The organism is Micromonospora palythoicola (assembly GCF_036689795.1).
Lineage (GTDB): Bacteria > Actinomycetota > Actinomycetes > Mycobacteriales > Micromonosporaceae > Micromonospora > Micromonospora palythoicola.
In genome coordinates, this window is record NZ_JBAGKI010000031.1 from 1 (window position 1) to 56,081 (window position 56,081).

Annotated in this window: 57 protein-coding genes, 1 pseudogene and 1 riboswitch (1 of these 59 running past the window's edge); of the genes and pseudogenes, 9 read left to right on the forward strand and 49 right to left on the reverse strand. The window is 72.1% G+C overall.

The genetic code is table 11. The annotated features are described in order from the left end of the window. Nucleotides 1–122: 122 nt before the first annotated feature. The 19 genes from argH to V5O40_RS15865 form a co-directional block, all read right to left on the reverse strand. Complete coding sequence (argH, locus tag V5O40_RS15775; protein WP_332906187.1) at nt 123–1,586, reverse strand: argininosuccinate lyase; 1,464 nt, start codon at nt 1,584–1,586, stop codon at nt 123–125. A 58-nt stretch (nt 1,587–1,644) separates the two neighbouring features. Next, nucleotides 1,645–2,157: an arginine repressor gene (locus V5O40_RS15780; protein ID WP_164445134.1), complete on the reverse strand. Its 513-nt coding sequence runs from the start codon at nt 2,155–2,157 to the stop codon at nt 1,645–1,647. 55 nt (nt 2,158–2,212) lie between these two features. Further along, entirely contained in the window at nt 2,213–3,139 is a 927-nt protein-coding gene (gene argF, locus V5O40_RS15785; protein ID WP_332906142.1) for an ornithine carbamoyltransferase, read from the reverse strand. Beyond that, a complete protein-coding gene (locus V5O40_RS15790; RefSeq protein WP_408631888.1) occupies nt 3,136–4,425 on the reverse strand; it encodes an acetylornithine transaminase in 1,290 nt (429 codons plus the stop codon). The genes argF and V5O40_RS15790 overlap by 4 nt, the downstream gene beginning before the upstream one ends. Then, nucleotides 4,422–5,309, reverse strand: coding sequence for an acetylglutamate kinase (argB, locus tag V5O40_RS15795; protein WP_332906143.1), 888 nt, complete (start codon nt 5,307–5,309; stop codon nt 4,422–4,424). The genes V5O40_RS15790 and argB overlap by 4 nt, the downstream gene beginning before the upstream one ends. 114 nt (nt 5,310–5,423) lie before the next feature. Further along, nucleotides 5,424–6,590 (reverse strand): bifunctional glutamate N-acetyltransferase/amino-acid acetyltransferase ArgJ, encoded by a 1,167-nt coding sequence (argJ, locus tag V5O40_RS15800; RefSeq protein WP_332906144.1) that lies wholly within the window; start codon nt 6,588–6,590, stop codon nt 5,424–5,426. Next, nucleotides 6,587–7,588, reverse strand: a complete 1,002-nt coding sequence (gene argC, locus V5O40_RS15805; RefSeq protein WP_332906145.1) for an N-acetyl-gamma-glutamyl-phosphate reductase — start codon at nt 7,586–7,588, stop codon at nt 6,587–6,589. The genes argJ and argC overlap by 4 nt, the downstream gene beginning before the upstream one ends. 106 nt (nt 7,589–7,694) lie before the next feature. After that, complete coding sequence (locus V5O40_RS15810; RefSeq protein WP_332906146.1) at nt 7,695–8,720, reverse strand: NAD-dependent epimerase/dehydratase family protein; 1,026 nt, start codon at nt 8,718–8,720, stop codon at nt 7,695–7,697. A gap of 8 nt (nt 8,721–8,728) precedes the next feature. Next, nucleotides 8,729–9,508: a glycosyltransferase family 2 protein gene (locus tag V5O40_RS15815; protein ID WP_332906147.1), complete on the reverse strand. Its 780-nt coding sequence runs from the start codon at nt 9,506–9,508 to the stop codon at nt 8,729–8,731. Next, on the reverse strand, nt 9,508–10,710 hold the full coding sequence (locus tag V5O40_RS15820; RefSeq protein ID WP_332906148.1) for a nucleotide sugar dehydrogenase: 1,203 nt from the start codon (nt 10,708–10,710) through the stop codon (nt 9,508–9,510). Before V5O40_RS15820 ends, V5O40_RS15815 begins: the two co-directional genes overlap by 1 nt. Before the next feature lie 231 nt (nt 10,711–10,941). Next, complete coding sequence (gene pheT, locus V5O40_RS15825; protein ID WP_332906149.1) at nt 10,942–13,518, reverse strand: phenylalanine--tRNA ligase subunit beta; 2,577 nt, start codon at nt 13,516–13,518, stop codon at nt 10,942–10,944. 36 nt (nt 13,519–13,554) lie between these two features. Then, complete coding sequence (pheS, locus tag V5O40_RS15830; RefSeq protein WP_332906150.1) at nt 13,555–14,622, reverse strand: phenylalanine--tRNA ligase subunit alpha; 1,068 nt, start codon at nt 14,620–14,622, stop codon at nt 13,555–13,557. 213 nt (nt 14,623–14,835) lie between these two features. Beyond that, complete coding sequence (locus tag V5O40_RS15835; RefSeq protein WP_332906151.1) at nt 14,836–15,633, reverse strand: TrmH family RNA methyltransferase; 798 nt, start codon at nt 15,631–15,633, stop codon at nt 14,836–14,838. Between the two features lie 65 nt (nt 15,634–15,698). Beyond that, nucleotides 15,699–16,091: a 50S ribosomal protein L20 gene (gene rplT, locus V5O40_RS15840; RefSeq protein WP_093404272.1), complete on the reverse strand. Its 393-nt coding sequence runs from the start codon at nt 16,089–16,091 to the stop codon at nt 15,699–15,701. A gap of 32 nt (nt 16,092–16,123) precedes the next feature. Then, on the reverse strand, nt 16,124–16,318 hold the full coding sequence (gene rpmI, locus V5O40_RS15845) for a 50S ribosomal protein L35 (protein WP_210829900.1): 195 nt from the start codon (nt 16,316–16,318) through the stop codon (nt 16,124–16,126). A 20-nt stretch (nt 16,319–16,338) separates the two neighbouring features. Continuing rightward, nucleotides 16,339–16,989, reverse strand: a complete 651-nt coding sequence (gene infC, locus V5O40_RS15850; protein WP_332906152.1) for a translation initiation factor IF-3 — start codon at nt 16,987–16,989, stop codon at nt 16,339–16,341. A 301-nt stretch (nt 16,990–17,290) separates the two neighbouring features. After that, nucleotides 17,291–17,773: a PH domain-containing protein gene (locus V5O40_RS15855; RefSeq protein WP_332906153.1), complete on the reverse strand. Its 483-nt coding sequence runs from the start codon at nt 17,771–17,773 to the stop codon at nt 17,291–17,293. A 71-nt stretch (nt 17,774–17,844) separates the two neighbouring features. Beyond that, nucleotides 17,845–18,690: an ATP phosphoribosyltransferase gene (hisG, locus tag V5O40_RS15860; RefSeq protein WP_332906154.1), complete on the reverse strand. Its 846-nt coding sequence runs from the start codon at nt 18,688–18,690 to the stop codon at nt 17,845–17,847. Nucleotides 18,691–18,737: 47 nt separating this feature from the next. Beyond that, nucleotides 18,738–19,001 (reverse strand): phosphoribosyl-ATP diphosphatase, encoded by a 264-nt coding sequence (locus V5O40_RS15865; RefSeq protein WP_088947482.1) that lies wholly within the window; start codon nt 18,999–19,001, stop codon nt 18,738–18,740. A 137-nt stretch (nt 19,002–19,138) separates the two neighbouring features. Between V5O40_RS15865 and V5O40_RS15870 the strand changes: the two genes are divergently transcribed. Continuing rightward, complete coding sequence (locus V5O40_RS15870) at nt 19,139–19,999, forward strand: ABC transporter substrate-binding protein (protein WP_332906155.1); 861 nt, start codon at nt 19,139–19,141, stop codon at nt 19,997–19,999. Nucleotides 20,000–20,102: 103 nt separating this feature from the next. On the opposite strand, the gene ribH is transcribed toward V5O40_RS15870, so the two are convergent. The 6 genes from ribH to rpe all read right to left on the reverse strand — a co-directional run bounded on the left by ribH (nt 20,103) and on the right by rpe (nt 25,592). Continuing rightward, the gene (ribH, locus tag V5O40_RS15875; protein WP_332906156.1) at nt 20,103–20,603 is read right to left on the reverse strand and encodes a 6,7-dimethyl-8-ribityllumazine synthase; all 501 of its coding nucleotides are present in this window, start codon (nt 20,601–20,603) and stop codon (nt 20,103–20,105) included. Nucleotides 20,604–20,608: 5 nt separating this feature from the next. Next, nucleotides 20,609–21,871, reverse strand: coding sequence for a bifunctional 3,4-dihydroxy-2-butanone-4-phosphate synthase/GTP cyclohydrolase II (locus tag V5O40_RS15880; RefSeq protein ID WP_332906157.1), 1,263 nt, complete (start codon nt 21,869–21,871; stop codon nt 20,609–20,611). Then, nucleotides 21,868–22,488, reverse strand: coding sequence for a riboflavin synthase (locus V5O40_RS15885; RefSeq protein WP_332906158.1), 621 nt, complete (start codon nt 22,486–22,488; stop codon nt 21,868–21,870). The genes V5O40_RS15880 and V5O40_RS15885 overlap by 4 nt, the downstream gene beginning before the upstream one ends. A gap of 2 nt (nt 22,489–22,490) precedes the next feature. Then, on the reverse strand, nt 22,491–23,552 hold the full coding sequence (gene ribD, locus V5O40_RS15890) for a bifunctional diaminohydroxyphosphoribosylaminopyrimidine deaminase/5-amino-6-(5-phosphoribosylamino)uracil reductase RibD (protein WP_332906159.1): 1,062 nt from the start codon (nt 23,550–23,552) through the stop codon (nt 22,491–22,493). A gap of 147 nt (nt 23,553–23,699) precedes the next feature. Next, a riboswitch (FMN riboswitch) is annotated at nt 23,700–23,872 on the reverse strand. Between the two features lie 57 nt (nt 23,873–23,929). Beyond that, nucleotides 23,930–24,910: a response regulator gene (locus tag V5O40_RS15895; RefSeq protein ID WP_269737331.1), complete on the reverse strand. Its 981-nt coding sequence runs from the start codon at nt 24,908–24,910 to the stop codon at nt 23,930–23,932. Between the two features lies 1 nt (nt 24,911). Further along, entirely contained in the window at nt 24,912–25,592 is a 681-nt protein-coding gene (gene rpe / locus V5O40_RS15900) for a ribulose-phosphate 3-epimerase (protein WP_269737330.1), read from the reverse strand. A 246-nt stretch (nt 25,593–25,838) separates the two neighbouring features. Between rpe and V5O40_RS15905 the strand changes: the two genes are divergently transcribed. Next, on the forward strand, nt 25,839–26,726 hold the full coding sequence (locus V5O40_RS15905; RefSeq protein WP_332906160.1) for a septum formation family protein: 888 nt from the start codon (nt 25,839–25,841) through the stop codon (nt 26,724–26,726). An 86-nt stretch (nt 26,727–26,812) separates the two neighbouring features. Beyond that, nucleotides 26,813–27,697, forward strand: coding sequence for a septum formation family protein (locus V5O40_RS15910; RefSeq protein WP_332906161.1), 885 nt, complete (start codon nt 26,813–26,815; stop codon nt 27,695–27,697). Nucleotides 27,698–27,999: 302 nt separating this feature from the next. Here V5O40_RS15910 and V5O40_RS15915 read toward each other — a convergent pair whose 3' ends face one another. Continuing rightward, nucleotides 28,000–28,194: a DUF397 domain-containing protein gene (locus V5O40_RS15915; RefSeq protein WP_332906162.1), complete on the reverse strand. Its 195-nt coding sequence runs from the start codon at nt 28,192–28,194 to the stop codon at nt 28,000–28,002. Beyond that, nucleotides 28,182–28,928 carry a DUF5753 domain-containing protein gene (locus V5O40_RS15920; protein ID WP_332906163.1) on the reverse strand — a complete coding sequence of 249 codons (747 nt, stop codon included), beginning with the start codon at nt 28,926–28,928 and terminating at the stop codon, nt 28,182–28,184. Before V5O40_RS15920 ends, V5O40_RS15915 begins: the two co-directional genes overlap by 13 nt. 328 nt (nt 28,929–29,256) lie before the next feature. On the opposite strand from V5O40_RS15920, the gene V5O40_RS15925 reads away from it, so the two are divergent. Next, nucleotides 29,257–29,457 (forward strand): hypothetical protein, encoded by a 201-nt coding sequence (locus V5O40_RS15925; protein WP_332906164.1) that lies wholly within the window; start codon nt 29,257–29,259, stop codon nt 29,455–29,457. Beyond that, on the forward strand, nt 29,454–29,711 hold the full coding sequence (locus tag V5O40_RS15930; protein ID WP_332906165.1) for a flavin reductase: 258 nt from the start codon (nt 29,454–29,456) through the stop codon (nt 29,709–29,711). The genes V5O40_RS15925 and V5O40_RS15930 overlap by 4 nt, the downstream gene beginning before the upstream one ends. 116 nt (nt 29,712–29,827) lie before the next feature. Here V5O40_RS15930 and V5O40_RS15935 read toward each other — a convergent pair whose 3' ends face one another. From V5O40_RS15935 to pyrR, 18 genes are all read right to left on the reverse strand, one after another. After that, the gene (locus V5O40_RS15935) at nt 29,828–31,273 is read right to left on the reverse strand and encodes an RsmB/NOP family class I SAM-dependent RNA methyltransferase (RefSeq protein ID WP_408631889.1); all 1,446 of its coding nucleotides are present in this window, start codon (nt 31,271–31,273) and stop codon (nt 29,828–29,830) included. Next, on the reverse strand, nt 31,228–32,154 hold the full coding sequence (gene fmt / locus V5O40_RS15940) for a methionyl-tRNA formyltransferase (RefSeq protein ID WP_332906167.1): 927 nt from the start codon (nt 32,152–32,154) through the stop codon (nt 31,228–31,230). The genes V5O40_RS15935 and fmt overlap by 46 nt, the downstream gene beginning before the upstream one ends. A gap of 4 nt (nt 32,155–32,158) precedes the next feature. Then, nucleotides 32,159–32,719 (reverse strand): peptide deformylase, encoded by a 561-nt coding sequence (def, locus tag V5O40_RS15945; protein ID WP_164445161.1) that lies wholly within the window; start codon nt 32,717–32,719, stop codon nt 32,159–32,161. A gap of 81 nt (nt 32,720–32,800) precedes the next feature. Then, nucleotides 32,801–33,781, reverse strand: coding sequence for an AAA family ATPase (locus V5O40_RS15950; protein WP_332906168.1), 981 nt, complete (start codon nt 33,779–33,781; stop codon nt 32,801–32,803). 269 nt (nt 33,782–34,050) lie between these two features. Then, the gene (locus V5O40_RS15955) at nt 34,051–36,036 is read right to left on the reverse strand and encodes a primosomal protein N' (RefSeq protein WP_332906188.1); all 1,986 of its coding nucleotides are present in this window, start codon (nt 36,034–36,036) and stop codon (nt 34,051–34,053) included. Next, entirely contained in the window at nt 36,033–37,226 is a 1,194-nt protein-coding gene (metK, locus tag V5O40_RS15960) for a methionine adenosyltransferase (RefSeq protein ID WP_332906169.1), read from the reverse strand. The genes V5O40_RS15955 and metK overlap by 4 nt, the downstream gene beginning before the upstream one ends. A gap of 87 nt (nt 37,227–37,313) precedes the next feature. Then, nucleotides 37,314–38,525 (reverse strand): bifunctional phosphopantothenoylcysteine decarboxylase/phosphopantothenate--cysteine ligase CoaBC, encoded by a 1,212-nt coding sequence (coaBC, locus tag V5O40_RS15965; RefSeq protein WP_332906170.1) that lies wholly within the window; start codon nt 38,523–38,525, stop codon nt 37,314–37,316. A gap of 14 nt (nt 38,526–38,539) precedes the next feature. Next, complete coding sequence (rpoZ, locus tag V5O40_RS15970) at nt 38,540–38,803, reverse strand: DNA-directed RNA polymerase subunit omega (RefSeq protein WP_030335666.1); 264 nt, start codon at nt 38,801–38,803, stop codon at nt 38,540–38,542. Nucleotides 38,804–38,856: 53 nt separating this feature from the next. After that, a complete protein-coding gene (locus V5O40_RS15975) occupies nt 38,857–39,390 on the reverse strand; it encodes a nucleoside/nucleotide kinase family protein (RefSeq protein WP_332906171.1) in 534 nt (177 codons plus the stop codon). 25 nt (nt 39,391–39,415) lie between these two features. Further along, nucleotides 39,416–39,733 (reverse strand): integration host factor, actinobacterial type, encoded by a 318-nt coding sequence (mihF, locus tag V5O40_RS15980; protein ID WP_007458370.1) that lies wholly within the window; start codon nt 39,731–39,733, stop codon nt 39,416–39,418. Between the two features lie 171 nt (nt 39,734–39,904). Then, nucleotides 39,905–40,741, reverse strand: coding sequence for an orotidine-5'-phosphate decarboxylase (pyrF, locus tag V5O40_RS15985; protein ID WP_332906172.1), 837 nt, complete (start codon nt 40,739–40,741; stop codon nt 39,905–39,907). Between the two features lie 149 nt (nt 40,742–40,890). Further along, complete coding sequence (locus V5O40_RS15990; protein WP_332906173.1) at nt 40,891–42,165, reverse strand: adenosylmethionine--8-amino-7-oxononanoate transaminase; 1,275 nt, start codon at nt 42,163–42,165, stop codon at nt 40,891–40,893. 121 nt (nt 42,166–42,286) lie between these two features. Further along, entirely contained in the window at nt 42,287–43,303 is a 1,017-nt protein-coding gene (locus V5O40_RS15995; protein ID WP_332906174.1) for a quinone-dependent dihydroorotate dehydrogenase, read from the reverse strand. Nucleotides 43,304–43,400: 97 nt separating this feature from the next. After that, nucleotides 43,401–46,793: a carbamoyl-phosphate synthase large subunit gene (carB, locus tag V5O40_RS16000; protein WP_332906175.1), complete on the reverse strand. Its 3,393-nt coding sequence runs from the start codon at nt 46,791–46,793 to the stop codon at nt 43,401–43,403. Further along, complete coding sequence (carA, locus tag V5O40_RS16005; RefSeq protein ID WP_332906176.1) at nt 46,786–47,946, reverse strand: glutamine-hydrolyzing carbamoyl-phosphate synthase small subunit; 1,161 nt, start codon at nt 47,944–47,946, stop codon at nt 46,786–46,788. Before carA ends, carB begins: the two co-directional genes overlap by 8 nt. A gap of 55 nt (nt 47,947–48,001) precedes the next feature. Then, nucleotides 48,002–49,279, reverse strand: coding sequence for a dihydroorotase (locus V5O40_RS16010; RefSeq protein WP_332906177.1), 1,278 nt, complete (start codon nt 49,277–49,279; stop codon nt 48,002–48,004). After that, nucleotides 49,276–50,202: an aspartate carbamoyltransferase catalytic subunit gene (locus V5O40_RS16015; protein ID WP_164445170.1), complete on the reverse strand. Its 927-nt coding sequence runs from the start codon at nt 50,200–50,202 to the stop codon at nt 49,276–49,278. Before V5O40_RS16015 ends, V5O40_RS16010 begins: the two co-directional genes overlap by 4 nt. After that, a complete protein-coding gene (pyrR, locus tag V5O40_RS16020; RefSeq protein ID WP_269738782.1) occupies nt 50,199–50,786 on the reverse strand; it encodes a bifunctional pyr operon transcriptional regulator/uracil phosphoribosyltransferase PyrR in 588 nt (195 codons plus the stop codon). Before pyrR ends, V5O40_RS16015 begins: the two co-directional genes overlap by 4 nt. Before the next feature lie 317 nt (nt 50,787–51,103). Here pyrR and bldD point away from each other — a divergent pair, with 317 nt between their 5' ends. Beyond that, nucleotides 51,104–51,592, forward strand: a complete 489-nt coding sequence (gene bldD, locus V5O40_RS16025; protein ID WP_007458348.1) for a transcriptional regulator BldD — start codon at nt 51,104–51,106, stop codon at nt 51,590–51,592. Between the two features lie 100 nt (nt 51,593–51,692). Here the strand turns inward: bldD and nusB are convergent, their stop codons facing one another. The 4 genes from nusB to aroB all read right to left on the reverse strand — a co-directional run bounded on the left by nusB (nt 51,693) and on the right by aroB (nt 54,747). Beyond that, on the reverse strand, nt 51,693–52,103 hold the full coding sequence (gene nusB / locus V5O40_RS16030; RefSeq protein WP_170863437.1) for a transcription antitermination factor NusB: 411 nt from the start codon (nt 52,101–52,103) through the stop codon (nt 51,693–51,695). Nucleotides 52,104–52,126: 23 nt separating this feature from the next. Continuing rightward, nucleotides 52,127–52,684, reverse strand: a complete 558-nt coding sequence (efp, locus tag V5O40_RS16035; RefSeq protein WP_169599241.1) for an elongation factor P — start codon at nt 52,682–52,684, stop codon at nt 52,127–52,129. Nucleotides 52,685–53,203: 519 nt separating this feature from the next. Then, the gene (aroQ, locus tag V5O40_RS16040) at nt 53,204–53,650 is read right to left on the reverse strand and encodes a type II 3-dehydroquinate dehydratase (protein WP_332906178.1); all 447 of its coding nucleotides are present in this window, start codon (nt 53,648–53,650) and stop codon (nt 53,204–53,206) included. 20 nt (nt 53,651–53,670) lie between these two features. After that, the gene (gene aroB / locus V5O40_RS16045; protein WP_332906179.1) at nt 53,671–54,747 is read right to left on the reverse strand and encodes a 3-dehydroquinate synthase; all 1,077 of its coding nucleotides are present in this window, start codon (nt 54,745–54,747) and stop codon (nt 53,671–53,673) included. 134 nt (nt 54,748–54,881) lie between these two features. Here aroB and V5O40_RS16050 point away from each other — a divergent pair. The 3 genes and pseudogenes from V5O40_RS16050 to V5O40_RS16060 form a co-directional block, all read left to right on the forward strand. Beyond that, nucleotides 54,882–54,962: pseudogene (locus tag V5O40_RS16050) on the forward strand (DUF2243 domain-containing protein); the annotation flags it as partial. A gap of 37 nt (nt 54,963–54,999) precedes the next feature. Beyond that, a complete protein-coding gene (locus V5O40_RS16055) occupies nt 55,000–55,431 on the forward strand; it encodes a DUF2243 domain-containing protein (protein WP_332906180.1) in 432 nt (143 codons plus the stop codon). Continuing rightward, on the forward strand, nt 55,428–56,081 hold the 5' portion of the coding sequence (locus V5O40_RS16060; protein WP_332906181.1) for a cytochrome c oxidase assembly protein. Its footprint extends 162 nt past the window's final position; only the first 654 of its 816 coding nucleotides appear in the window; it begins with the start codon at nt 55,428–55,430; the stop codon falls past the right edge of the window. The genes V5O40_RS16055 and V5O40_RS16060 overlap by 4 nt, the downstream gene beginning before the upstream one ends.

Genomic DNA, 56,081 nt, shown 5'->3' on the forward strand with positions numbered 1-56,081 from the left:
CCGCCGCCGCGACGCCTGAGTCCGGGCGCGTCGAGGCGGCAGTTTCGGGGAAACTGCCGCCTCGGCGTGCCTGGAGGCGACAGTTTCCCCGAAACTGCACGAGAGGTCGCGAAGGGGGGCGGTCAGCGGGGGACGACCTGCTCGGCGGTCCAGTCGCGCCAAGTGGTGAGTTGGTCGGCGGCGGTGGCTAGTTGGTCGGCTACCGGGCCGGGGCCGGTGGAGCCGGGGGTGATCCGGGCCGCGAGGGCCGAACGGACCGACAGCACGTCGCGTACGGCCGGGTCGAGGTGTTCGCTGACGGTGGCCAGGTCGGCGTCGGAGACCTCGTCGAGGGCGCAGTCCCGGGCCGCGCAGAGCGCCACCAGCTTGCCGGTGATCTCGTGCGCGTCGCGGAACGGCACACCCTTGCGCACCAGCCAGTCGGCCACCTCGGTGGCCAGGGAGAAGCCCACCGGCGCGGCGGCGACCAGGCGGTCGACGCGTACCGTCATCGTGGAGATCATCCCGGCGAGCGCCGGCAGCAGCAGTTCCAGGGTGTCGACCGCGTCGAAGGCCGGCTCCTTGTCCTCCTGCATGTCCCGGTCGTACGTCATCGGCAGGCCCTTGAGCATGGTCAGCACCGCGACCAGCCCGCCGACCAGCCGACCCGACTTGCCCCGGGCCAGCTCGGCGATGTCCGCGTTCTTCTTCTGCGGCATGATCGACGAGCCGGTGGCGAAGGCGTCGTCCAGCTCCACCCAGCCGAACTCCTGCGACGTCCAGAGCACCACCTCCTCACCGAGGCGGGACAGGTGCACCCCGATCATCGCGGTGACGAAGAGGAACTCGGCGACGAAATCCCGATCGGCGACCGCGTCCATCGAGTTGGCGAACGACGTCCGGAACCCCAGCTCCTTCGAGACCGCCCCCGGGTCCAGCGGCAGCCCCGAACCGGCGAGCGCCCCCGCGCCGAGCGGACTGACCGCCGCCCGGTGGTCCCAGTCACGGAGCCGCTCCAGGTCCCGCAGCAACGGCTGCACGTGAGCGAGCAGCCAATGGCCGAAGGTGACCGGCTGGGCGTGCTGCAGGTGCGTCATACCGGGCGCGGCGGTGTCCACGTGCCGCCCCGCCTGCTCTACCAGCGCCTCGGCCAGCTCCACCAGCCGCGCGGCCACGCCCCGGGCGTGATCGCGCAGATAGAGCCGCAGGTCGGTGGCGACCTGGTCGTTGCGGGACCGGCCGGCGCGCAGCTTGCCGCCGAGACTGCCGAGCCGTTCCAGCAGGCCCCGCTCCAGAGCGGTGTGCACGTCCTCGTCGTCGACGGTGGGACGGAACGCGCCCGAGGCGCAGGCGGCCTCCAGGTCGTCGAGGGCGGCGAGGATGCGGCCCAGCTCCTCCGGGTCGAGCAGGCCGGCACCGGCCAGCACCCGGGCGTGCGCCCGGGAACCAGCGATGTCGTACGGGGCCAGCCGCCAGTCGAACTGCACGCTCACCGACAGGCGGGCCAGTGCCTCCGACGGGCCACCGGCGAACCGGCCTCCCCACAGGCTCGTCCGGTTGGCCGCTGCGCTGTTCTCGGTCAGGCTCTTGTCGTCCACCCGGTCAATTGTGGTCCCCACGATCAGCCGTCCCCCAACCGGGCACCCGCGTCCGGCACAACCTCGGTCATGGCGTACTCCCTTCGGCACTGTCGTCCCGGCGGGCCCAGCTGGCGAGCCGTTCACCGAGCGCGGCGCCACCGTCGGCGGCACGTGCCACGACGAAAATGGTGTCGTCGCCGGCGATGGTGCCGACGACCTCCGACAGGCCCGCCCGATCCAACGCGCTGGCCAGGTAGTGGGCGGCCCCCGGCGGAGTACGCAGGACCGCGATGTTGCCGCTGGAATCGACCTCGTTGAGCAGCTCACGCAGCAGCCGCACCAGACGGGCCGGCGCCGCCTCGGCGTCGCGCAGCGGCCGGTGACCATCCTCGGGAATCACGTACACGGCACGGCCGTCACCGCCCCGCGCGGTGACCGCGCCGAGTTCCTTCAGGTCCCGCGAGAGGGTGGCCTGGGTGACCTGGACGCCCTCCGCGCCGAGCAACTCGGCCAGCTCGGTCTGCGAACGGACCGCCCGGTCGCGGATCAGCTCGACGATGCGGGCATGGCGGGCGCCCCGGGTCAGCGGTGCGGTCACTGGATCAACCTTCCGTTCGCGACTGCGGGACTCCGCTGCGCTGCGTTCCTCGCGCTCACCGGGACTCCTGCAGCAGGAAGGTCAGCAGCGCCTTCTGGGCGTGCAGCCGGTTCTCCGCCTGGTCGAAGACGGCACTGCGCGGGCCGTCGAGCACCTCGTCGGTGATCTCCTCGCCGCGGTGCGCCGGCAGGCAGTGCAGCACGATGGCCTCCGGCGCGGCGTGCCCGAGCAGCGCCTTGTTGACCTGGTACGCCAGGAACGGGGTGCTGCGGTCCATGCCGTCGGCCTCCTGTCCCATCGAGGTCCAGGTGTCGGTGGCCACCACGTCGGCGTCGCGGACGGCGGCGACCGGGTCGGTGAGCACCCGGATCGAGCCGCCGGTGCCGGCGGCGATCGCCTCGGCACGGGCCACCACGTCCGCGTGCGGGTGGAAACCGGCCGGACCGGCGACCCGCACGTGCATGCCGGCGGTCGCGCCGGCCAGCAGGTACGAGTGGGACATGTTGTTCGCCGCGTCCCCCACGTAGGCGAGCGTGCGCCCCACCGTGCCGCCGCACCATTCGCGGATGGTGAGCAGGTCGGCGAGCAGCTGGCACGGGTGGAACCCGTCGGTGAGCGCGTTGACCACCGGCACGGTGGCTCCGGCGGCGACCTCCGCGATCCGGTCGTCGCCATGGGTACGCAGCACGATCGCGGCCACGTAGCGGGACAGCACCCGGCCGGCGTCGCCGAGCGACTCACCCCGGCCGAAGTGGGTGACCTGGGTGTCCACCACCAGCGGGTGACCACCCAGTTCGGCGATGCCGGCGTCGAAGGAGATCCGGGTGCGCAGGCTCTGCTTGTCGAACAGCACCGCCACCGAGCGCGGCCCGGCCAACGACGCGAACGCGAACCGGTCGGCCTTCATCCGGCCGGCCAGGTCGAGCACCGCGGACTGCTCGGCCGGCGACAGGTCGTCGTCACGCAGGAAATGCCGGATCACGCGGAAGCCTCCCTCGGCGCCACCGGGTTGGTCGAGAAACCGGTCGGCGCATCCCTCTCGACGGGTACGACCGGGATCGCGCCGCCGGACGGCGCGACCGGGGCGACCCGATCCGGGGCACCCGTGGACGCCGCCAGGGCGGCCGGCAGCGCCGCCAGGAAGGCGTCGACCTGAGCGGTGGTGAGGATCAACGGCGGGGCCAGCCGGATCACGTCGGGCTGGATCGGATTGACCAGGAAGCCGGCCTCGCGCAGCGCCCCGGCGAGCGCGGCGGACACCGGTGCGGTCAGCGTGACACCGAGCAGCAGCCCCGCACCGCGTACGCCGGCCACCAACGGATGACCGAGCGCCTCGATCCCCCGACGCAGCCGCTCACCGAGCCGCTTGACGTGGTCGAGCAACCCCTCACTGGCGATCGTGGAGATGACGGCCAGCGCGGCGGCGCAACTGACCGGATTGCCGCCGAAGGTGCTGCCGTGCGAACCGGGGCCGAGCAGGTCGGCGGCCGGGCCGAAGGCGAGCGTCGCGCCGATGGGCAACCCGCCACCGAGCCCCTTGGCCAGAGTCACCACATCCGGTTCGACGCCGTCGGCCTGGTGGGCGAACCAGTGCCCGGTCCGGCCGACGCCGGTCTGCACCTCGTCCAGCACCAGGAGGGCACCGTGGCGGGCGGTGATCCGGCGGGCCGCGGCGAGGTAGCCGGCGGGCGGGACGACCACACCGTTCTCGCCCTGGATCGGCTCCAGGATCACCATGGCCGTGGCGTCGGTCACCGCCGCGGCCAGGGCGGCCACGTCACCGTACGGGACATGGGTCACCTCGCCCGGCAGCGGCCGGAACGGGTCGGCCTTCGCCGGCTGACCGGTCAGAGCGAGGGCGCCCATGGTCCGGCCGTGGAAGCCGCCGACGGTGGCCACCACCTGAGTGCGGCCGGTGCACCGGGAGAGCTTGAACGCCGCCTCGTTGGCCTCGGCTCCGGAATTGGCGAAGAACACCCGGCCCGGCCGGCCGGCGAGGGCCAGCAGCAGTTCGGCAAGCGCCACCGGCGGTTCGCAGACATACAGGTTGGAGACGTGGCCGAGCGTGGCGACCTGCTTCGACACGGCCGCCACCACCGCCGGGTGCGCGTGCCCGAGGGAGTTGACGGCGATGCCGCCGAGCAGGTCGACGTACTCCCGGCCGGCCTCGTCGACCACGACGGCGCCGGAACCCGACACCAGCGCCAGCGGCGGCGTGCCGTAGTTGTCCATCATCGCCTGCCGCCACCGGCTGACCAGGGCACTCATGAGGGAATCACCATCGTTCCGAAGCCTTCCGGGGTGAACACTTCCAGCAGGGTGGAATGGGCGACCCGACCGTCCACGACGTGTGCGGCCGGCACTCCTGCGTTGACGGCCCGCAGGCACGCCTCCATCTTCGGCACCATGCCCGACTCCAGCGACGGCAGCAGCTTCGCCAACTCGTCCGTGTTGATCTCGCTGAGCAGGCTGGACCTGTCCGGCCAGTCGGCGTACAGGCCGGGCACGTCGGTGAGCACGACCAGCTTGCGCGCCCGCAGGGCGACCGCGAGCGCGGCGGCGGCGGTGTCGGCGTTCAGATTGTGCAACACACCGTCCGCGTCCGGCGCCACCGTGGAGATCACCGGAATCCGGCCGGCCGCGATCAGGTCGTCCACCGCCGAGATGTCCACCGACTCGACGTCGCCGACCTGACCCACGTCGACCGGCTGCCCGTCGACGTACGCGGACCGTCGCACCGCCCTGAACAGCCCGGCATCCTCACCGGAGAGACCGACCGCGAACGGACCGTGCGCGTTGATCAACCCGACCAGTTCGCGGCCCACCTGCCCGAACAGCACCATCCGGACCACGTCCATCGCCTCCGGGGTGGTCACCCGCAGGCCACCCCGGAACTCGCTGGCGATGCCCAACCGGCCGAGCATGGCCGAGATCTGCGGTCCGCCGCCGTGCACCACCACCGGCTTGAGGCCGACATAGCGCAGGAAGACCATGTCGGCGGCGAAGGCCCGCCGCAACTCCGGGTCGACCATCGCGCTGCCGCCGTACTTGATCACGACGGTGGCGCCGGACAGACGGGCCAGCCAGGGCAGCGCCTCGATCAGCGTGGCCGCCTTGGCCTGGGCAAGGGCCAGATCGGAGTTCAGATTCACCAGGCCAGCCTTCCGTTCGCGACTGCGGGACTCCGCTGCGCTACATTCCTCGCGCTCACCAGGCCAGCCTTCCGTTCGCGACTGCGGGACTCCGCTGCGCTACATTCCTCGCGCTCATGTTGAGTAGGCCGAGTTCTCGTGCACGTAGGCGTGCGACAGGTCGTTCGTCCACACCGTCGCCTCGGCGGCACCGGCGTGCAGGTCGATCCGGATGGTGACGTCCCGGCCGGAGAGATCGACCTTCGAGCGGTCCTCGGCGGCGGCGCCGGACCGACAGACCCAGATGCCTTTGACCGCCACGTCGACGGCGTCCGGCTCGAAGGCGGCGGCGGTCGTGCCGACAGCGGCGAGGATCCGGCCCCAGTTCGGGTCGTTGCCGAACAGCGCGGTCTTGACCAGGTTGTTGCGGGCCACCGACCGGCCCACCTCGACCGCGTCGTCCTCGTCGGCGGCGCCGACCACCTCGATGGCGATCTCCTTGGTGGCGCCCTCGGCGTCGGCGAGCAGCTGCCGGGCCAGGTCGTGGCAGGCGGCGGTGACCGCCGAGGCCAGTTCCGCCTCGCTCGGCGTGACACCCGAGGCACCGCTGGCCAGCAGCAGCACCGTGTCGTTGGTCGACATGCAGCCGTCGGAGTCCACCCGGTCGAAGGTGACCCGGGTGGCCGCCCGCAGCACCGCGTCGAGCGTCGCCGGCCCGGCCACCGCGTCGGTGGTGAGGACACAGAGCATCGTGGCCATCGCCGGGGCGAGCATGCCCGCGCCCTTGGCCATGCCGCCGACGGTCCAGCCGGCACCGGAGACAACGGTGGTCTTCGGCCGGGTGTCCGTCGTCATGATCGCCTCGGCGGCGACGCCGCCGTGATCACCCAGACTCTCGACAGCAGCGGTGACCCCGGGCAGGAGCCGGTCCATGGGTAGCCGCTCGCCGATCAGGCCGGTGGAGCAGACGGCCACCTCACCGGCACCGACCTGGTACGCGTTGGCTGAGGTCAACGCGGCGGCGGTGTGCTCGGCGGTGGCGTGGGTGTCCTGGAAGCCGGCCGGACCGGTGCAGGCGTTCGCACCACCGGAGTTGAGCACCACCGCCCGTACGCTGCCGCCCTGGACGACCTGCTGGGACCAGAGCACCGGCGCGGCCTTGACCCGGTTGGTGGTGAAGACCCCGGCGACGGCGGTGTCGGGGCCCTCGTTGACCACCAGCGCCACATCCGGCCCACCGCTGGTCTTGAGGCCGGCGGCGACCCCGGCCGCCCGGAATCCCTCGGGAGTGGTCACGGTCATGGCGCGGTCCCCCACACGGACAGGCCCGTGGTTTCGGGCAGACCGAACATCAGGTTGGCGTTCTGCACCGCCTGGCCCGCGGCACCCTTGCCCAGGTTGTCCAGCGCGGCGACCACGATCAGCCGGCCGGAGTCGACATCGACGCCGGCCTGCAGGTGGCAGGAGTTGCCGCCCAGCGTGGCGGCGGTGTGCGGCCACCGACCCTCGGGCAGCAGGTGCACGAACGGTTCGTCCGCGTACGCCCGCGCCAGCACCGCGCGCGGGTCGGCCTCGCCGGTCGGCAGGGCGGTGACCGTGGCCAGGATGCCGCGCGGCATGGGCGCCAGCACCGGCGTGAACGACAGCCCGGTCGCCCCGGTGGCCTGTTTGATCTCGGGTACGTGCTGGTGTGCGCCCACCTTGTAGGGCGACAGGTCGCCCATCACCTCACTGGCCAGCAGGTGAGCCTTGGCCACCCGGCCCGCACCCGAGGTGCCGGACGCGGCGACGACCACCACGTCGTCGGGTCGGGCGGCACCGGCGGCGATCAGCGGCGCCAGCGCCAGGGTGATCGTCGCCGCGTAGCAGCCGGTGCTGGCCACCCGTTCGGCGGTGGCGATCCGCGCCCGCTGGCCGGGCAGCTCGGGCAGGCCGTAGGTCCACGCGCCCGCGTGCGGGCCGCCGTAGTAACGGGCCCAGGCGTCGGCGTCGGCGAGCCGGTGGTCGGCGCCGAGATCGACGATCCGGACCCCGGCGGGCAGTCGCGCCGCCAGGGCGGCGGACTCACCGTGCGGCAGCGCGAGGAAGACCAGATCGGCCTCGGCCAGCACCTCCGGCGTGGTCCCGCCGAGGGTCATGTCCAGCCCGGTCAGCTGCGGGTGAACGGCCTCGACCGGTTGCCCGGCCTGGCTGTGCGCGGTCGCGGCGACCAGGTCGAACTCGGGGTGCCCGGCAAGCAGACGGAGCAGCTCACCACCGGCGTACCCGCTCGCCCCGGCGACCGCAGCCCGAATCCCCATACCCACCTCCGCATGAATATGCAGAGAAGGTTAACAGGGGCGCACCTCGAACTGCAAGTTCATACAGGAAGCCGTATGGTAATGAACCACGATGGGTGCCGGTGTGCTACAGCCGGCCCTCGGCGACCGCGTCGGTCACCCAGGGGATGACCTCGTCGAGCATCTCATCCAGGGACGTGGTGGCGGTGAAGCCGAGCACCTCGTGGGCCTTCGTGGTGTCCGGCACCCGCTTCTGTACGTCATGCTGGAAGGGGTCGTCGCTGACGTACCGGAACGGCACGTCCGGTCCCTTGATCTTGCGCCAGATCAGCTCGGCCAACTCCAGCACGGTGGTCGACTCGGCGGTGGAGAGGTTGAAGTCCTCGTTGGCCGCCGCCGGATGCTCGATGGCCAGCGCGATGCCCCGGGCCAGGTCCCCGCCGTAGGTGTAGTGCCGCACCTGGTCGCCCTCGCCGAGGATGTGCAGCGGATCCTGCCCCTTGACGATCTTCTGCACCAGATCGGGCACCACGTGCGACATGGCCAGCTTGACGTTGCCGGAGAGCACCTCGGCCTGGCCCAGCGCCCGCCCCTCCCCCACGCCGACGCAGTTGAACGGCCGCACGATCGTGTAGGGCAACCGGTACTGGTCCCAGGCCGCGCGGGCGTAGTACTCCACGGCCAGCTTCTGGAAGCCGTACGAGGACAGCGGCGGCGGGATGCGTCGCTCGTCGCCCTCCCGGCTGGGCCAGTGCTCGGTGGACTCGAACACCATCGAGGAGGAGAGGTAGGTGACCTTGGACAGCCGGCCGTCGCGGTGAGCCCGGATCGCCGCGTCACAGGTCGCCGCCATGATCCGCTCGTTGGTGGCGAGCAGGTCGTAGGCGTACGCGTGGAAGTAGGAGATCCCGCCGATCATCGCCGCCCCGGCGACCAGATGGTCGCAGCCGTCGAGCAGCCCGGTCAGCAGATCGGTGTCGCGGGCGTCCCCCTCCACGAACCGGAACCGGGGGTTCCCCTCGTGGCTCTGGGCGACCGGACCGTACTTCGAGAAGTTGTCGACACCCACCACCTCGTGGCCGCGGTCGAGCAGCTCCGCGACGAGATAGCCGCCGATGAAGCCGGCCGAACCGGTTACCAGGATCTTCGCCACGAACGCTCCTATGCCGTCTTCTCGTACTCGGTGCCACGCGGAGCCGGCACGGCCGCCGTCCGCACCCGGGCGGTCAGCTTCTCCCGGCTCAGCCGTCGACCGTAGGCGAACACGTACCAGCGCAGGTAGCCGGGGAGGAAGCGGCCCAGGTCGAAGTGAGACTCGCCGAGCGGACGGTCCAGCCAGATGGTCGGAATCTCCGCCACCGGCAGGCGCAGCCGGGTGGCCTTCGCGGTCAGCTCCAGCCCGATCTCGAAGCCGGTCCGCGACTCGATGCCGACCTCCCGGACGAACGCGGTGTCGTACGCCTTGAAGCTGTTGGTGGCGTCGCGGGTGCCGGCCCGGGCGAAGGTGTAAAGACTTCGTCCCGCCCAGCGGGACATCATCCGCTTGAGCCTCGGCCCGCCGACCTGCTGACCACCCGGCATGTACCGGGAGGCCGCGGCGACCACCACCCCCCGGTCCACCAACCGGGCCAACTCGTCGATCTGGCGGGGATCGTCACACCCGTCGGCCATCGTCACCACCGCGACCGGCGCCAGGGCCGCGTCGATGCCGAACCGGATCGCGTTGGCCGGGCCCCGGCCGTAGGTGTTGAGCACCGCCCGGACCCTCGGGTCGGTACGCGCGATCCGTTCGACGTACGGGACCGTGGTGTCCTCGGGCATGTCGTGCACGATCAGCACCTCGGCGGGCAGCATCAGTTCCCGCAGCATCCGCTCCAGGCAGCGGATGATCGCCTCGCCCTCGTTGTAGACCGGCACGATCACCGAGACCCGGGGATTCATCACACCCGCACCCCCTGTCCGGTCAGGCCCCACATGTCGACCACCGGTTTGTCGGTGTCGAGGCGGGCGTACTGCTCGTGCGGCGCGGCGATGACCAGCAGGTCCGCCCGGCGCAACACCTCGTCCAGGTCGACCAGGCGCTCGTCGGCCACGTACGGGTCGGTGCAGAGCGTCTCCCGGGTCTTCAACGCCAGGATCTTGCGCAGCTTGTACGCCAGGCTCTCCCGGGGATCGTCGCTGCCGCCCTTGAAGGCCATGCCGAGGATGCCCACCGTCGAGGAGGCCAGGTCGAACCGGTCCTCCAGGCGGGACACCAGATACAGCGGCAACCCCTCGTTGATCAGCATCGCGGAGTGGCCGAGCACGAAGTTGTTGCGGTTGAACGCGGCCAGTTGCATGGTGTCCTTGAACAGGCACGGCCCGGCGGCGAAACCGGGCATCGGCAGATCGGCCGCGCGCGGGTAGTCGTACGCCACCGCGTGCCGGATCCGGGCGAAGTCCAGCCCGAAGTCGTTCGCCATCATCCAGAACTGGTTCGCGGTGGCGAACTTGATGTACCGCCAGGTGTTGGTGAACAACTTCGCCAGCTCGGCCTCCTCGGGTTCGAGCGGGACGATCTGGTCGGTCAGGTGCCGGAACAACTTCTCCGCCCGCGCCAGCGCCTCCGGGGTCCGCGCGGCGACGATCTGCGGCAGCGTGAACAGCTCGGTCATCGCCCGGCCCTCGGCGATCCGTTCCGGGCAGAACGCCACCTCCGCACGCAGACCCTTGCCGGCCAGCAACTTCTCGGTCAGCGCGGTGACGCCGGGGTACACGGTGCTGCGCAGCACGATCAGCTGGCCGTCGCGCAGGTGTTCGGCGCAGCGTTCCAACGCGCGGGGCACGGCACCGAGATCCGGGTTGAGGTGCTCGTCGACCGGCGTGCCGACCACGACGACCAGGTGGTCCGAGATCCCGACGGCGGCGGGGTCGGTGGTGGCGCGCAGCCGGCCGGCCGCCACCGCCTCGGCCAACGGATCGGCCGCGCCGGGCTCGGCGAAGGGCAGGGTGGCCGCGTTGACGCCCGCGACAGCCTCGGCGTTGATGTCGTACAGCACGACGGACAGCCCGCGGGCGGCGAAGGCGATGCCCAGCGGCAGGCCCACCCGGCCACAACCACCGACGATGCAGACGTCGACCGAGGCGGGCGGATCATCGGACATGAGGGGGCTCCCGTGGGGGTGGCGGGTGTGATCCCAAAGTCGTCGGGATACAGCAGGCTAACCCCTCAGACGTGACTCGCGGGTAACCAAACAGCCACCGGTGTTGACCTTTCGGTCGATCCCGCACCTACCCCCTTGCCGCCGTCACCGACCGCACACCGCACCCACTCCCGCAGTGAGCAAGGGCCCCTTCCCCGCACGAGGCGTCGGGAAGGGGCCCTTGGCCGCCGGTCAGGCGCCGCGGAGGGTGGCGCCGCAGCGTTCGGCGGCGCGGGCGACGGCGGCGTCGCGGGCGGCCACCGCCTCCTCGACCGTCAACGTGCGGTCCGGTGCCCGGAAGGTCAACTTGTAGGCCAGTGACTTGCGTCCGGCGCCGAGCTGCTCCGAGGCGTACACGTCGAACAGACTGACCGACTCCAGCAGCTCGCCGGCGCCCTCGACGAGTGCCTGGCGGACCTGGGCCGCCGGTACCGACTCGGCCACCACCAGCGCCACGTCGATCAGCGCCGGCGGGTAGCCGGAGACAGCGGGCGCGGCCGTCACCGCGGGTGCCGGCAGCGCGTCCAGGTCCAGCTCCATGGCGCAGGTCCGCCTCGGCAGTTCGAGCGTCGCCACGACCTGCGGGTGCAGCTCACCGGCGTGGCCCACGACCGCGCCGTCGACCAGCAGCGCCGCGCAGCGGCCCGGGTGCCACGGGGCGTACTCGGCCGAGCGCACCTCGACCTGCCGGTCGGGTACCCCGGCGGCGGCGAGCACCGCGCGGCCCGCCTCGACGGCGTCCGCCCAGCCGGCCGACCGCCCGCCGCCCCACCAGCCGGCCGGCTCGATCTCACCGGTCAGCACGACGGCGACGTGCCGGGGCTGGCGCGGCACCACCGCGTCGGCGGCGGCGAACTCCGCGTCGGTGGGACGGCGGTCGACGCCCATCTCCGGCGGGCTGCCGGCGTCCACCCGAGGCTGGAAGACCGTGCCGATCTCGTAGAGGGCCAGGTCCCGCAGGCCCCGGCCGAGGTTGCGCCGGACGATACCGAGCAGCGGGCCGAGCAGCGTGGTGCGCAGCAGCGGCTCCTCCTCCGACAGCGGGTTGGCCAGCCGCACCGCCCGGCGACGCGGGTCGTCGGCGGCCAGGCCGAGCTGGTCGGCCAGCTCGGTGGCGACGAACGGGTGCGCCAGCACCTCGACGTAGCCGCGTTCGGCCAGGGAACGGGACACCGCCCGGTGGCGTCGCTGCTGCCAGGTCAGGCCCCGGCCGGGCGGCGCGGTCGGCAGCACCGACGGCACCTTGTCGTACCCGTCGAGGCGGACCACCTCCTCGACCAGGTCCGCCGGATCGGTCAGGTCGGGCCGCCAGGTCGGCGGGGTGACACTCAGCGCCTCACCGTCTCCGGCGGCCACCCCCACCGAGCCCGGTTCCTCGGCCAGCCGGTCGGTGCCCCGCGCCACGGTGCAGCCGACCTGCTCCAGCAGCGCGACCACCCGGGCCGGCGGGTAGTCGACACCGACCCGCCGGCTGGGCAGGTCGGCCGGCAGGGTGACCGGGGTACGCGGCCGGACGTGGTTGATGTCCAGCACCTCCTCGCCGGCGGTGCCGCCCGCGTACGAGGTGAGCAGCCCGACCGCCCGGTCCAGGGCGACCAGCGGCAGCGCCGGGTCGACCCCGCGCTCCCAACGCTTCGCCGCCTCGCTGAACAGCTTGTGCCGGCGCGCGGTGCGGCCCACCATCGCCGGGTCCCAGTGGGCGGCCTCGAAGAGCACGTTGACGGTGCCCGGCAGCACCTCGCTGGTCTCGCCGCCCATCACGGCGGCCAGTGAGATCGGCATGCCGTCACCCTCTGCGGCGACCGGGTTCGGCAGCCCGGCGTCGCAGATGACCATGTCCTCGGGGGCGAGGGCGCGGGTCACCCCGTCGAGCGTGGTCAGTTTCTCCCCCGGTACCGCCCGGCGCACCACGAGCGGGCCGGTGATCCGGTCGGCGTCGAAGGCGTGCATCGGCTGGCCGAGTTCGAGCATCACGTAGTTGGTGATGTCCACCGGCAACGAGATGCTGCGGATGCCGGCGATGGTCAGCCGTTGCCGCATCCAGTCCGGGGTCTGCGCCGCCGGGTCGACACCGCGCACCATCCGGGCCGCGAACCGGTCGCAGCCGACCGGGTCGCGCACCTCGACCGGGTACGCCGGCTCGGCCGTGCCGGGCGTCGCCGGCATCCGGCCCCGGTCGGAGTAGTCGAGGCCGAGGGCGTGCGCCAGTTCGCGGGCGAGCCCACGCAGGGACATCTGGTAGCCCCGGTCCGGGGTGATCTCCACCTCGACGATGACGTCGTCGAGGCCGACCACCGGACGGGCGTCGTCGCCGGGCTCCGCCACCACGTGCTCGGGCAGCACCAGGATGCCGGAATGGTCGTCGCCCAGGCCCAGTTCCCGGGCCGAGCAGATCATGCCGTTGGAGTTGCGCCCGTACGTGCGCCGGGCGCCGATGGCGAAGCCACCCGGCAGCACCCCGCCGGGCAGGATCACCACGACCCGGTCACCCGGGGCGAAGTTGCGGGCACCGCAGACGATCTCCTGCGGCTCGCCGGTGCCGTTGGCGGCGCCCACGTTCACCAGGCAGAACCGGATCGGCTTCTTGAAGCCGGTCAGCTCCTCGATCTCCAGGACCTCGCCGACCACCAGTTGCCCGGTGACCGTGCCGGACAGGTCCACGATGGACTCGACCTCGATGCCGAGGTCGACCAGGGCCCGCTCCAGCTCGTCGACGGGCAGGTCGGGTACGTCGACGTACTCCCGCAGCCAACTCAGAGAAACTCGCATTATGGGTAACCACCGTCTCCGTAACTCGCGCCCGCACTAAGCCCCGTGGCCGAACGCCCGGGTGAACCGGACGTCTCCCTCGACCAGGTCCCGCATGTCGCCCACCCCGTGCCGGAACATCACCGTCCGGTCGATGCCCATGCCGAAGGCGAAGCCGGAGTAGACCTCCGGGTCGATGCCGCAGGCCCGCAGCACCCGCGGGTTGACCATGCCGCAGCCACCCCACTCGACCCACTGTGGGCCCTTGCGGTGCTCCGGGAACCACACGTCGAACTCCGCCGACGGCTCGGTGAACGGGAAGTAGTGCGGCCGGAACCGGGTCTTCGCGCCCGCGCCGAACATCGCCCGGGCGAAGTGGTCGAGGGTGCCCCGCAGGTGCGCCATCGTGATGCCCTTGTCCACCACCAGACCCTCCACCTGGTAGAAGACCGGGGAGTGGGTGGCGTCCAACTCGTCGGTGCGGTAGACCCGGCCGGGCACGACCACGTAGATCGGCGGGGTGCGGCTGAGCATGGTGCGGGCCTGCACCGGTGAGGTGTGCGTACGCAGCACCAGACCGGAACCCTCCGGTGCGATGTGGAAGGTGTCCATCAGCCCCCGCGCCGGGTGGTCGGCGGGGATGTTCAGCGCGTCGAAGTTGGTCCACTCCAACTCGACCTCGGGGCCCTCGGCCACCTCGTAGCCCATCCCGATGAACAGGTCGCTGATCTGCTCCATCAGCAGCGTGATCGGGTGTCGGGAGCCACGCGGGTGCCGGTCGTAGGGCAACGTGACGTCGACTCGTTCGGCGATCAGGACCCGCTCGGCCTGCTCGCGCTCCAACACCTCGGCCCGGGCGGCGTGCGCCTGCTCGATGGCCCGGCGGGCCTCGTTGACCCGTTTGCCGGCGTCGGCCTTGGCGGCCGGCGGCAGCGCGCCGATCTCGCGGCGGGCCAGCGAGACCGGGGCCCGGTCGCCCAGGTGCGCCGGGCGCACCGCGGCCAGCGCGTCCGGGTCACCGGCGGCGGCGAACGCCTTCTCGGCCTCGGTCACGGCCTCGGCCAGCGCGGCCGGGTCCAGCAGGGCGACCTGCTTCGGGTCGTACGGATCGTTGCGGTAAGTCATGGCGTACGGGCACTCCCTCACGACGGCGCCGGCCCTCGCGGGCGGCTAGGCGAGTCTACGGACGCGCGGCTGTGCCGCAGCCCGCCGGTGGGAGTCGTGTGGAGAGCAGGTCAGGCCCGCCGCCCGCCGACACCGGCGGGCTGGCTAAACGAACGCCGTGATGCGTTCACCATGGGGGCCGCGTCTCCTCCGTCATGCGCGCGTGACCTCGGGTCAGCGCTGTGCTCTGGCCGAAGCGTACAGGCAGACGGCCGCCGCCGCAGCCAGGTTGAGGCTCTCGGCCCGCCCGTGCAGCGGCACCCGGACCCGGGCGTCGGCGGCCTCGGCCAGGTCGACGGGCAGGCCGTGCGCCTCGGAGCCGAACAGCCAGGCGGTCGGTGCCGCCAGCCGGCCGGCGTCGACCAGCTCGTCGAGATCAGATTCGCCGTGGCCGGTGGCGGCGAGCACCGTCAGCCCGGCGGCCCGGGCGGCGATGAGCGTCGCGGCCGGGTCGCGTTCGCGCACCACGTCGACGTGGAACAGGCTGCCGGCCGACGACCTGACGCACTTGCCGTTGTACGGGTCGACGGCGTCACCCGCGAAGATCACCGCGGTGGCGCCGGCCGCGTCGGCGGTCCGCAGCACCGTGCCGGCGTTGCCCGGGTCACGGATGCCGGCGAGCACGGCCACCAGCCGGGGGGCGCGCGACAACGCGATCTCCAGGGACACGTCGAGGTGCCGGCAGACGGCGACCAGCCCCTGCGGGGCGACGGTCTCGGCGAGCGCGGCCAGGGCCTCGTCGGTCACCTCGGAGACGGGCACGTCGCCACCGGCGGCGCTCGCCGCCAGGTCGGCGTACCGGTCGAGGGCGGCCGGGGTGCCGAACAGCTCCAGCACGGTGCGGGGTCGGCTCAGGGCCTCCCGGACCGCCTGCGGCCCCTCGGCGAGGAACCGACCCGAGGCGTCGCGGTCGCGGCGACGCTGGAGTCGGCGCGCGGCCACCACCCGGGGCGTACGCGGTGTGAAGAGCATGGTCTCGGCCGTACGCGCGAGGCGTCCCCCGTTGCCGAGGGACGCCTCGCTGCGCTGGGTGGGACTCAGGCGGCCTGGGCGGGCGCGCCGCCGGTGCCCTCGGCCTGCACGGCGGCCCGGGCCAGCTCGACGATCGCCGCGAACGCGGCGGCGTCGTTGACGGCCAGGTCAGCCAGGATCTTGCGGTCGACCTCGATGCCGGCCAGGCGCAGGCCCTGGATCAGCCGGTTGTAGGTCATCCCGTTGGCGCGGGCACCCGCGTTGATCCGCTGGATCCACAGCTGCCGGAAGTCGCCCTTGCGGTCGCGACGGTCCCGGTAGGCGTACTGCATCGAGTGCAGCACCTGCTCCTTGGCCTTGCGGTACAGCCGGGAGCGCTGACCGCGGTATCCGCTCGCGGTCTCCAGCAGGGTACGACGCTTCTTCTGGGCGTTCACAGCCCGCTTGACGCGTGCCATCTCAACTCCTTCTTGGATTCAGGTGGCGCGCGTCAGCGGCCGAGCAGCTTCTTGATGCGCTTGACGTCGGCCTTGGCCACCGCGACCACGCCGGTCAGCCGGCGGGTACGGGTGGAGGGCTTCTTCTCCAGGAGGTGGCGCTTGTTGGCCTGCTCCTTCATGAGCTTGCCCTTGCCGGTCACCCGGACCCGCTTGCCCGTGCCGGTGTGGCTCTTCATCTTCGGCATGTGGAACGTCTTCTCCCCTGTTACTGACCGCTGGTGTCAGCGGTCGCGCCGGTCTCACCGGCTGCTGCGCTCTCACTTGTCACCGCAGGTTCGGCGGCCGCGGCGGTGGCGGGCTCCTCCGCGGTCCGCTCCCGGGGTCCACCGCGGGACGCCGTGGCGGCGACCGCGGAGGCCTTCACGGCCCGGTGCGGAGCGAGAACCATGATCATGTTTCGGCCGTCCTGCTTCGGAGCGGACTCCACGTATCCCAGTTCCGTGATCTCGGACTCGAGCCGGCGCAGGAGCCGGTAGCCCAGCTCCGGGCGGCTCTGCTCGCGACCGCGGAACATGATCGTCACCTTGACCTTGTCACCGGCCTTCAGGAACCGCACCACGTGACCCTTCTTGGTCTCGTAGTCGTGCGGATCGATCTTCGGCCGGAGCTTCATCTCCTTGATGACGGTCTGCTGCTGGTTACGCCGCGCTTCGCGCGCCTTCAGTGCGCTCTCGTACTTGAACTTGCCGAAGTCCATGAGCTTGCACACCGGCGGGCGCGCCATCGGCGCAACCTCGACCAGGTCCAGATCGACGTCCGCGGCCAGCTGAAGGGCGCGCTCCAGCGGGACGATGCCCACCTGCTCACCCTCGGGGCCGACCAGTCGGACCTCACGTGCCCGGATCTGCTCGTTCACGCGTGGTTCGACGCTGATGGGGCCTCCTCGAGTCGGATCTTCATGCGTGGCCGACCCGGCGGCTCCCGGTGGGAGCCGGCCCGGAAAGTAGAAGGCCCCGGCGTATGCCAGGGCCCGCTCGACCGGTCGGCACGATCACAGGATCGCGCATCCGGTGCCGGGACGTGCCCGGAACCGGTGACCGGACCCGGACGCCAGGTGTGGCGACTCGGGTGGGAGCAGGCGCTCCGCTTTCAAGGCTGTCCTAATGGTTAGGACAGCTGGTCGACTCGACAACACTACACCCTCGGTAACCGGGACCTCAACTTGGCCGTCGGCCCGCCGCTCGCTCGGCGAGCGCGGCGAGGTGCGCCTGGTGCAGGCGGCGCAGGGCGCGCACCCCGTCGACGGCGAGCTGCTTGTCGGCGGCCTGGAGGGCGACCACCGGCAGCAGGTCGTCGTCGTGGAGCTCCAGCGCCGCCCACGGGGCGCCACGGTCGAACCGGACGCCGCGGACGACCTCCCAGGGCAGCTCGTACGAGCCGATGATGTTGCGGACCCGCACCCCCCGCACGTCCGCCTCGACCCGGGGCCGGGTGAACAGCAGGGTGCCCAGGGCGAACATGATCCCGAGCCCGATCATGGCCAGCTGGTCGCCGCGCTGGAAGGTGCCGTACCCGTTACCGGTGGGGCCGGTGAGGGTGGTGGCGACCAGGGCGAAGACCACGACCAACAGGACCGCCGACACCCAGCAGACCAGCCGGATTCGCCGGGGCCGCACCCGGACCACGTCGGTGTCACTCACCCCACCAGTCTGCCATCCGGTCGGACCCGGGCGGCCACCGCCACACAGCGACCTACCGGCCCGCCCACCGGTCACAGCCGGCAGGCGTGGATGTTGGTGACCAGGATCGCGCGGGCGCCCAGTTCGTAGAGTTCGTCCATGATCCGGTGCACGTCGTCGCGGAGCACCATCGCCTGCACCGCCACCCAGCCCTCCCGGTGCAACGGGGAGACCGTCGGCGACTCGATGCCCGGGGTGAGCGAGCTGGCCCGGTCCAGCAGCCCGGCCGGCACGTCGTAGGCGAGCATCACGTAGCGACGGGCCACCAGCACCCCGTGCAGCCGGCGCATCAGCTGCTCGGCCTGCGGGTGCGCCGCCGCGCCGGTGCGGCGGACCAGCACCGCCGAGGACTTCAGCAGGGGCTCACCGAAGACCACCAGACCGGCCTGACGCAGCGTGGCGCCGGTCTCGACCACGTCGGCGACCACGTCGGCGACACCCAGCCGGATGGCGTTCTCCACCGCGCCGTCGAGCCGGATGACGTCGGCCTTGACGCCCAGCTCGGCGAGGTGCCGCTCGACCAGCCCCGGGTACGCGGTGGCGATCCGGTGCCCGCCCAGCTCCCGTACGTCGGCGATGTCGTCCGGGCGGGCGGCGAACCGGAAGGTGGCCCGCCCGAAGTTCAGGTCGACCACCTCCTCGGCCGGCGCACCCGAGTCGATGAGCAGGTCCCGGCCGGTGATGCCGATGTCCAGGTCACCTGAGCCGACGTAGGTGGCGATGTCCTTCGGGCGCAGGTAGAAGAATTCGATGTCGTTGGCCTGGTCGCGGCAGACCAGGTCCTTGGTGTCGGTGCGCTGGCGGTAGCCCGCCTCACGCAGCATCTGGGCGGCCGAGTCGGCCAGGGCGCCCTTGTTGGGTACGGCGACACGCAGCATGACGGGAGTGCTCCTTCGATCGGGTCTCTGGTCGAGGGCGGGGGCACTCACAGATGTCGGTAGACGTCCTTCAGGTCCAGGCCACTGGCGAGCATCAGCACCTGGACCTGGTAGAGCAGCTGGGAGATCTCCTCGGCGGTGCGCTCGGGCCCCTCGTGCTCGGCGGCCATCCACGACTCGGCGGCCTCCTCGACGACCTTCTTGCCGATGAAGTGCACGCCCTTCTCCAGTGCGGCGACCGTGCCCGAGCCGGGGGTGCCGGCCGCGGCCTTGGCCTGCAACTCCGCGAACAACTCCTCGAACGTCTTCACGGAGACGGATTCTCGCAGTCGCCGAGGGTCGACCCGAGCACCGGGTCGGTGGTGACCGGTGGACGGGACCGGCACACCCACCGGGGCGGTGGGACAACCCTTCGATCCTCGCCTATGTTGGTCGTACGCTGTCCGCCATGGTCACCACCCCGCGTACCCTCGCCTTCGCCTCCGCGACGGCCGTCCTGCTCGCGGCCAGCGCCTGCACGCCGCAGGCCCAGCCCGCGCCGATGCCGACCGTGTCGATGGCGTGCGCCAAGGACAGCCTGCCCACCCAGACGCCGGGCACGCTCACCGTCGCCACCGGCGAGCCGGCCGAGGCGCCGTGGTTCGTCGACGACCAGCCGGACAACGGCAAGGGCTTCGAGTCCGCCGTCGCCTACGCGGTGGCGGAGCAGCTCGGCTACGCCCGCGACGACGTCACCTGGACCCGGGTGCCGTCCGACGCCGCCGTCGCCCCCGGGCCGAAGACCTTCGACTTCGGCATCGACAGGTACCCGATGACCGAGGAGCACCGGCAGGCGGTCGACTTCTCCGCGCCGTACTACCTGGTCCGGCAGGCGGTGGTCGCGCTGGAGTCCTCCAAGATCGCCGACCGGAGGGCGCTGACCGAGCTGCGGGACGCCCGGCTCGGCGCCCGGACCGGCACGGCCGGCTACCAGGCCATCACCGATCTGGTCCGGCCGAAATCCGAACCGAGGACCTACAAGTCCGACGACGAGGCCGCCAAGGCGCTGCGCGGCGGGCGGATCGACGGCCTGGTGGTGGACCTGCCCACCGCGTTCGACCTCACCGGCGGGGAGATCGACGACGCGGTGATCGTCGGGCAACTACCCCAGGTGGGCAGCCCGGAGGCGTTCGGACTGCTGTTGGCGAAGGACTCGCCGCTGGCCGGCTGCGTCAGCGCGGCGGTCGGGCAACTCGCCTCCGAGGGCGTCCTCAAACAACTCGAACAACAGTGGCTCGCCCAGGACGCCAAGGCCCCCGAACTCACCTGACTCCACCTCACCCACCCCACATCGTTGATCAAGAGGTTTTCGTCGCCCGACCACGATTTCTCGACGCAAACTTCTTGATCAACCGGGCAGGGGTGGGTGGAGGTCAGGAGGTGAAGCCGACGCGCTGGTTGGCGGAGGTGGCGACCTGGCGGATGGCCAGGGCGGCGTCGAGGGCGGCGACCGTCGACGACCAGCCCTTGTCCTCGGCGGAGTCGGGCAGGCCGGCGCGGTCGCGGGCCTGCTCGATGGTGTCCACGGTCAGCACGCCGTGGGCGACCGGCTTGCCCTCGTCCAGGGCGACCCGGGTCAGCCCGTCGGTGACCGACCGGCAGACGTAGTCGAAGTGGGCGGTGGCACCGCGTACCACCACGCCGAGGGCGACCACCACGTCACAGCGCCGCGCCAGCGCCTGCGCCACCACCGGTAGTTCCACCGAGCCGGCCACCCGGGCCACCACCGCCCGCGCACCGCACGACTGCGCGGCGGCCACCGCCCGGTCGAGCATGTGGTCGGTCAGGTCACCGTGCCAACGCGCGGCGACCACACCGACGGTCATCCCCGCCGCGTCGACCGGAGCCGAACCCGGCTCACCGAAACCCGCCATCGTGCCTACGCTCCGATCTCTGTGCCCGGCACCGTACGCCCCATCGGCGCCTCGGCGGCCTCGTCCAGCTGGTCGAGCAGGTGCCCCATCCGGTCCCGCTTGGTCCGCAGGTACCGTACGTTCTCCGGGTGCGGGCGCACCGGCAGCCCCTCGCGACCGGTGATGGTCAGGCCGTAGCCCTCCAGCCCCGCCCGCTTGGCCGGGTTGTTGGTCAACAGTCGCATCGAGCGCACCCCGAGGTCGTACAGGATCTGCGCGCCGGTGCCGTAGTCGCGCGCGTCGGCCGGCAGCCCCAGGTCGAGGTTCGCGTCCACCGTGTCCCGGCCCTGGTCCTGCAACTGGTACGCCTGGAGCTTGTGCAGCAGCCCGATGCCGCGCCCCTCGTGGCCCCGCACGTAGAGCACCACGCCCCGTCCCTCGCGAGCCACCCGGTCCAGGGCGGCGTTGAGCTGCGGGCCGCAGTCACAGCGCACCGACGAGAAGACGTCACCGGTCAGGCACTCCGAGTGCACCCGGACCAGCACGTCGCGGCCGTCGCCGAGGTCGCCCATCACCAACGCCACGTGCTCGGCCGAGTCGTACTCGCTGCGGTAGCCGAGCGCCCGGAACACCCCGTGCTCGGTGGGCATCCGGGCGTCGGCGACCAGCTCGACCTGCTTCTCGGTGCGCCGCCGGTACGCGATCAGGTCCGCGATGGTGACCAGGGTCAGCGAGTGCTCGGCGCAGAACTTCTCCAGGTCCGGCAGCCGCATCATGGTGCCGTCGTCGTTGACCAGTTCGCAGAGCACGCCGGCCGGGCGCAGACCGGCCAGCCGGGTCAGGTCGACGGCCGCCTCGGTGTGCCCGGGACGGCGCAGCACCCCACCCGGACGGGCCCGCAGCGGCACCACGTGCCCGGGGCGGGCCAGGTCCGTCGGTCCGGTGCTCGGGTCGGCGAGCAGCCGGATGGTGTGCGCCCGGTCGGCCGCCGAGATGCCGGTGGTCACCCCCTCCCGCGCGTCGACGGTCACCGTGTACGCGGTCTGCCGTCGGTCCTGGTTGGTGTGGTGCATGGGCGGCAGGTCGAGCCGGTCGCACTCGCTCTCGGTGAGCGGTACGCAGATGAAGCCCGAGGTGTGCCGCACCGTGAAGGCCAGCAGCTCCGGGGTGGCCAGCTCGGCCGCGAAGATCAGGTCGCCCTCGTTCTCCCGGTCGGCGTCGTCGACCACCACGACCGGGCGGCCGGCGGCGATCTCGGCCAGGGCCTGCTCGATGTCGGCGAAGGTCATGCCGGCACCTCCGCCCCGTCGGCCGCGCGAGCGCCCAGCAGCCGCTCGACGTACTTGCCCAGCACGTCCACCTCCAGGTTGACCGGATCACCGACGGACCGGGTGCCGAGGGTGGTCGCCGACAGGGTGGTGGGGATCAGGCCGACGACGAACCAGTCGTCGCCCACCTCGGCGACGGTCAGCGAAACCCCGTCGACGGTGATCGAGCCCTTCTCCACCACGTAGCGGGACAGCGCGGCGGGCAACCGGAACCGGACCGTCTCCCAGCGCGCCGCCGGCTCGCGGGAGAGCACCTCGCCCACGCCGTCGACGTGCCCCTGCACAAGGTGACCGCCGAGGCGGCCGCCCAGCGCGGCGGCCCGCTCCAGGTTGACCCGGTCGCCGGTACGCAGCGCGCCCAGCGCCGAGCGGCGCAGCGTCTCGCCCATCACGTCGGCGGTGAACACCCCGCCGTCGGCGTCGACGACGGTCAGGCAGACGCCGTTGACCGCGATCGAGTCGCCGTGCCGTGCGTCGGAGGTGACCAGTGGGCCACGGACCGCTACCAGGGTCGAGTCCTCCGCCGTCGGGGTCATCCCGACGACCTCGCCCAGTTCCTCGACGATGCCGGTGAACATGCCTAGCCCTCCCTCTTCCGGGGCAGCGCGGTGATCCGCAGGTCGGGACCGACCTGCGTAACGTCGGTGAGTTCCAGGTCGATCGCCTCGGCGATGGTGCTCACACCCGCGTCGACGAGCGCGGCGGGCCCGGCCCCGAGCAGCCGGGGTGCGAGGTAGCCGACCACCCGGTCGACCAGGCCGGCGGCGAGGAACGCCCCGGCGAGCCGGGGGCCGCCCTCCAGCAGCACCGCCCGTATCCCCCTGGTGTGCAGGGCGGCGAGCAGCGCCGGCAGGTCCACCCCGCCGTCCGGGCCGGTGCCCACCTCGGCGGCGGTGGCCACCCAGGTGCGGGCGGCGCCGTCGCGGACCCGGGCGTCGTCCGGGGTACGCCCGGCCGAGTCGACCACCACGCGCAGCGGCTGCCGGATGGCCAGACTGCCGTCGCGCAGGTTGCGCACGGTGAGCCGGGGATCGTCGGCGAGGACCGTGCCGACGCCGACGACCACCGCGTCGACGGTGGCGCGCAGCGCGTGCACGTCCATCCGGGCGGCCTCGGAGGTGATCCACATGCTGGTGCCGTCGGCCGCCGCGGAACGACCGTCGAGGGTCGCCGCGTACTTCCAGATCACGTACGGCCAGCCCCGGCGCATGGCGGTCAGCCAGGCCACGTTGCCGGCCTCCGCCTCGGCCTCGCGGACTCCCACGTCGACCCGGATGCCGGCGGACCGCAACGTGGCCGCGCCGCCGGTGGCGACCGGGTTGGGATCCGGCACCGCGATGACGACCCGGGCCACCCCCGCCTGGACCAGCGCGGTGCTACAGGGGCTGGTGCGGCCGACGTGGTCGCAGGGTTCCAGAGTGACCACGGCCGTGCCACCCTTGGCCCGCTTGCCGGCCTGGGCCAGCGCGACGATCTCCGCGTGCGGTCCCCCGGCGTACGCGTGGAAGCCCTCGCCGACCACCTCGCCGTCGGCGTCGAGCAGCACGCAGCCGACGACGGGATTGGGACTTGTGGTGCCGAGCCCGCGCGCCGCGAGTTCGATCGCCCGACGCATCGCCTCGTCCACGGAGACGCTCGCCATCGCCTGCCGTTGCCCTCTCGCTCGTACGCGCGGGCGGGGAGTTCGGCCAGGTGGCCACGGGCAGGCGGAGTCCGGGTACGGCACAGCCGCCCCGGTCGGAACGCGCGCACGCCGGAGCCCGGCGAGCCACACGGCCCCTTCCGTCCCGCGCGCTGTCTCCCATCCGGACTGTCTGGGCGCGGACGAGCCGCCCCCAACCGTCGGCCCCGGATTCTCACCAGGTCCACCGGGCGGACGAACCGCTCCCGGGTCGCGGGCTTACCACGGTCGGACCGTGGATCACCGCCGGTTCGGAATTACACCGAGTCCCGCCAGCGCGTGGTGGGTACTGAGCAAAGTCTTACACGCCCGCCGGGGCGCCGGGGCACCCGGGCGAGCTACTTCACATGACGGTGACCGGGGTCGGCGACACCGCGACGACGATCCACCGCCACGTACGAGCCGGGTTGGCTCTTGGCCACGGTCTTCATCTCGGAGGCGACCGTCATCGCCTCCAGCGGATCGGTGATGCGCTTGTCGGTGTCGGAGATCGCGACCCCGATGGAGAGGGTGACCAGCGCGGCCCGGCGGATGTTGCCGCGCCGGTCCTTCAACTCGACGTAGCCGCGCTCCCGGTCGGTGGGATCGTAGAGGGCGTCCGCGGCCTTCTCGAAGTCCGCCGACACCCGCAGGGTGAGCGGCCGCACCTGCTCGGGCGTGCAGACGAAGACGAAATCGTCGCCGCCGACGTGGCCGAGGAAGGCCGGCGGCAGGGCCACCGCGACCACCGCCCGGTGCAGGCTGCGGGCCAGCGCGGAGATGAACCCGTCGCCCCGGACGAACCCGTACCGGTCGTTGACGCTCTTGAACCGGTCGATGTCGATGTAGCCGACGGCGTAGTCCGCGCCGCCACGGACCCGGTCGGCGATCTCCCGGCGGATCCGGCTGTTGCCCGGCAGGCCGGTCAGCGGGGAGACCTCCCGGAACTCCTTGTTGCGCCGCAGCGTGGAGCTGACCCGGGCGACCAGCTCGGCGTTGTCGAAGGGCTTGACCAGGTAGTCGTCGGCGCCGGCGTTGAGCCCGTGAACCTTGTCCTGGGTCATTCCCTTCGCCGTCAACATGATCACCGGCAGGGCGGCGGTCATCGGGTCGGCGCGCAGGCGTCGGGTCAGTTCCAGCCCGTCCACCCGGGGCATCATCAGGTCGACCACGGCCAGGTCCGGCCGCTGGCGTTCGATCAGCTCCAGCGCCTCCTGGCCGTCGGCGGCGAGGATCACGTCGAAGCCCTGCAGACGCAGGTTGAACTCGACGAAGCGGGCGATGTCCTCGTCGTCGTCGACGACGAGGATCACGTCCTTGCGATCGTCGGAGGTCTCCACGTCAGGCCCGGGTCGCCGCGCGCTCGGCCAGCCCGCGCAGCCGGCGTACCGCCTCGGCCGGGTCGTCGGCGCCGTAGACGGCGGTGCCGGCCACGAAGGCGTCGGCACCCGCCTCGGCCGCCTGTTCGATGGTGTCGGCGGCGATCCCGCCGTCGACCTCGATGCGCAGCTCCAGGTGGCCGGCGTCGACGTGCCGGCGCGCGGCGCGGACCTTGTCCAGCAACTGCGGGAGGAACCGCTGCCCGCCGAACCCGGCCTTGATGGTCATGACCAGCAGCGTGTCGAAGCTCGGCAGCAGGTCGAGGTACGGCTCGATCGGGGTGTCCCGGTCGATCGCGAGTCCCGCCTTGGCGCCCGCCGCCCGCAGGTCGCGGGCCAACGCCACCGGGTCGTCGCAGGCCTCGGCGTGGAAGGTGACGTTGTACGCCCCGGCGTCGGCGTAGCCAGGCGCCCAACGCCGCGGGTCGGTGATCATCAGGTGTACGTCGAAGGGCAGCTTGGTGGCGGCCCGCAGGCTCTGCACCACGGGCAGCCCGATGGTCAGGTTCGGCACGAAGTGGTTGTCCATGACGTCGACATGCAGCCAGTCCGCGGCGTCCTCGACGGCACGCACCTCTTCGGCGAGACGGGAGAAATCGGCGGCGAGGATGCTGGGCGCGACGATCGGCGGCGGTACGGTCACGGAGCCAGTGTACGAACGTGGCCAGCGGCCGCGGCAGCGTGCCAGCAACCGGGACGCCTGGTGACCCGGAGGTGACCAATGGTGCAGAATGACCCCCTTCAAACCGGTGAAACGGAATGAAGCTCGGCTTCCACTGGCCAGACGACCCATTCGCGGCAACACTCCATCGGGGACGGTGACGGTATCGTGCAGGCCGGTGGGCGCGGGAGCCGGCAGCCGGGCGGCAGCTCCCGGAAAGGGCGGACGATGCGACGGTGGCTCGCGGCACTGGCGCTGGCCAGTGTGGCTGCGATGGTGCTCGGCGGCTGCGTGCGGCCGGGCGGAACCGACGGCGACCTCACCGACGACTGGCAGACACTGCGGGCCCCCACCATGTTCGTCCCGGCCACCGACGCCTGCCTGCCCCGGATCACCTCGGTCGTGCAGGCGAGCACGTACGAGACCGTGGACTGCGCCCGCAACCACCTCGCCGAGACCGTCCATGTCGGTACCTTCACCGACGACGACGCCGAGGGCGAGCGTCCGGAGCCGGGGTCGGCGGCGCTGCGTACCGCCCGGGCGGAATGCGATCAGCGGGCCCGGCTGGTGCTCGGCGGTGACTGGCACACCGCCCGGTTGACGCTCAACATCGCCCTGCCGTCGGTGCCGGCCTGGAACGGCGGTGCCCGCTGGTTCCGGTGCGACCTGAGTGAGACCGACAGCATCGACAACACCCGGCCGGTCAACCGCACCGGCAGCCTGCGTGGCGCGCTGATCGGCGACTCACCGCTGGTGCACCGCTGCTTCGACCCGAAGCTGATCGGTGACAGCCTGAACTACATGGCACCGGTGCTGTGCACCGAGCCGCACGGCGCGGAGTTCGTCGGCGTCTACGTCGAGCAGGACATGAGCTGGGAACGGTTCGTCGCCTCGGCCGGCCGGGCCCACAAACGGTGCATGGAGCTGATCGCCGCCTTCGCGGACGTGCCCAACAACGCCGACCTGCCCTACCGCGCCGGTTCCATCTTCTACCCGCCGTCGCAGCGGGAGTGGGAGGAGGGCGACCGGGGGGTGCGGTGCATCCTGTGGAGCGACGACCGCAAGCTGACCGGCTCGATGCGCGGCGTCGGCCCGCGGGGACTGCCCGTGACGTGAGCGCGGCGCGCGTACGTCCCCGGCAGCACCCGATTCCGGTACCGTATGCTGCCGCTTCGACGGGCGGCAGCGGGAGGTCGGCGGGGATGCGGCGATGGTTGACCGGAGTCGCACTGGGCACCGTGGTGGCGTTGGCGGCCACCGGCTGCACCAGACCGGCCGGCACCGACGGTGACCTGCTCGATGACTGGGCGTCGATGGCGGTGCCCGCGTCCTTCACTCCCGACTCCGGCACCTACCACCGGCAGCCGCAGGAGGTCGGTTACCTCAGCGCGTACGCCCCGGTGGACTGCGCCGAGCCGCACCAGGCCGAAACCCTGCACGTGGGCGCCCTCACCGAGGTGACCGGGGCTCGACCGCCGGAGGTCGGCAGCAAGGGGATGCGCGCCGCGTTCGGCGAGTGCGACCGGCAGGCCCGTCGGATCATGGGCGGCGACTGGCGCGCGGCCCGGATCGGACTCACCGTCGTCCTACCGTCGCCGCAGGCGTGGACCGGCGGCGCCCGCTGGTTCCGCTGCGACGTCCACGAGCTACGCGGACTCGACACCCCGGTCCCGGTACGGCGCACGGCCAGCCTGGCCGGTGCGCTGCGCGGCTCGTCCCCGCTGCGGCACGGCTGCTTCAATGCCCGCACCGAGGGCGACGAGGTGATCGAGATGGTCGCCGTCAAGTGCACCGCGAAGCACCGGGCCGAGTTCGTGGGCCTCTGGCGGGCGCCGGAGAGCAGTTGGTCGGCGTTCCTGGCGAAGCCCGATCGGGCCCACAGTGGTTGCCGCAGTGCGGTCGCCCGCTACGCCAAGGTGCCGGACGACGGCAATCTCCGGTTCCGGGTCGGCACCATCTTCTACCACCCGTCGGAAGGCGAGTGGCGCAGCGGCAACCGGTCGGTGCAGTGCTTCCTCTGGATCAGCGACCGCACCCTGACCCGGTCGGTGAAGGGCGCCGGCACCCGCGCCCTCCCGATCACCTGAGTCCCCAGCGACAGCCCGCCCTCGGCCCTGCCGACAGCCCCTCGGCGTCACCGACAGCCCTCCCCCGCCCAACACCCCACCCCGGCCCAACAGCGGCCTGGGCCCGCCCGCCGGTAGCCGGTACCGTCACCGCGGCGGGTGCCGCGCGCAATCTTGGACATTTTCCGTTAGCGAAGAACGGAAACTGTCCAAGATTTCGGGAGGCGATCGATCGGTGGTGGTGGTGGGTCCTGCGGCTCGGTTTGGTCACGGCGGAGCGCCCGCCCCCGGGTGGGAACGGGCGCTTGCGTCGCGGATCGGGGTCAGGACCGCCCGGCGGCCCGGGCGACGAACGCCCGCCAGGCCGCTGGCGCGAAGACCAACGCCGGACCGGTCCGGTCCTTCGAGTCGCGGACACCGACGACGCCGGGAAGGTTGTCGGCGACCTCGACACAGTTGCCGCCGTTCGAGCTGCTGCGGGTGCTGGTGCGCCACACGGCGCCGGTCAGGTCAGCCATGATCGTGCCTCAAGGAAGTCGATGGTCTGGCGGCGCGGCAGCGCCACCGAGCGCAGCGTATCCCAAATGGACCAGAGCGCGGCGGTGTCGTTGGTCAGCCGGCCGGCGGCCTGGTCGTCCAGGTACGCGACATCGCCGTCCTCGGTCGTGGCGATGACGAACGGCCCCGCCTGCCCGGGGTGCAGGCCCGCGTCGAGCGGCAGTACGTGCAGCAGGATGTTGGGCCGCCGCGCCAGGTTGACCAGATGGTCCAGTTGCGGGTGCATGATGTCCGGGGCGCCGCGGCGGAGGGCGAACTCGTCGATGACCGCGACGAGGAGCGGCGGTTTGCGCCGTTCCAGGACCGACGACTGCCGACGCATCCGGGTCTCGACGTAGCCGGCCACCTCGTCGGGGGCGAGCAGCCCGCTGCTGAGCACCGCCGTGGCGTACTCGGGGGTCTGCAACAGGCCCGGGATGACCGCGACCTCGAAGGATCGCAGCGCGGTGGCCTGGAGTTCCGTCTCCACCCAGGGCCGCAGCCAGGCCGGCTCGCGCCGCTTCAAGACGTCCGGCCAGATGTCCTCGATGTCACGCCCCAGCGCCGCAGCCGCCGCCGCGCGGTGTCGGGGATGCGGCACCCGTCCCGGGGCAACCCACCGCGCGACCGTCTTGGGATCCACGCCTACCTGTTCGGCGAGACTCTCGGCGGTTTCCCCCGCGTCCACCATGGCTGCCCTCAGCGCCTGATTCATGCCCGCCTCCCACATGACGTCCTTGACGTCTGCAGAACCTATGTCTACGCCCTGTAGTCGTCCACATTCGCCACGCGATGGTTCTCGTGGGCGGCGCGTGCGGGCCTTGGGACGGCAATCCCGCTCGCCGCGTCGCCGGGGGTCGCCCCTGGGCGAGCAAACCGGGGCGACCCCCTCCAACCACGACGGAGGAGGCACCCATGTCCGTGCAAGAGCCGGCGCGTGGCAGGTGACCGGGCGGGAAGGCGGAACACCTCGGGTCTGTCCCGGCGTGTACCTCCTGGCCCGGGAAGCGTCCCCGCAGTTCCACCAACCGATCCTGGTCCGAGTGATCCGGCACCTGGACCGCACGACGTACGACGGGTGGGCCTGGGTCGACGTCTACCAGCTCGATCGGCACGGGGACGCGACGCAGCGGCGGGCGTTGTTCCTGCGACCTGCGGGGATGCGGCCGGTGAACGTCCCGCCCGTCCCGTACGCCGAGCGTCGCTCCCGGCCCCGCTCCGGCGTCGCGAGCGTGACCGGATGAACGGCCGGATCGAGGCACACGTCCCGTCCCGCCCGACGTGGCGGTGCCGGGCCTGCGGGATCGCCTGGCCCTGCTCGCCGGCGAAGCTGAATCTGCTCGCCACGTACCGGGAGGACAAGCCGGCGCTCATGGTGCACCTGGTGGAGTTGCGCGAAGAGGCCGCCGAGCAGCTTGCCGGGCTAGCGCCCGGTGAACAGCTCCCGGATCTGCACCGACGGTTCACGGACTGGGTACCCGTCCGGTCCACCGGATAGCCACCCGCCCCGGTCGCTGCGGCTCTTCCCCCGACCGCCGCGCCCGGGGCGGGTCCGGGTGGCCGGCCGGCCCGCAGCACACCACGAACGGATCCCGACGGTGCTGGGGCCGGGAGTCAGCCGCGGCGTAGCAGGGCGAGGAACATCGCGTCGGTGCCGTGCCGGTGCGGCCACAACTGCACCGTCGGCCCGTCGCCCAGCCCCGGCATGCCGGCCGGCAGCACCGTGCGGGCGTCGACGAAGTCGACCGGCACCCCGCTGCGGCGGGCCGCCTCGGTCACCGTCACGTGCGTCTCCACCGTGTGCGGTGAACAGGTCACGTAGGCCACCACCCCACCCGGCCGGGCCGCCCGCAACCCGGCGGCGAGCAACTCGCGCTGCAACCGGGTCAGGGCGGACAGGTCGGACGGCTGACGCCGCCAGCGCGACTCGGGGCGGCGGCGCAGCGAGCCGAGGCCGGTGCACGGCGCGTCGACGAGCACCCGGTCGAAGTGTTCCTCCGGCAGTTTCGGCTCGGCGCCCACCAGCCGGCCGTCGGTGTTCAGCACGGTCACCGGCAGCCCCCGGGTGGCACCGGCGACCAGCCGGGCCCGGTGCTCGGCCACCTCCACGGCGGTCAGCCGCGCGTCGCGCTGCGCCGCCAGGGCACCGAGCAGACCCGACTTGCCGCCCGGACCGGCGCACAGGTCGAGCCACCGGCCGTCCGGCCCGTCCACCGGTGCCAGCGCGAGCGCGTTCGCGACCAGTTGGGAACCCTCGTCCTGGACGTGGGCCCGGCCGTCGGTCACCGCCGCCAGTTCGCCCGGGGCGCCACCGGCGAGGTAGACCGCGTACGGCGAGAAGGCACCGGGCGCGCCGCCCACCTCGTCGGCGAGGTCGACCGGGTCGGCCAGGCCGGGGCGGGCGCACAGGTGCACCGGCGGACGCTCGTTGTCCTCGATCAGCAGGCGGGTGGTCTCGCCGAGGTCACCGCCGAGCGCCTCGCTGAACGCCCGCACGATCCACTGTGGATGGCTGTAGGCCAGCGCGAGGTGACCGATCGGGTCGCTCTCGACCGCCGGCGCCAGTCGGGTCACCCACGCGTCGAGGTCGTGGGTGGCGACCTCGCGCAGCACCGCGTTGGCGAACCCGGTGGCGCCCTGGCCGACGGCCCGGACCAGGTCGACGGTGGAGGAGACCGCCGCGTGCGCCGGTACCCGGGTGTGCAGCAGCTGGTACGCGCCGATCCGCAGCGCGTCACGGACCGGCGGGTCGATCCGCTGCACGTCCCGCCCGGCCGCGGCGGTCAGGATCGCGTCGAGCGTGCCGAGATGACGCAGGGTGCCGTAGGTCAGTTCGGTGGCGAAGGCGGCGTCCCGGCCGACAAGTCCCGCGTCGGTCAGGATCGCCGGCAGCACCAGATTGGCGTACGCGTCGTCGCGGTGCACCGCCGCGACCGCCTCGTACGCCGCGTACCGTGGCCGGTCGACCAGCGGCCGCCCCCGACGCTCTCCGCTGCGGCGCGCGGCGGTCTCCCTCACGCGAACTCCTCCCCGGCGCCGACCCGGGCACCGCGCGCCCAGTCGGTCGCCGGCATGGCCCGCTTGCCGGCCGCGCGCACCTCGCCGAGACGCACCGGGACGGTGGCCGTGCCGGCCAGCACCCGTGCCTTCTCCACGAGCAGCTCACCGGGCTTGAGATCGGGCGCGTCCGGTGCCGGGGTGACCGGGCCGAGCTTGACCCGCTCGTCCCGGAAGGTCGTCCACGGCCCGGGAGCCGGGGTGCAGGCGCGGATGCGCCGGTCCACCGCGAAGGCCGGATCGCCCCAGCGCACCCGGGCGTCCTCCACGGTCAGTTTCGGGGCCAGCGAGACGCCGTCGGCCGGCTGCGGCTCGGCCCTGGCGGTGCCGTCCTCCAGCGCGTCCAGCACCGCGACCAGCAGCCCGGCACCGCTGTGCGCCAGGCGCTCCAGCAGGTCACCGGAGGTGTCCCCGGGCCGGATCTCGTCGGTGAGCGTGCCGTAGACCGGGCCGGTGTCCAGCCCCTCCTCCAACTGGAAGACGCTGGCCCCGGTCAGCTCGTCGCCGTGCAGCACGGCGTGCTGCACGGGTGCGGCACCCCGCCACGCCGGCAGCAGCGAGAAGTGCAGGTTCACCCAGCCGTGCCGGGGAATCTCCAGCGCGACCGGCGGCACCAGCGCGCCGTAGGCGACCACCGGAACGCAGTCCGGCGCCAACTCGCGCAGCCGGTCCAGGAACTCCGGCTCGCGCGGGCGCGCCGGAGTCAGCACCTCGACACCGCGCTCGTCGGCCCAGGCGCCGACCGGGGAGCGGACCAGCCCCCGACCACGCCCGGCGGGCGCGTCCGGCCGGGTGACCACGGCGACCAGCTCGTGCCGCGAGTCGGCCACGGCGGCCAGGGCCGGGACGGCGACGGCCGGCGTACCGGCGAAGATCACCCGCACCCGGTCACCGCCCCAGACCGAAGGGGCTGCCGGCGGCGTGCGGGCTCAGCTTGACCGTCGGCGGGGCGGCGGCGTCGTACCACTCGGCCTGGCGGATCGCCTTCATCGCCTCCTTACGACCGGCCGGATCCAACCGGTCGAGGAAGAGCACCCCGTCGAGGTGGTCGGTCTCGTGCTGCACGCAGCGGGCCATCAACCCGGTGCCGACGATCTGCATCGGGTCGCCGTAGCCGTTGAAGCCCTTGGCGATCACGTTCTGCCGGCGCTTGGTGTCGAAGTAGAGCCCGGGAATGGACAGGCACCCCTCCGGGCCGTCCTGCTCCTCCTCGTCGGGGAACTCCAGCACCGGGTTCACCAGGTGGCCGAGCACGTCGTCGACGTCGAAGGTGAACACCCGCAGGCCCACTCCCAGTTGCGGCGCGGCGAGACCGGCGCCGCCCTGCTCACGCATGGTGTCGGTGAGGTCCTCGACGAGCTTGCGCAGCTCGACGTCGAAGTCGACCACCGGATCGGCCGGCGTGCGCAGCACCGGATCCCCGAACAGACGGATGGGCTGGACGGTCACGCGGGTTGGCTCCTTCACGGCGGGACAGTAGTGCCGTACCAGTCTACGGACTGCCGATAACCGTGCCGGCCGGCGGCAGGCTCAGCCGGCGGGGCTCTCGCCGGCGAGCACCGCGTCGCCGGCGAGCAGGGCGTGCTCGGGCAGCGGCAGGTGCAGGTCGTGGGCAGCCTCCCAGTCGTGGATCAGGCTGGGCCGAGCCTGCGCGACGAAGTAGTCGACCGCGCTCACCCCACCGACCACCGGCTCCTCGACCTCGGCGACCAGCCGGCCCGCCACCAGCCGGGAGCCGCTGCGCAGTGCGGCGCTGAGTCGGCGGTGCCCGTTGACCACGAAGAAGTACTCGCCGGTGTACCCGATCTCCAGGGGCTCCAGGCCGGTCTCACCGTCGGCGGCGACCTCACCGGTGAAGGTCGAGTCCCAGGTGCCACGCAGTCCGGTGATGTCCTCGGTCGGGTAGACCCGGCCCGGGTCGAGCAGCAGCAGCGGCGGGGCACCGCGCAGCACCTCCGGCGCCAGCCGTCCCTCGTACGCGTCGACGATGCGTTCGATCACCTCGCCGGCGGACGCCCGGGTGGTGTCGCAGATCAGGTCGTAGTTACGCAGCCGGGCCTTGTCCACGCCGTACCGGACCAGGAACCGGCCACGCTCGCTCTCGCTGCGTTCCCTGAGCTTGGCCTTCGCCTCGTCGAGTGAGGTGTAGCTCTCGGCCGGCCCGGAGGGGCGCAGCAGGACCCGGCGGGCGGCCTCCCCCGGCTCGGTGATCATGTGCACCTTGAGGGCGTCGGTGAAGAAGTGCCAGGCCAGCCGGGAGTCCATGACCAGGCTCTCCCCGGAGGCGGCGATGTCGCGCTGGAGCTGGTCGACGTAGCCGTCGACGGCCTGGTCCAGCTCGGCGTGCAGGTTCAGCTGGAGCGCGGTCATCTGCCGCTCCTGGGCCATCTTCCGGTAGAGGTCGCCGACGCTGACCCGGCGCAGGCCGAGCCGCTTGGCGATCTCGACGGAGACGGTGCTCTTGCCGCTGCCCAGGTCACCGTTGAAGACGATCGACTGACGAACGGTCACGACTTGTCCACCCCTGATCACCGGCCGGTTGAGATCATCGATTTCCGCGCCGGACCGACGCGGTGCCGCAGTCGTCGCGCCGCCCTCGGACACCTCCAGCCCGACCTGGAGTCGCCGTACGCACCGGCATGACGGGCGATGCTACCACCTCGCGCGGGCCGACCCTCGGGACGCGACGCCGAGCGGGCGAGTCGATACTCACAGTCATGATCGGGTAACATATCGCACTGATTGGGACACCAAACGGTACCCTCCGTCACCGGCTGCGGTCAGAACAGCGCGAGCGGGTCGACCTGGAGGCGGACCGGTTCGGCCGCCTTGCGGGCGCTGCGCACCCCGGCCGCCGCGTGCAGCGCACCGGCCATGGCGGCGGCCCTGGCCCTGGGCACCCGTACCAGCATCCGCTCCCGCTCGCCGTCGGCCGGCACCGGACCGAGCAGCTCGGCCCCGTCGGGCAGCCGCGCCTGCGCCAACAGGTCGGCGACCGCCGCCGGCAGGCCCGTCACGCTGGCCATCCGCATCGCCGGTGGAAAGCCCAGCTCCCGCCGCTCCGCCAGCTCGCGGGCGGCGAACCAACCGGCGTCCCAGCGCAGCAGCGCCTGCACCGGTGCGAGCGCGCCGTCGGCGACCACCACCACCCGCCCCCCGGCGGCGGCCGGCCGGGCCAGGGCCGCGGCGGCCGTCCAGCGGCGCAGCGCCTCCTCCCCGGCCCGCAGGTCGGCGCGGGTCAGCAACGCCCAGGTGTCCAGCAACAGGACCGCGCCGTACCCGCCGGCCGTCACCGGCTCGGCCCCCGGGGTCGCGATCACCAGACCGGCGCCGCCGGGGACGTCGGCCAGCACCTCCTCCCGGCCGGAGGTGCGCACCGGCACCCCCGGGAAGGCCCGCCCCAACTCCTCGGCGGTCCGCCGGGCACCGGTGACCGAGGCCCGCAGCCGCCGCCCGCCACACCGGGGACAGGCGTACGCGGCGGCGATCCGGGCGCACCAGCGGCAGGCCGGCGACCCGCCGGCCGACGGCAAGGCGAGCGGGCCGGCGCAGTGCGGGCAGCGGGCCGGGGTGCGGCAGTCGGCGCAGGCCACCGAGGGCAGGTAGCCGCGCCGGGGCACCTGCACCAGGACCGGCGCGTCCGCGCGCAGCGCCTCCCGGGCGGCGGTCCAGGCCAGGCTCGGCAGCCGGGCGGTCGCCGCACCGGGATCGCGGGCCAGTTGCGGGTCGTCGCCGGTCGGCACGATCGCCGGGGTACGCGCCCGCAGCACCGCCCGGTCGGCGATCACCTCGCGGGCCCAGCCGGTCTCGACGAGCAACTGCGCCTCGGCGGTCCGGGCGTAGCCGCCGACGAGTGCGCCGGCCTCCGCCAACTGGGCCCGGGTGAGCAGCACCTCGCGGGCGTGCGGGTACGGGGCGCGCGGCTCGGCGTGCAGATCGTCACCGTCGTCCCAGATGGCCACCAGACCCAGCCGGTCGACCGGGGCGAACATGGCCGCCCGGGTGCCGATCACCACCGGAGCGTCGCCGCGACGGGCCGCCAGGAACGCCCGGTACCGCCGTGCCGGACCGAGGGCGGCCGACAGGCAGACGTGCCGGCCCGCGCCGAGCCGCGCGGTCAGCGCGGCGTCGAGCCGATCCAGGTCGCGCCCGTCGGCGACCACCACCAGCGCCCCCCGGCCGGCGGCCACCGTGGCGGCGACGGCGGTGGCGTAGCGGGCCGCCCAGTCCTCCCCCGGCAGCGCCGACCACACCGCCCGGGGAGAGCGCCCGTCGGCCAGCGCCCGCAGCAGCGCCGGCCCGGCCGGGTAGTCGCGCCACCCCTCCGGCTCCGGCGGATCCGGCGGATCGGCGGGTGCCGCGTCGGTTCGCGCGGCGTCGGCGGTGACCTCCTTCTCCACCCGGGCGTGCCGGGGCGGGACCGCGAGCCGCAGCACGTCGGCGAGGCTGCCGGCGTACCGGTCGGCGACGATCCGGGCCAGCCGGGCCACCTCCGGGGCGAGCACCGGCACCGCGGAGACCACCTTGTCCAGGTACGCCAGCCGGGGGTGGTCGGATCGCTCGGTCCGCTCCAGCAGCCAGCCGTCGACGAGTTGACCGGCGAAGCGCACCTTCACCCGCACGCCCGGCACGGCGTCAGCGGAGAGCGCCTGCGGAACCAGGTAGTCGAAGGGACGGTCCAGGTGGGCCAGGGGCACGTCGACGCAGACACGGGCGACCGGCGACCCGTCAGCGGGCCGCCGGTCGTCACGCCGGGTGGTTGTCAGGCTCCGGCGGCCGACTTGAGGTCGGCGGCGCGGTCGGTGGACTCCCAGGTCAGCTCGGGCAGCTCCCGGCCGAAGTGACCGTAGGCGGCGGTCTGGGCGTAGATCGGCCGCAGCAGGTGCAGGTCCCGGATGATGGCGGCCGGACGCAGGTCGAAGATCTCGGTGACCGCCTTCTCGATCGAGGCCACCGGCACCGTCTCGGTACCGAACGTCTCGACGAACAGGCTCACCGGGTGCGCCTTGCCGATCGCGTACGCCACCTGCACCTCGCACCGCTCCGCGAGACCGGCGGCCACCACGTTCTTGGCCACCCAGCGCATCGCGTACGCCGCCGACCGGTCGACCTTCGACGGGTCCTTGCCGGAGAAGGCGCCACCACCGTGGCGGGCGTAGCCACCGTAGGTGTCCACGATGATCTTCCGCCCGGTCAGACCCGCGTCACCCATCGGGCCACCGATCTCGAACCGACCGGTCGGGTTCACCAGCAACCGGTAGCCCTCGGTGTCCAGCCCCAGGCTCTCCAGCTCCGGGGCGATGACGTGGTCACGCACGTCCGGGGTGAGCAGCGACTCCAACGAGATGTCCGCGGCGTGCTGGCTGGACACCACCACCGTGTCCAGACGCACCGGCCGCAGACCGTCGTACTCGATGGTGACCTGCGTCTTGCCGTCCGGACGCAGGTAGGGCACCGTGCCGTCCTTGCGTACCGCGGCGAGCCGGCGGGCCAGCCGGTGCGCCAGCGCGATCGGCAGCGGCATCAGCTCGGGCGTCTCGGAGCAGGCGAAGCCGAACATCATGCCCTGGTCACCGGCGCCCTGCGCGTCCAGCGCGCTCTCCGAGCTCCCGGTACGCAACTCGAACGCGTTGTCCACACCCTGCGCGATGTCCGGCGACTGGGAGCCGATCGAGACACTGACCCCGCACGACGCCCCGTCGAACCCCTTCTTCGACGAGTCGTAACCGATGCCCAGGATCGTCTCCCGCACGATCGTCGGGATATCGGCGTACGCCTTGGTCGTCACCTCACCGGCGACGTGCACCTGACCGGTGGTGATCAGGGTCTCCACCGCCACGCGGCTGTGCGGATCCTGCGTCAACAGGGCATCGAGAATGCCGTCACTGATCTGGTCGGCGATCTTGTCCGGGTGGCCTTCCGTGACCGATTCGGACGTGAAGAGGCGGCGTGTCACGGTACTCCTAAGTCTTGGACGTCGTTCCGCGGCAGTCTAGTCACCAACCGTCGACGGTACCGTCCACGGTCGTCTCGGGCCCAGCCGTCAGGAGGAGTTACCGGCCAACCGGGCGACCACCAGGTCCCACACCCCGTCGGCGAGGTCCTCCTTGGACCGCTCGGGCATCCGGCTGACCGAGCCGTCCACGCTGATGACCGTGGCCGCGTTGGTCTCGGCGCCGAAGACCTTGTCCGGCCCGACCTCGTTGATGACGATGAGGTCGGCCCGTTTACGGGCCAACTTGGCCCGTCCGTTGGCCTCGGCGTCGCTGGTCTCGGCGGCGAACACCACAAGCACCTGCTCCGGCCGACGACGCTGACCCAGCTCGGCGGCGATGTCCGGGTTGGTCACGAGTTCGATGGTGGGTGCGGTGCCGTCGTCCGACTTCTTGATTTTGCCAGGCGTGTACGTCGCCGGGCGGAAATCGGCCGGAGCCGCCGCCATCACCACCACGTCGGCGTCCACCGCCGCCTTCAGCGTGGCCTCCCGCAGCTCCCCGGTGGTACCCACGCGGATCAGATCCGCGCCGGCCGGGTCGGGCAGTGCGACGTTGGCCGCGATCAGCGTGACCCGGGCGCCACGGGCGAGCGCGGCCCGGGCGAACGCGTAGCCCTGCTTGCCGGAGGATCTGTTACCCAGGAAGCGCACCGGGTCGAGCGGTTCCCGGGTGCCACCGGCGGTGACCACCACCCGCCGGCCGGTCAGATCGGCCGGCGCGTCAACGCCACGGGCCAGGATGCGGCGGGCGACGGCGAAGATCTCCGTCGGCTCCGGCAGCCGGCCCTTGCCGGTGTCGACGCCGGTGAGTCGTCCCACGGCCGGCTCGACGACCCGGACCCCTCGGGCCCGTAGCGTCGCGACGTTGGCGACGGTGGCGGGGTGCTCCCACATCTCGGTGTGCATGGCCGGCGCCAGCAGCACCGGGCAGCGAGCGGTGAGCAGGGTGTTGCTGAGTAGGTCGTCGGCGAGGCCGTGGGCGGCGCGGGCCAGCAGGTCGGCGGTGGCGGGCGCGACCACCACCAGGTCGGCCTGCTGGCCGAGGCGCACGTGCGGCACCTCGTGCACGTCGGACCAGACGTCCTCGGCGACCGGCTGCCCGGAGAGCGCCGCCCAGGTCGGCGCGCCGACGAAGCGCAACGCGGCCGCGGTGGGCACCACCCGCACCTGGTGGCCCGACTCGGTGAACAGGCGCAGCAGCTCACACGCCTTGTAGGCGGCGATCCCGCCGCCGACGCCGAGGACGATCCGGGCGTTCATCGACGCGCGGGAGATTACGGCTGGTCGGTCGGCTCGGCGGTGAGCAGGCCCGAGTTGATCTCGCGCATCGCGATGGAGAGCGGCTTCTCCTGGGGAGTGGTCTCGACGAGCGGGCCGACGTACTCCAGCAGGCCCTCACCGAGCTGGCTGTAGTAGGCGTTCACCTGACGGGCGCGCTTGGCCGCGAAGATGACAAGCGCGTACTTCGACGTCGTCTTCTCCAGGAGCTCGTCGATCGGCGGGTTGGTGATGCCTTCGGGGTTGGCGATGGATCCCACGGATGAACCTCTGCGTCTTTCGCACGGACCGCGCGTGCGCGCGGTGCCGGCGCTCAACCGCGCGGACGCGGCCGGGCCGGAGCCAGGAAGGAAGAACCGATGAATCCTACCAGTTCGTCCACGACCCGCTCGATGCGGTCGTGCGACACGCTGAGGTCGACGGCCGCCACCACGGACATGCCCGGCAGCCGACCGGGCGGATGGAGCAGGACGATTCGCGCCTCCGGCCACCCCGCCCGGACCAGCAACGCCCCGGCCAGGTCCAGGGCGAGCAGCACCGGCTGCCCGGCGGCGAGCCGGCGGCGCAGCGGGGTGATCTCCGTGCCGCGCCGGTACCCGCCGAGCCGGCTCCATTCCAGCAACTCGCCGTCGGCGAGCCGACGGTCGAACTCCTCCGACGTGACGAAATGTCGGTGGACGCCGTCCAGCTCGCTGTCCCGGCGGGGCCGGGTGGTGACCGCGATCGGCGTCCACACTGACGGAGAACGCGCCCGGATCAGCTCGACGACACTCTCCCTGCCGGCACCGGATGGGCCAGCCAGGACAGTGAGCCGAGCCGCCGGGCGCGCCTCGTCATCCAAGCTCACTGCTTGTTTCTACCCGCAGTCGTGCTCAGTTGGCGGCGAACTCCCCAAGCAGGGCCTTGCGCTGCTGCTCGCCGAGGCCACGCAGACGGCGGCTGTCGGCGATCTTGAGCTTCTCCATGATTTGAGTAGCCCGGATCTTGCCGATGCCCGGCATGGCCTGCAGCACGGCCGACACCTTGAGCTTGCCGACGACATCGTCGGACTCGGCCCGCTCAAGAACGGCTCCGAGGGTGGTCTTGCCCTGCTTGAGCTGCTCCTTCAGCTCGGCACGGGCTTTGCGGATCTCCGCAGCCTTCTCCAGCGCGGCTGCGCGCTGCTCGGGGGTCAGTGACGGGAGCGGCACCAGTTCTCCTCAGGTCCCTATCGCGACGGGCGGGACGCGCCGCCGCATCTGTGAAACGTGGTGTCGCTGTGAACCAAGGGGTTCCCAGCGCGGGGAAAACTAGCGGTCAACGGAGCTTTCGGCAACGTGGGCGCGCGATGATCACCACAAAGTGACCGAGTCATCAGTCAGTCATGACATCGCCAGGACCGCCCGACACTCGGTCACGGCGCGGTCCGCGGCGGCTCGCAACGCCGCCGGATCGGGCCCGGCGCCCAGCACCTCACGGGAGTACGCGGGCAGCACGGCGGGCACCGCGGAGCCGAAGACGACCCGCAGATCCGCCGCCGTGGCGCCCTGCGCGCCGAGGCCGGGTGCCAGCAGCGGGCCGTTCACTCCCGACAGGTCGCAGTCCGTCTTCCCGACCGTTGCGCCGATCACGGCACCGACGCTTCCGATCGGCTCAGCACCCGCGTTGAGCTGGGAAATCTCGTCAAGAACCGTCTGCGCGACGCTACGTCCGTCGGCGCTGCGCGCCCGCTGCACCGAGGCGCCCTCGGGGTTGGAGGTGAGCGCCAGGACGAAGACGCCACCGCCGTGCTCGGCAGCCAGCTCGAACATCGGCGCCAGCGAGCCGACCCCCAGGAAGGGGCTCGCGGTCACCGCGTCGACATACATGGGGCTGGATGGATCAAGGTAGGCCGACGCGTACGCGCGGACCGTCGAGCCGATGTCGCCGCGCTTGGCGTCGAGGAGAACGAGCGAGCCGAGATTTCGTAACTGTCGGATAGTTGACTCAAGGACCGCCATCCCTTGAGACCCGAACCGCTCGAAGAACGCCGACTGGGGCTTGACCACCGCAACCCGGTCACCGAGGGCGTCCACGACGGTCCGGGCGAACCGCTCCAGACCGGCGACATCGTCGCCAAGACCCCACTGCGCCAGCAACGCCGGGTGCGGGTCGATCCCCACGCAGAGCGGGCCGCGCTCGCGCATCGCCCGGTGCAGCCGGGCGCCGAAGCTCTCCATAGCCAGTACCTTCCTCTCGTCCGGCGCCGGATTTGCACCGTTCACGCCTACTCAGCAGACTGGGTGCAGACCCCCGCCGGGATACTCCAATTCGCGGTACCTGCCGCGCACGGCTACTCAAATCGAGCCGAGCGTCGGCGACCGCCTACTCAGCCCACCGCGATCGCTGCCGCGACACCCGTCACCAGGGTCGCCAGGTCGGCGTCCGTGGTGACGTACGGCGGCATCGTGTAGACCAGGTTCCGGAAGGGACGCAGCCACACCCCCTGGGCCGCCGCGGCGGCCGTGGCCGCGCCGACGTCCACCTCGTGGTCCAGTTCGACCACGCCGATGGCGCCGAGCACCCGCACGTCCACCACGCCCGGCGCGCCGCGCAGTGGCGTCAGCCCGGACCGCAGCCCCCGCTCGATCCGCGCCACCCGCCCGGACCAGTCCCCGGCCCGCAGCAGGCCCAGCGACGCGTTGGCGACCGCGCAGGCGAGCGGGTTGCCCATGAACGTCGGGCCGTGCGCGAGCACGCCGCCGGCGCGGATGCCCCGCGCGACCTCGGCCGTGCACAGCGCGGCGGCCAGGGTGAGGTAGCCGCCGGTGAGCGCCTTGCCGACGCAGAGCACGTCCGGGGTGACGCCGGCGTGCTCGGCGGCGAACATCGTCCCGGTACGGCCGAAACCGGTGGCGATCTCGTCGAAGATCAGCAGCACTCCGTGTGCCCGGGTCACCTCGCGCAGCACCCGCAGGTAGTGCGGATGGTGGAAGCGCATGCCGCCCGCGCCCTGCACCACCGGCTCCACGATCACGGCGGCCAGCTCGTGGGCGTGCCGCTCGACCGCGTCGATCAGCGCCGCCTCGTAGGCCGGATCCGGCGGGCTGTCGAAGCCGCCCGGCGGTACCGGGGCGAAGACCTGTCGCGGCAGCACGTCCCCCCAGAGGTGGTGCATGCCGCTCTCGGGGTCGCAGACGCTCATCGGATGGAAGGTGTCGCCGTGGTACCCGCCCCGCCAGGTGCCCAACCGGTGCCGCCGCGGCCGGCCGGTGGCCCGCTGGTACTGCAGGCACATCTTCACGGCGACCTCGACACTCACCGAACCGGAGTCGGCCAGGAACACGTGCTCCAGCCCCTCCGGCGTCAGCTCGACCAGACTGCGGGCCAGTTCGACGGCCGGCGCGTGGGTCAGCCCGCCGAACATGACGTGACTCATCCGACCCACCTGGTCGACCACGGCCGCGTCCAGGACCGGATGCCGGTAGCCGTGGATCGCCGCCCACCAGGAGGACATCCCGTCGACCAGCTCACGGCCGTCGGCCAGCCGCAGCCGCACCCCCTCGGCGCTGTCCACCAGGTACGGCGCCACCGCCGGCGGCAACGCCGCGTACGGATGCCACACATGCGCCGCGTCGGCGGCAAGAACCTCCTCCGGCGTCATCACCCCTCCCCCGCCCTCCGCGATCTTGCACTTTCGGTCGCCGTTTCGTCCGGGTACACCCCATCCGCCCCGACAGAAAACGCAAGATCGCGGGTGACGTGGGGTGGGTGGGGTGGGGGTGTCATGGGGGTGGGGCGGCGCGGGCGACGGCGCGGGGTAGCGCCGGGCCGCGGTAGATGAAGCCGGTGTAGAGCTGGACCAGGCTGGCACCGGCGTCGAACATCCGGCTCGCGTCGTCGGGATCGACGATGCCACCCACCCCGATCACCGGCAGTCGCCCGCCCGTCTCGGCATGCACGAAGGCGACCACCTGCCGCGCCCGATCGGCCAGGGGACGGCCGGACAGCCCACCGGCCTCGCCGGAGCGCACCCGGTCGGCCGGGGCCAGCCCGTCGCGCCCCAGCGTGGTGTTGGTGGCGATCACTCCGGCGGCGCCCCGGGCCAGGCACACCTCCAGCAACTCGGCGATGGCCGGCTCGGTGAGATCGGGAGCGATCTTCACCAGCACCGGCTTCTCCCCCACCAACGCCGCCAGCAGCGCGTCCAGGTGCCCCCGGTCCTGCAACGCGCGCAGCCCGGGGGTGTTCGGTGAGGAGACGTTGACCGCGAAGTAGTCACCGTGATCGCGCAGCGCGCGGTAGGACTCCCGGTAGTCCTCCACCGCGTCCTCCAGGGCCGTCACCTTCGACTTGCCCAACGAGATTCCCAGCGGTACGCCGAGCGGACGCGGCAGCGCCGCGAGCCGGTCCGCCAGCGCCTGCGCCCCGGCGTTGTTGAAACCCATCCTGTTGATCACGGCCTCGCTGTCGACCAGCCGGAACAGCCGGGGCCGGGGATTGCCCGGCTGTGGACGCGCCGTCACCGTGCCGACCTCGACGAAACCGAAGCCCAGCGCCGGCCACGCCGGCAGCGCCACTCCGTCCTTGTCCATCCCGGCGGCCAGCCCGACCGGATTCGGGAACCGCACCCCGAACACGGTGCGCGGCGCGGCCACCGCGTACCGGGCCCGCACCGCCGCCAGCGCCACCGGCCTCCGGGACAACGTGGCCAACCGCCGCAGGGTGAACTCGTGCGCCGCCTCCGCGTCACCACCCCCGACCCGGAACAACCCCCGCCGAACGGTCCCCTCGAAGATCACGCCACCCCTCCCTGACGCCATGTGTCGATCAAGAAGTTTTCGTCCCGCCGTGGGCCTCCGGAGGACCAAAACTTCTTGATCACCGAGGAGCGGGGGGTCACTGGGCGGGCCGGAGGGTGGCGTGCAGGGCCTGGAGGGGGCGTACCTGCATGTCGCCGCGGATCCTCGCCTCGATGCCCATGACGGCGGCGGCGGCGCCGGGCACGGTGGTGATGCAGGGGATGTCGGCGGTGACCGCCGCGCTACGGATCTCGTAACCGTCGGAGCGGGCGCTGGCACCGGAACCCTGTGGCGTGTTGACGACCAGGGCGACGTGGCCGCCGAGGATCAGCGACACCGCGTCGTCCTCGGAGCCGGCCTCGTAGTGCTTCGGGACCTGCTCGCAGGCGATGCCGTGCCGGCGCAGCACCTCGGCCGTACCGCTGGTCGCGACGATGTCGAAGCCGAGATCGGCCAGCCGCTTGATCGGGAAGATCATGCCGCGCTTGTCCCGGTTGGCCACCGAGACGAAGATCCTGCCCTCGGTCGGCAACGAACCGTACGCCGCCGACTGCGACTTGGCGAAGGCCTGCCCGAAGGCGGTGTCGATCCCCATCACCTCGCCGGTCGACTTCATCTCCGGGCCGAGCAGCGAGTCCACGCCCTTGCCGGCGGGGGTACGGAACCGCTTGAACGGCAGCACCGCCTCCTTCACCGCTATCGGGGCGTCCGGCGGCAGCGAGCCACCGTCCCCGGTCGCCGGCAACATGCCCTCGGCGCGCAACTCGGCCAGGGTCGCGCCGAGGGCGATCCGGGCCGCCGCCTTGGCCAGCGGCACCGCCGTGGCCTTCGAGACGAACGGCACGGTACGCGAGGCGCGCGGGTTGGCCTCCAGCACGTACAACGCGTCGTCCTTGAGCGCGTACTGCACGTTGAGCAGTCCGCGTACGCCGATGCCCCGGGCGATCGCCTCGGTGTAGCGGCGGACCTGGGCCACGTGCGAACTGGCCAGGGTGATCGGGGGCAGGGCGCAGGAGGAGTCGCCGGAGTGGATGCCCGCCTCCTCGATGTGCTCCATGATCCCGCCGAGGTAGACCTCGCCGTCGGCGTCGCAGAGCGCGTCCACGTCGATCTCGATGGCGTCGTCGAGGAAGCTGTCGACGAGCACCGGGTGGTCGGGCGAGATGTCGGTGGCCCGGCCGATGTAGTCGCGCAGCGTGGCGTCGTCGTACACGATCTCCATGCCGCGACCGCCGAGCACGTACGACGGCCGGACCAGCACCGGATAGCCGATCTCGTCGGCGATCTCCTTCGCCTCGTCGTACGAGGTGGCGGTGCCGTGCGCCGGCGCGCGCAGGCCGGCCCGGGCCAGCAGCGACCCGAAGGCGCCCCGCTCCTCGGCCAGGTGGATCGACTCCGGGGAGGTGCCCACCACCGGCACTCCGGCATCCTTGAGTCGCTGGGCCAGCCCGAGCGGGGTCTGCCCGCCCAGCTGCACGATCACGCCGACCACGCCCGGCCCGCCGGCCGCCCGGCCGGAGGAGTCCTCCGCGTGCCAGACCTCCAGCACGTCCTCGAAGGTCAGCGGCTCGAAGTAGAGCCGGTCCGCGGTGTCGTAGTCGGTGGAGACGGTCTCCGGGTTGCAGTTGACCATCACGGTTTCGAAACCGGCGCCTGCGGCGCCGGAAGCGGACGCAGCGGCCATGCCGATCGGCGCGCTGCGCAGCGCCATGACCGCGTGCACGCAGGAGTAGTCGAACTCGATGCCCTGTCCGATCCGGTTCGGCCCGGAGCCCAGGATCAGCACCTTGGGCCGCACCGAGCCGACCACCTCGGTCTCCGCGTCGTACGAGGAGTAGTGGTACGGAGTCATGGCCTCGAACTCGGCGGCGCAGGTGTCGACCGTCTTGTAGACCGGCCGGATGCCGAGTCGGTGCCGCAGCTTGCGCACACCGTCCTCGGCGGCCAGTTCGGGGCGCAACGCGGCCAGCTGCCGGTCGGACAGACCGGCCCGCTTCGCCCGGCGCAGCAGCTCCGCGTCCAGCACCGGCGCCGCGACGATCTCGGCACGCAGCTCGACAAGGGCGGCGACCTGGTCCAGGAACCACGGGTCGATGCCGCCGGAGGCGGCGCTGACCTCGGCGATCGAGGCGCCCAGCCGCAACGCCCGCTCCACCGTGTAGAGCCGCCCGTCGTGCGGCATACCCAGCGCGGCGAGGGTGTTCTCCTTCGTCGCCCCGACCGGGTCGGGCACGGTCCAGAAGCCGGCGGCCTTGGTTTCCATCGAGCGCATCGCCTTGTTCAGCGCCTCGGCGAAGTTGCGCCCGAGGCTCATCGCCTCGCCGACCGACTTCATCGTGGTGGTCAGCTCCGGGTCCGCGCCGGGGAACTTCTCGAACGCGAACCGGGGGATCTTCACCACCACGTAGTCGAGCGTCGGCTCGAACGCGGCCGGCGTCTTGCGGGTGATGTCGTTGGGGATCTCGTCGAGGGTGTAGCCGATGGCCAACTTCGCGGCGATCTTCGCGATCGGGAAGCCGGTCGCCTTCGACGCCAGCGCCGAGGAGCGGGACACCCGAGGGTTCATCTCGATGACGACGATGCGACCGTCGGCCGGGTTCACCGCGAACTGGATGTTGCAGCCCCCGGTGTCGACGCCGACCTCCCGCAGCACCGCTATGCCCAGATCCCGCAGGTGCTGGTACTCCCGGTCGGTGAGCGTCATGGCCGGAGCCACGGTCACGCTGTCACCGGTGTGCACGCCCATCGGGTCGAGGTTCTCGATCGAGCAGACCACCACCACGTTGTCGTGGCGGTCCCGCATGAGTTCGAGCTCGTACTCCTTCCAACCGAGCACGCTCTCCTCGATGAGCACCTCGTGCACCGGGCTGGCGGCCAGCCCGGCGCCCGCGATGCGTTCCAGGTCCGCGTCGGTGTGCGCCATGCCGGAGCCGAGGCCGCCCATGGTGAACGACGGCCGGATCACCACCGGCAGGCCCAGCTCGGCAACCGTCTCCCGGACCTCGTCCATCGAGTGGCAGACCCGCGAACGTGGCACCAGCGCCGACGGGTCGGCCACACCGAGGCGTACGCCGGCCTTCGCCACGATCTCCTTGAACAGCTGCCGGTCCTCGCCGCGCCGGATCGCGTCGATGTTCGCGCCGATCAGCTCGACGCCGTACTTCTCCAGCACCCCGGCCTCGTGCAGGGCCACGGCGGTGTTCAGGGCGGTCTGCCCGCCCAGGGTGGGCAGCACCGCGTCCGGGCGTTCCTTGGCGATGACCAGCTCGACGAACTCCGGCGTGATCGGCTCGACGTAGGTGGCGTCGGCGAACTCCGGATCGGTCATGATCGTGGCCGGGTTGGAGTTGACCAGGCTGACCCGGATTCCCTCGGCCCGCAGTACCCGGCACGCCTGCGTCCCCGAGTAGTCGAACTCGCAGGCCTGTCCGATGACGATCGGTCCCGACCCGATCACCAGGATGTGCTTGAGATCGGTCCGCTTAGGCATTGGTACGTCCCCCACTGAGAGCCCGGCCGTCGATCAGCTCGGCGAAGCGGTCGAAGAGATAGTCCGCGTCGTGCGGGCCGGCCGCCGCCTCCGGGTGGTACTGAACGGTGAAGGCGGGCACGTCGCGCGCCCGCAGCCCCTCGACCACGTTGTCGTTGAGGCAGACGTGCGACACCTGGACGCCACCGAACTCGGTGTCGATCACCTGGTCCGGCACGACCGCACCGGCCCGGACACCCGGAACCTCGACGGCGAAGCCGTGGTTGTGGCTGGTCACCTCCACCTTGCCGGTGGCCCGGTCGAGCACGGGCTGGTTGATGCCCCGGTGGCCGTAGCCGAGCTTGTAGGTGCCGAAGCCGAGCGCCCGGCCGAGGATCTGGCTGCCGAAGCAGATGCCGAACAGCGGCACCTCGCGGCGCAGCACCTCGCGCGCCAGGGCCACCGGCGCGTCGGCGGTCGCCGGGTCGCCGGGGCCCGGTGAGAAGAAGACCGCGTCGGCGCCGGTGGCCAGCAGGTCCTCGATCGTCGAGTGGGCCGGCAGCACGTGGGTGGTCACGCCACGCGCGGCGAGCCGGCGCGGCACGTTGCGCTTGATGCCCAGGTCGAGCGCGGCCACCGTGAACCGGTGCTCACCCTCGGCGTCGACCACGTACGGCGTGGCGGTGGTCACCTCGGCGGAGAGGTCCGCGCCGAGCATCTGCGGCGACCGGCGGACCCGGTCGAGCAGCGCCTGCGGATCGTCCTCGACACTGGAGACGCCCACCCGCATCGCGCCGCGTTCGCGCAGGTGGCGGGTCAGCGCCCGGGTGTCGACGCCGCTGATGCCGACCACCCCCTCGGTGGCCAGCCGGTCCTCCAGCCCGCCGGTGGCCCGCCAGTTGGAGCTGACCCGGGCCGGGTCACGCACCACGTAGCCGGCCACCCAGATCCGGCGCGACTCGTCGTCGTCGGTGTTCACGCCGGTGTTGCCGATGTGCGGTGCGGTCTGCACCACCACCTGCCGGTGGTACGACGGGTCGGTGAGCGTCTCCTGGTAACCGGTCATCCCGGTGTTGAAGACCGCCTCGCCGAAGGTCTCACCGACACTTCCGTACGCCTCGCCGTGGAACGTGCGCCCGTCCTCCAGGACGAGAATCGCCGACCTGCGCTTCACTGGGCCCGCCTTTCGTTGGCGACTGCGGGACTCCGCTCCGTTGCATTCCTCGCGCTCACCGGAGAACCTTTCCGTCCAGAACCGTCGCCTCGCCACGCATGAAGGTCGCCACGATGCGACCCGGCAGCGTCATCCGGGCGTACGGGGTGTTGCGGCTACGGCTGGCCAGGTCCGCCGGCTCGATGACCCGGCGGGCCGCCGGGTCGACCAGGGTCAGGGTGGCCGGCGCGCCGGGGGCCGGGTCGTGGCCGTGCTCGGTGAGCCCGGCGATCCGGGCCGGGGTGCGGGACATCCGCTCGGCGATCAGATCCCACCGCGGACCCAGCACGTCGAGCGCGATGGACAGCGCCGTCTCCAGCCCGAGCATGCCCGGCCGAGCGTACGCCCACTCGCACTCCTTGTCCTCGACGGCGTGCGGGGCGTGGTCGGTGGCGATGATGTCGATCACTCCGTCGACCAGGGCGGCCCGCAGCGCGGCGATGTCGGTGGCGGTGCGCAGCGGCGGGTTGACCTTGAACACGGGGTCGTAGGTCTCGGCACGCGCGTCGGTGAGCAGCAGGTGGTGCGGGGTCACCTCGGCGGTGACGCGTACCCCTCGGGCCTTGGCGTGGCGCAGCACCTCGACGCTGCCGGCGGTGGAGACGTGGCAGACGTGCAGCCGGCTGCCCACGTGCTCGGCCAGCAGCACGTCCCGCGCGATGATCGCCTCCTCGGCGACCGCCGGCCAGCCGGTCAGACCCAGCCGGGTGGAGACCTCACCCTCGTGCATCTGTGCGCCCTCGGTGAGCCGGGGCTCCTCGGCGTGCTGGGCGATGATGCCGTCGAAGGCCTTCACGTACTCCAGCGCCCGGCGCATCAGGCGCGGGTCGGCCACGCAGTGACCGTCGTCGGAGAAGATCCGCACCCGGGCCGCCGAGTCGGCCATCGCGCCGAGTTCGGCCAGCCGCTCACCGGCCAGACCGACCGTGACCGCGCCGATCGGCTGCACGTCGACCAGCCCGGCCTCGCGGCCGAGCCGCCACACCTGTTCCACCACGCCGGCGGTGTCGGCCACCGGCGAGGTGTTCGCCATCGCGCAGACCGCGGTGTAACCGCCGAGCGCCGCCGCCCGCGAACCGGTCTCGACGGTCTCGGCGTCCTCCCGGCCGGGCTCGCGCAGATGGGTGTGCAGGTCGACCAGGCCGGGCAGGGCGACCAACCCGTCGGCGTCGACCACCGTGGCGTCGGGCGCGGCGAGCCCCGCGCCGGTCTCGGCGACGACTCCGTCGCGGATCAGCAGGTCGGTCGGTGCGGCGCCGAGGACGCTGACGTTCCTGATCAGGTACGAGTTCACCGGTTGTTCCCCCCGAGCAGCAGGTAGAGGACGGCCATCCGGACGGAGACGCCGTTGGCGACCTGTTCGACGATGGTGGAGCGGGGCGAGTCCGCGACCTCCGGCGTGATCTCCATGCCCCGGTTCATCGGGCCGGGGTGCATGACGATGGCGTGCTCGGGCAGTCGGCCCATCCGCGGACCGTCCAGGCCGTAACGGCGGGCGTACTCACGGGCGGACGGGAAGTAGGAGTCGTTCATCCGCTCGCGCTGCACCCGCAGCATCATCACCACGTCCGAGGTGGGCAGCACCGCGTCGAGGTCGTAGCAGACGTCGGTACCGGGGGCGAGGGCGGCGGCGATGTCGACCGGGATGAGCGTGGGCGGACCGACCAGCGTCACCTTGGCACCGAGGGTGGACAGCAGCAACACGTTGGAGCGCGCCACCCGGGAGTGCAGCACGTCGCCGACCACCGCCACCGACAGGCCGGCCAGCCGCCCCAGCCGGGACCGCATCGTGTACGCGTCGAGCAGCGCCTGGGTGGGATGCTCGTGGGTGCCGTCGCCGGCGTTGACCACCGAACCGTCGACCCAGTCGGCGAGGCGGTGCGGGGCACCCGAGGCGGGGTGGCGAACCACCACCGCGTCGGCCCCCATCGCCTGCAGGGTCAACGCGGTGTCCTTCAGGCTCTCGCCCTTGGCGACGCTGGAACCCTTCGCCGAAAAGTTGATCACATCGGCGCTGAGCCGCTTGGCCGCCGCCTCGAACGAGATCCGGGTCCGGGTCGAGTCCTCGTAGAAGAGGTTGACCACGGTCCGGCCGCGCAACGCGGGCAGCTTCTTGACCTCGCGTCCGGCCACCGCGGCCATCTCCGCCGCGGTGTCCAGGATCTGGGTGGCGGTGTCGGCGTCGAGGTCCGCGCCGGAGAGCAGGTGCCTGATCATGAGGAGGCCTCCTCGCCGTGGAGCCGGACCTCGTCCACGCCGTCGGTCTCGGCCAGCGTCACCTTGACGTTCTCGGCGAGCGCGGTGGGGATGTTCTTGCCGACGTAGTCGGCGCGGATCGGTAGCTGCCGGTGCCCCCGGTCGACGAGCACGGCGAGTTGCACCGAGGCGGGCCGCCCCAGGTCGCCGAGCGCGTCGAGGGCGGCCCGGACGGTCCGCCCGGAGAAGAGGACGTCATCGACGAGGATCACCCTTTTGCCGTCGATGCCACCGGCCGGCAACTGGGTGGGGCCGACCGCGCGGGTGGCGTGTCGGCGCAGGTCGTCGCGGTAGAGGGTGATGTCGAGCACGCCGACCGGCACGGAGATGCCCTCGAAGGAACTGATCCGGGCGGCGAGGCGGTCGGCGAGGGGGGCACCCCGGGTGGGGATGCCGAGCAACACGGTGTCGGCCGCGCCCTGGGTCTTCTCGAGGATCTGGTGAGCGATGCGATCGACCACGCGGTGCAGGTCGGCGCTGGTCAGGATCACCTTTACCGAGGGTTGTCGCGGCGGCGACGACTGGGCAGCCGGTGGGTAGGCCACGGCGGACCTCCTTCCCCGCCTCACGGGACGGGTCGTTAAAGGACGTCGGAACCTCCCGGCCGGGCCGGGAGCGGCCGGCGGAGGGGCTTGGGCAACGTTACCAGTGGTCGTCGCCGCCTCGACGCGCGGGCACCAGGTACGACTGCCTCACCCCGTCGCCGTTGGCTGACCGGCCAGTCAGCGAGACGAAACCGGACAAGTCACCCGGAGTGCACCATGGGAAGATCGCGACCACTTGACCAGGTGTACGAATCCCCGTACCGTCACGCTCCGTAGCGAATCGCTGGGAGAACCCGAGCAGCACTGGGAGTGTCCGAATGCCCTCTGAATACGCCAAGTCTCTGGGCGCCCGCCTGCGCTCCATCCGCCAGCAGCAGGGCCTGTCCCTGCAGGGGGTGGAGGAGAAGTCGAACGGGCGATGGAAGGCCGTCGTGGTCGGCTCGTACGAGCGCGGCGACCGGGCCGTCACGGTGTCCCGACTGGCCGAGCTGGCCGAGTTCTACCGCGTTCCGGTCTCGGAGTTGCTGCCCGACGGCAGCGGGGTGCGACACGAGCCCACCAGCAAGATCGTTCTGGACCTGGAGCGTCTCTACGACGAGGCCAGCGAGGACCTCGCCTACGTGGCCCGCTACGCGCGCGCCATCCAGCAGCAGCGCGGGGACTACAACGGCCGGGTGCTGTCGATCCGCGCCGACGACCTGCGTGCCCTCGCGATCGTCTACGACGCCTCGCCGTCCGGCCTGATCGAGCGGCTGACCGAGCACGGCGTACTGGTCGCCGACCCCCGGGCATTCTTCGCCTCCTGAGATCGACCACGCGACAAAGGGCCCGTGCCATCCGGCACGGGCCCTTTCGTCGTCGCTCTCGTCGCCGGTGCGCGGCGGTCATCGGCCACCGCCACCCACCTCAGCGGGTGGCGTACTCGGCGATCCGGCCGAGCAGACCGTTGAGGAAGCGCGGCGAGTCGTCGGTCGACATCTGCCGCGCCAGCTCCACCGCCTCGCTGATCGCCACCGCGTCGTCGATCTCGTCCAGGTAGAGCAGCTCGTAGACCGCGATCCGGGCGAGGTTACGGTCGACCACCGGCATCCGGTCGAGCGTCCAGCCCTCGGCGTAGCTGGAGATCAGCTCGTCGATCCGGTCCAGATGCCCGGCCACCCCCTCGACCAGGCCGACCGCGTACCCCAGGTGGTCCGGGCGCGGCTTCTCGATCCGCTCGACGTAGCCGGCCAGCACCTCGACCGGCGGACGATCACGCAGGTCGGCCTCGAAGAGCACGTCCAACGCCCGCTTACGCGCCTTGCGGCGCGCCGGCATCTGCTGCTTCGGACCCTCGGACATCAGGCGCGGCCGAGGTAACGGCCGTCGCGGGTGTCGACCTTGATCTTCTCGCCGGTGGTGACGAAGAGCGGCACCTGGACGGTCGCACCCGTCTCCACCGTCGCCGGCTTGTTGCCACCGGTGGACCGGTCCCCCTGCAGACCCGGCTCGGTGTAGGTGACCTCCAGCACCACCGAGGTCGGCAGCTCGATGTAGAGCGGCACGCCCTCGTGGGTGGCCACGATCGCCTCGGCCTCGGGCAGCAGGTAGTTGGCTGCCTCGCCGACCGTCCCGCCGAGCACCGTGATCTGGTCGAACGTCTCCATGTCCATGAAGACGTAGTCCTCGCCGTCGGCGTAGAGATACTGCATCGTGCGCTTGTCCACGGTCGCGGTCTCGACCTTGGTGCCCGCGTTGAAGGTCTTGTCGACCACCTTGCCGGAGAGCACGTTCTTCAGCGTGGTACGCACAAACGCACCACCCTTACCGGGCTTGACGTGCTGGAACTCGACGACGGCCCAGAGCTCCCCGTCGAGGTTGAGTACCAGGCCGTTCTTCAGGTCGTTGGTGGTGGCCATTTCCTGCCTTGATCATCATTTGGCGGACAGACCTGGCAAGTCTACTAGCCGCCTCGCAACCCGCCGACCGCCGTCGGCCGCCCGCCGAGTCCGCCGCCGGTCGAGAAGGTCCAGCCCGGCTCAGCGCGACACGGCTCAGCGCGATCCAACGCGACTCAGCATGACCCGGTGCGCCCCCGCCTCCGCCCATCCGACACTGCCAGTAACACTCCAGCCCCACCCCCACCTACCAACTCGCTCCCTTTGCTCTGCTTCAACCCACGCATCAGTCACGATCTGTTGCGAGAACGCCGTGCATCATCACCCCGCTTCGTCGCAAAGGTGCTGGTGAGTCGCTAGTGCGTGGGTTGAAGCAGAGCAAAGGAGGGGAAGGGAGGTTGGGCGGGGGCGGCGGCTGCTCACTGAGGGTAAACAGCACCGAACGTAGTCGTGGCGCTGAACGAAGGTGCGGCTGAGCCGTCAGCCGACGGTGACCGGGCACCTGAGGCCGAGCGGTCTGGGCGTCAGGCGGCTCGGACGTCAGGCGGGCTGGTCGCGGCGGTTGGCCAGGTGGTGCAGGGCGAGGCGGTAGCCGTCGACACCCAGCCCGCAGATCACGCCGGTCGCCACCGCCGAGACGACCGAGTGGTGACGGAACTCCTCCCGGGCGTGGATGTTGGAGATGTGCACCTCCACCAGCGGCCCACGAAGCATCGCGCAGGCGTCCCGCACCGCGATCGAGTAGTGCGACCAGGCCGCCGGGTTGAGCACCACGGCGGCACCCTCGTCGGCGGCGGCGTGCAGCCAGCCGAGCAACTCGTGCTCGGCGTCGGTCTGCCGCACGACGACGTCCAGGCCCAGGTCCCGTCCGGTCGTCTCGCACAGTTGCACCAGGTCGGCGTAGCTGGTCACGCCGTAGACGTCGACCTGGCGGGTGCCCAACCGGCCCAGGTTCGGCCCGTTGAGCACGTACACCCGCCTGCTCACCGAATCATCTCCGTTCGCGCTCACCCGGACACCGCGGCGTAGGCGGCGTGCAGCAGGTCGTCGTCCGGGCCGTCGAGGATCGCCGGGCGGGCCAGACCGTCGAGCACCACGAAACGCAGCCGGCTGCCCCGGGCCTTCTTGTCCACCCGCATGGTGGCCAGCAGGCGGGGCCACGCGTCGGCGTGGTAACCGGTCGGCAGATCGAGTGCCGTCAGCACCGTACGGTGCCGCGCCGCGGTGGCCGCGTCCAACCGGCCGGCGAGGCGGGCCAGCTCGGCGGCGTACACCAGGCCGACCGACACCGCGTGACCGTGCCGCCAGCGGTAACCCTCGACCTTCTCGATCGCGTGGGCCAGCGTGTGCCCGTAGTTGAGCACCTCCCGTACGCCCGACTCGCGCAGGTCTCCCGCGACCACGTCGGCCTTGACCCGGATGGCCCGCTCGATCAGCTCCCGGGTGACCCGCCCGGCCGGGTCGGTCGCGGCGGCCGGATCGGCCTCGACCAGGTCGAGGATGACCGGATCGGCGATGAAGCCGCACTTGACCACCTCGGCCAGGCCGGCGGCCAGGTCGGTCGACGGGAGGCTGTCCAGCGTGGTGAGGTCGGCCAGCACGCCGGCCGGCGGGTGGAAGGCACCGACGAGGTTCTTGCCGGCGGCGGTGTTGATCCCGGTCTTGCCGCCGACCGCCGCGTCGACCATGCCGAGCAACGAGGTGGCCACCGGCACCCAGCGCACCCCGCGCAGCCAGCACGCCGCGACGAACCCCGCCAGGTCGGTGACCGCACCGCCACCGAGACCGACCACCGCGTCGGTACGGGTGAACCCCGCCTCGCCGAGCCGGTCCCAGCACTGCGCCGCCACGTCGACGTGCTTGCCGGCCTCGGCGTCGGGTACCTCGATCAGCAGGGGTGTCACCCCGGCCGCCGCCAGGCCGGCGCCGACCGCGTCGGCCAGTTCCTTCAGGGGCGGCGTGTGCAGCACCGCCGCCCGGGTGGCGTCGGGCAGCAGCCCGGGCAGCGCACCGAGCAGGTCGCGGCCGACCAGCACGTCGTACGGTCGGTCGCCGCCGACCGGGATCCGGGTCACCTCGTCCATCGCCGGGAGCCTAGCCCACCCGGCACCGATCCGACCCGCGCCGCCACCGGGGGTGCCCGAGGGGTGGAACAACGTTTAGCGATGGGCACAACGGGCACGGGCAGCCGGGGGGTCACGGGCGAGAGGGAGTCGACATGAGCGGGCGGACGATCGACGGTGCGGACATCCGGCTGCCCGCCACCATCCTCGGCTTCGGCCTCGGCGGCTTCGTCGACGGCATCCTGCTGCACCAGGTCTTCCAGTGGGCACCACATGCTCAGCAGCACCGGCAGCGACAACATCGGGGTACGCGAGTACCCGGTGGACACCGTCGCGGGGCTGGAGATGAACACCCTCTGGGACGGCCTGTTCCACGTGGTGGCCTGGGTGGCCGTCCTCACCGGCCTCGCGATGCTCTACTCGCGGGTGACCCGCTCCCGGGGCCAGCTGTGGCGTTCGCCCATGCTGTGGGGCTGGGCGCTGATCGGGTGGGGGCTGTTCAACCTGATCGAAGGCGTCATCGACCACCACATCCTGGGCATCCACCACGTCCGCGCCGGTGAGCACCAGCTCTGGTGGGATCTCGGCTTCCTCGCGTTGGGTGTGGTGCTGATCGTCGTCGGCTGGCTCGTGCAGCGCCGCGCCACCGCCGTCGACGGGGGTGCCGACCAGCGGCGGACGCCGACCCGGGGCCGACCGGGGTGAGCCCACCGCTGGTGGTGGGCCCGGTCCTGATCTCGGCGCACGGCACCGAGCACGGCACCTCGGTCGGTCCGGCGCTGCTCGTGCCGCTGCTGGCCGGCTGGGTCTACCTGGCCGCCGCACTACGGCAACGCGCCCCCGACCGGGCCGGGTGGAGCCACTGGCGCACGGCCGCCTTCGCCGCCGGGTGCGCCCTGCTCGCCACCGCGCTGCTGCTGCCGGCCGACGACTTCGCCGGGCACATGTGGCAGCACCTGCTGCTCGGCATGCTGGCGCCGCTGGGGCTGGTGCTCGGCGCACCCGGCATCCTGGCCCTGCGCTGCCTCGACCGGCGGACCGGCCGGACGGCGTTGCGGAGGCTGAACCATCCGGCGCTGCGACCGCTGACCCACCCGGTCACCGGGCTGCTGCTCACCGCCGGCGGGCTGTGGCTGCTCCACCTCACCCCGCTGTACCGGGCCACCCTCGACAGCGCGGCCCTGCACCACCTGGTCAACCTGCACTTCCTGCTCAGCGGGCTGCTGTTCACCTGGTCGATCGCCGGCCCGGAACCCTACCCGCACCGGGCCCGGGTACCGGTCCGGCTGGTGGTGCTCGGCGCGGCCGTGGTCGCCCACGCCAGCCTCGCCCAACTGATGTACGCGGGCCTACTG

What these genes read in the sequence shown, in the direction of transcription:
- V5O40_RS15790 (WP_408631888.1), bottom strand. Translation starts at nt 4,425, where the DNA reads ATGAGTGCCCTGGTCAGCCGGTGGCGGCAGGCGATGATGGACAACTAC.
- argJ (WP_332906144.1), bottom strand. Translation starts at nt 6,590, where the DNA reads ATGACCGTGACCACTCCCGAGGGATTCCGGGCGGCCGGGGTCGCCGCC.
- argC (WP_332906145.1), bottom strand. Translation starts at nt 7,588, where the DNA reads ATGGGGATTCGGGCTGCGGTCGCCGGGGCGAGCGGGTACGCCGGTGGT.
- V5O40_RS15815 (WP_332906147.1), bottom strand. Translation starts at nt 9,508, where the DNA reads ATGAATCCCCGGGTCTCGGTGATCGTGCCGGTCTACAACGAGGGCGAG.
- V5O40_RS15820 (WP_332906148.1), bottom strand. Translation starts at nt 10,710, where the DNA reads ATGTCCGATGATCCGCCCGCCTCGGTCGACGTCTGCATCGTCGGTGGT.
- pheT (WP_332906149.1), bottom strand. Translation starts at nt 13,518, where the DNA reads ATGCGAGTTTCTCTGAGTTGGCTGCGGGAGTACGTCGACGTACCCGAC.
- pheS (WP_332906150.1), bottom strand. Translation starts at nt 14,622, where the DNA reads ATGACTTACCGCAACGATCCGTACGACCCGAAGCAGGTCGCCCTGCTG.
- V5O40_RS15835 (WP_332906151.1), bottom strand. Translation starts at nt 15,633, where the DNA reads ATGCTCTTCACACCGCGTACGCCCCGGGTGGTGGCCGCGCGCCGACTC.
- rplT (WP_093404272.1), bottom strand. Translation starts at nt 16,091, where the DNA reads ATGGCACGCGTCAAGCGGGCTGTGAACGCCCAGAAGAAGCGTCGTACC.
- rpmI (WP_210829900.1), bottom strand. Translation starts at nt 16,318, where the DNA reads ATGCCGAAGATGAAGAGCCACACCGGCACGGGCAAGCGGGTCCGGGTG.
- hisG (WP_332906154.1), bottom strand. Translation starts at nt 18,690, where the DNA reads ATGCTGCGTGTCGCCGTACCCAACAAGGGCGCCCTGGCCGACTCGGCC.
- V5O40_RS15870 (WP_332906155.1), top strand. Translation starts at nt 19,139, where the DNA reads ATGGTCACCACCCCGCGTACCCTCGCCTTCGCCTCCGCGACGGCCGTC.
- ribH (WP_332906156.1), bottom strand. Translation starts at nt 20,603, where the DNA reads ATGGCGGGTTTCGGTGAGCCGGGTTCGGCTCCGGTCGACGCGGCGGGG.
- V5O40_RS15880 (WP_332906157.1), bottom strand. Translation starts at nt 21,871, where the DNA reads ATGACCTTCGCCGACATCGAGCAGGCCCTGGCCGAGATCGCCGCCGGC.
- V5O40_RS15885 (WP_332906158.1), bottom strand. Translation starts at nt 22,488, where the DNA reads ATGTTCACCGGCATCGTCGAGGAACTGGGCGAGGTCGTCGGGATGACC.
- ribD (WP_332906159.1), bottom strand. Translation starts at nt 23,552, where the DNA reads ATGGCGAGCGTCTCCGTGGACGAGGCGATGCGTCGGGCGATCGAACTC.
- V5O40_RS15905 (WP_332906160.1), top strand. Translation starts at nt 25,839, where the DNA reads ATGCGACGGTGGCTCGCGGCACTGGCGCTGGCCAGTGTGGCTGCGATG.
- V5O40_RS15910 (WP_332906161.1), top strand. Translation starts at nt 26,813, where the DNA reads ATGCGGCGATGGTTGACCGGAGTCGCACTGGGCACCGTGGTGGCGTTG.
- V5O40_RS15915 (WP_332906162.1), bottom strand. Translation starts at nt 28,194, where the DNA reads ATGGCTGACCTGACCGGCGCCGTGTGGCGCACCAGCACCCGCAGCAGC.
- V5O40_RS15920 (WP_332906163.1), bottom strand. Translation starts at nt 28,928, where the DNA reads ATGAATCAGGCGCTGAGGGCAGCCATGGTGGACGCGGGGGAAACCGCC.
- V5O40_RS15930 (WP_332906165.1), top strand. Translation starts at nt 29,454, where the DNA reads ATGAACGGCCGGATCGAGGCACACGTCCCGTCCCGCCCGACGTGGCGG.
- coaBC (WP_332906170.1), bottom strand. Translation starts at nt 38,525, where the DNA reads ATGAACGCCCGGATCGTCCTCGGCGTCGGCGGCGGGATCGCCGCCTAC.
- pyrF (WP_332906172.1), bottom strand. Translation starts at nt 40,741, where the DNA reads ATGGAGAGCTTCGGCGCCCGGCTGCACCGGGCGATGCGCGAGCGCGGC.
- V5O40_RS15990 (WP_332906173.1), bottom strand. Translation starts at nt 42,165, where the DNA reads ATGACGCCGGAGGAGGTTCTTGCCGCCGACGCGGCGCATGTGTGGCAT.
- carB (WP_332906175.1), bottom strand. Translation starts at nt 46,793, where the DNA reads ATGCCTAAGCGGACCGATCTCAAGCACATCCTGGTGATCGGGTCGGGA.
- V5O40_RS16015 (WP_164445170.1), bottom strand. Translation starts at nt 50,202, where the DNA reads ATGATCAGGCACCTGCTCTCCGGCGCGGACCTCGACGCCGACACCGCC.
- bldD (WP_007458348.1), top strand. Translation starts at nt 51,104, where the DNA reads ATGCCCTCTGAATACGCCAAGTCTCTGGGCGCCCGCCTGCGCTCCATC.
- nusB (WP_170863437.1), bottom strand. Translation starts at nt 52,103, where the DNA reads ATGCCGGCGCGCCGCAAGGCGCGTAAGCGGGCGTTGGACGTGCTCTTC.
- efp (WP_169599241.1), bottom strand. Translation starts at nt 52,684, where the DNA reads ATGGCCACCACCAACGACCTGAAGAACGGCCTGGTACTCAACCTCGAC.
- aroB (WP_332906179.1), bottom strand. Translation starts at nt 54,747, where the DNA reads ATGGACGAGGTGACCCGGATCCCGGTCGGCGGCGACCGACCGTACGAC.
- V5O40_RS16055 (WP_332906180.1), top strand. Translation starts at nt 55,000, where the DNA reads ATGCTCAGCAGCACCGGCAGCGACAACATCGGGGTACGCGAGTACCCG.